The sequence below is a fragment of the Qipengyuania soli genome (assembly GCF_015529805.1).
In the GTDB taxonomy this organism is placed as follows: domain Bacteria; phylum Pseudomonadota; class Alphaproteobacteria; order Sphingomonadales; family Sphingomonadaceae; genus Qipengyuania; species Qipengyuania soli.
In genome coordinates this window covers 2,422,779-2,479,179 of record NZ_CP064654.1, presented here as the reverse complement: position 1 = coordinate 2,479,179, position 56,401 = coordinate 2,422,779, and the positions used below count along the sequence as shown (strand labels likewise).

The window sequence follows — 56,401 nt, the reverse complement described above, 5'->3', positions numbered from 1 at the left end:
GCCATGACCGCGGCCTGCGGCAGCGGCGGCTTTCTCAACCGCGACCGTCCGGACGAGTTCGCCGTGCAGCGCCAGGCGCCGCTGGTGGTCCCGCCCGACTTCAACCTCGTTCCGCCCGCACCCGGCTCGCCGCGCCCGTCCGAAGGCACTGCGTCGGAGCAGGCGCTCGATGCCCTGTTCGGCGGTCCGGCCCCGCGTAGCAGCGTGGAAACCAGCGTGCTCGATCGCGCCGGCACCGCGGTGCCCGGCATTCGCAGCGCCGTGGGTGACCCGCAGACCGCCACCGTGGCCAAGGGTTCGGTGACCCGCGACATCATCGCCGCCCCCGAAGGTGACGGCGCCAGCGCGGTTGCGGTCATTCCTGGCTGATTGTTCTTCGCACCGACCTCCGTCGGTGCGTCCTCGGCGCTATTCTTCCATCGCTGCGCTCAGTCAGGCGCCTGCGGGCGGGCGGTCGCCCTTGCCGGGCCTCCGCCGGCCCGGAACAAGGGGCAGCCGCTCCTCTCCTCGAGAACCGAGCCGAAGCAAGGCCGACCGGACGCCCGCAGCGACGCGACCTTCAGGTCGCGTGAGCGAGGATAGCCTAAGGCCGCGGATGCGGCCGCCGGCGCTTGAAGCCAAACATACTAAATACTCCGCTCAGCCTTATCCTGCGCATTCGTGCCCTTGATCATGTCGCGCATGGCCGCCCATTCCTCGTCGCCAAGGCTATGGAGCGCACCCCAGAAGGTCCCGCCATTGGCCTGGTAGCCTGCGCCGTCGATGGCGATGGTCTGGCCGTTCACCCATTCCGCGCCCGGCCCCATCAGGAATACGGCGAGGTTGGCGAGCTCGTGCATCTCGCCGTGCCGTCCGGTAGGGTTCATCGCATCGTTGGAATTGCCGCCGCGCCCGCCTGGTGAAAGCCGCGCGCTCATTCCCTTGGTCGGAAAGAGACCCGGCGCGATCGCATTGAAGCGCATGCCGTAGCGGCCCCATTCGACCGCAAGGCTCTGTGTCATCGCATTGATGCCCGCCTTGCTCATGGCCGAGGGAACGACGAAGGCGCTGCCGTTCCACACCCATGTCGTAAGGATCGAAAGGAAACTCGCCCGCCGCTTCTCCGCAATCAGCCGCTTTCCGACGTCGAGCGTAACGTAGAACGTGCCGCGAAAAACGATGTCGCTGATGGCGTTGAAGCCGTTGACCGACAGATCCTCGGTCCGGCTGATGAAGTTGCCTGCCGCATTGTTGACCACACCGGTCAGCGGACCGTGGGTCCAGACGTTGTCGATCATCTCGTGGATCGCGCCCGCATCGCGGATGTCGCAAGCGTGGCCGACGACCTTGCCTCCATGGGCCGCCATCAGTTCCTCGGCGGTCTCGTCGAGCTTGCCCTGACGCCGTCCGCAGATGTGGACTTCCGCACCCAGCTTGACGAAGGCCTCGGCCATCTCGCGGCCGAGGCCAGTGCCTCCGCCGGTAACGAGGATCCGCTCCCCGTCCATCAGCCCTTCGCGGAACATCAGCTTCGATACGTCCATGGCGTTCTCCTTCTCCGCCACAAGGCATAGCGCAGGGCAGGGGCGAATCCAGATTGAATCGTGCCACTGTATTGCCTAGCTATAACGCATGGACGAAACCGCTCTTACCCCGCTCGATCCGGCATATGCACGCATGCTGCGGGTCCAGTTCTCCATCGTCGCTCTCGTGTTGCTTGCCGGTGCGACGATCGCCGAGATCGCGATACCCGGGTACACCGGCTACGTCTGGGTCCCGGCGGGCCTCTTCGCCGCATGGCTGCTCGTCCGCATGCCGATGCGCCGTTATGCCGCGCGCGGTTATTCGATCGAGGAGGAGCGCCTGCGGGTGGTCCGCGGGATCCTGTTCCGCAGCGACACCGTGGTGCCGTTCGGCCGGGTCCAGCACATCGACGTCAATCAGGGACCGCTCGAACGCGCTTTCGATCTCGCCACGCTGACCGTGCACACTGCGGGGACCCACAACGCCTCGGTCTCGTTGCCCGGTCTCGCACGCGAGGATGCGATGGCCATGCGCGAGGACATCCGTGCGGCGATCCGGCGCGACACGCAGTGAGGGACGTTTCCACCGACCAGCCCATGCGGACCGATCCGCGCACGTTCGCGGTGAAGGCTGCGACCATGCTCACCCAGCTGGTCGTGCCGATCGCCTTTGCTTCGGTGACGATCTTCGACAAGGGCGACGTCGGCGACTGGGCGCTCTATTTCCTGCCCATCGTAGTGACGGTGGTGGGCGCCAATTTCGCCATCGCCTATCTGCGCTGGACGCGCCTCACCTATGCCGTGCGCGAGAGCGACATCAGGGTCGAAAGCGGACTCCTTTCGCGGACGGCGCGCTCGGTTCCTTACGAACGCATCCAGGACGTCAGCCTCGAGCAGAAATTTATCCCGCGCCTATTCGGCCTGACCGAGGTCAAGTTCGAAACCGGGGCGGGCGGAGGTGATGACCTTAAGCTCGCCTACCTCAGCGAGACCGAGGGCGAGCGCCTGCGTCAGCTGGTGCGCGCGCGCCGCGATGGCGGGGCCGAGCCTGTCGATGCCGAGGCAGAACAGGTCGAAGAGCCTACCGAACTCCTCTTCGAAATGTCGCCGAAGCGGGTGCTGACTTTCGGCCTGTTCGAATTCTCGTTGGCCGTGGTCGCAGTGGTCTTCGGTGCCGCGCAGCAGTTCGACTTCCTCCTGCCCTTCGAGATCTGGGATGTGCGCGCATGGCGCAATGCGCTCTCGGGACCGGGCCACTGGCTCGCCGAGCTGGGCTTCGCGGCGCAAGCCCTTGCGGCGATCGCAGCAACCATCTCCCTCCTCCTGGTCGGCACTGTTACCGGCGTAACGCGGACGGCCCTGCGCGAGTGGAATTTCCGGCTCGAAAGGACAGACAAGGGCCTGCGGCGTCGGCGGGGAATGTTCACCCGCACCGATGTGGTGATGCCGGTTCACCGCGTGCAGGCGCTGACGGTGAAGACGGGTTTCATCCGGCGTCTGTTCGGCTGGCACGCTCTGGGCGTCGTCAGCCTGGCCAGTGACAGCGCCTCGGCCAACCACGAGGCGGCGCCCTTCGCGCAGATGGTGGAGATCGCACCGATCGTGGAAACGACCGGCTTCGCACTGCCGGGCGAAGGCCTCCAGTGGGGCGGCCGCAGTGCGAAGGCCAGTTTCGATGCCGCCGCGCTCGATTTCGCCATCCTGGGTCTGGCGGCCATTCCGGTAGCGATATTTTCCCCATGGCAATGGGCAGCTTTGCTACCGCTCGGGGCCGGGGTCTTTTCGGCCGTGCGCCAATACTACCTCCACCGCTTCGACCGTCACGCAATGAGCGGGCGCTATCTCTATTCGCGGCATGGCTGGCTGGCGCCGAAACTCACCATCGGTTCGCGGACGAAGCTGCAATCGGTCGAAATCGTGCAGGGGCCGATCGCCCGAAGGCGCGGCTACGCAAAACTCTCGCTCGGACTCGCCGGCGGTCACTTCGCGATCGAGGCGGTCGACCTCGACCATGCCCGCGAATGGCGCAGGGCCATTCTCGCCAGCATCGCCACGACCGATTTTTCCGAACTGTCGGATGCAGCCTCCCCGCCGATCCGGTCAGGCGCGTAGGTCTGCCCACTCTGGGTGGCGCTTGAACGCGGCGACGACATAGGAGCATTCGGGAGCAATCTTGAAGCCCTGCTCGCGGGCATCGGCGACCAGCGCGTCGACAAGCTTGGCGGCGATTCCCTGGCCGCGCATCTCGTCGGGAACGTAGGTGTGATCCGCGTGACGCACTCCGTGGCGCTCCACCCAGGTCAGCTTGGCCTGGTGTTCTACCCCGGACAGGTGGATGACGTAGGCCCCCCTGCCGCCGTGTTCCTTGCGCTCGACGGTAATCTCGGTGCTGTCGCTCATGCAGAAATCCTTTCTGTGCAACAAATGCACGCCCCGTTATGCGCGTTCCATGCTGTTTCTGTCCGACAACGCCGCCACCGTCCATCCCGCCCTGTGGGACGCCATGCGCGCAGCAGACGCGCCCGATGCTCCCTATGACGGCGATGCGATCAGCGCGGGTCTCGACGAACGCATGTCCGCGCTGTTCGGGCGTGACTGCGCGGTGCTGTGGGTGGCGACGGGGACCGCGGCCAACTGCCTCGCGCTCGCGACCATGGTGCAACCGCACGGCGGCGTGGTCTGCCACCGCGAGGCGCATATCGAGATGGACGAGGGCGGGGCGCCCGGATTCTTCCTCCACGGCGCCAAGCTGCTGCTGGCCGAAGGCGAGGGAGCGAAGCTCACTCCGCAAGCGATCCGCGCGGTCATCGACCCCATCCGCGATGACGTCCACCAGGTGCAGCCACACGCGATCTCGATCACCCAGGCGAGCGAGTACGGGCGCAGCTACCGGCCGGAAGAAGTCGTTGCCATTGCCGAACTCGCCAGGGCGCGCGGGCTGGGCTTCCACATGGACGGCGCGCGTTTTGGCAATGCGGTCGCTTTCCTCGGCTGTTCGGCCGCCGAGGCGGCGGGACCGGTCGACGCACTGAGTTTCGGCTTCGTCAAGAACGGCGGGATGAGCGCCGAAGCGATCGTCTTCTTCGACACCGCTCTGGCCGACGTCGCACGCTATCGCCGCAAGCGGGCCGGGCATCTCCAGTCGAAGGGTCGCTATCTCGCGGCGCAAATCCACGCCATGCTCGACGGTGACCTGTGGCTCGCCAATGCCCGCGCAGCCAATGCTGCCGCCGCGGAGATCGCCAGCGCCTGTGGCGAGCGGCTGATGTACCCGGTCGAGGCCAACGAACTCTTCGTCCGCTGTTCCTCCACCGAGCGTGAAACACTGCGCGCGCTGGGCTTCGGCTTTTACGACTGGGGCGATGATGCGGCCCGCTTCGTAACCGCCTGGAACACGCGCGAGGACCATGCCCGCGCGCTTTCCGCTGCGATCGGCAACCTATGAGCGCCAGTCCCGACGGCGAGAGCCTGCTCGCCCCCAGAAACCTCGGCGCTTTCCTGCTGGTGAGCTTCATATGGGGAGGCACCTGGCTCGTGATCCGCGACCAGATTTCCTCCGTCCCGCCGGGCTGGTCGATTGCCTACCGCTTCATCGTGGCATCTGCGGGCATGTTCCTCCTCGCCCGCGTACGCGGCGAACCCTTCCGCCTGGCTCCCGGTGGCTGGCCCTTCGTGGCCGCGCTCGGCATCTTCCAGTTCTCCATGAATTTCGGCTTCGTCTACCGCGCCGAAGGGTACGTCACCTCGGGTCTGGTCGCGGTGATCTTCGCGCTGCTGGTGGTGCCCAACGCAGTGCTGGGCCGCATCTTCCTCGGCCAGCCGATCCGGCGTGAATTCGTGATCGGGTCGAGCATCGCTGCGGTCGGCGTCGCCATGCTCTTCGCGCAGGAATACCGCGCCTCACCGGCTACACTGGGCGAGGTGCTGACCGGTGCAGCGCTGTGCGTTGCCGGGATCTTGTCGGCGAGCACGGCCAACATCCTCCAGGCGACCGAAGGCGCGAAGCGCCAGCCGCTGCTCACTTTGCTCGCATGGTCGATGCTTTGCGGCGTTGCGATCAATGCCGTCTTCGCATTGCTGACCGAAGGCCCGCCGCAATTCGATCCGCGCCCGGCCTACGGGCTCGGCATCCTCTACCTCGGCATTGCCGGATCGGTAGTGACCTTCCCGCTATACTACGGCCTCGTGCGCAAGGTCGGTGCGGGGAAGGCTGCCTATTCCTCGGTCGTGGTGCCGGTGGTGGCGATGATCCTGTCGACCATGTTCGAAGACTTCATCTGGGGTCCGCTGCCGATCGCAGGTGCAGCCATCACCGTGATCGGCATGGTGGTGGCAATGCGCACACGCAATCCGCCGCCGCGCCGCGCTACGCCCGAGCCATGATATCGGCGAGGCCCTCGCGGTAGGTCGCAAATCGAGGCCGCCAGCCGAGCACCCGCTTCGCCTTGCCATTCGCCACCCGCCGGTTCTCGGCATAGAAGCCGCGCGCCATGGGCGAGAGGTCAGCCTCGTCCATCGTCTGCAAGGGCGGCGGCGCCATGCCGAGGAGGCGGCAGACCTCCTCGATCACCACGTTCTGGCTGGTCGGCAGGTCGTCCGCGAGATTGTAGGCACCCGCCCGCGCATCGCCCTCGATTGCAGCGAGGACGCCGGTGACGATGTCGTCGACGTGTACCCGGCTGAAGACCTGTCCGGGCAGATCGATACGGTGTGCCTTGCCCTCACGCACCCGGTCGAGCGCGCTTCGACCCGGACCATAGATGCCGGGCAGGCGAAACACACGCGCCTGGGCATCGAGCCAGCGCGCGTCGCATTCGGCGCGTGCGGTGCGGCGGCCGGTTCCGGTTGGCGAAGCTTCGTCCACCCATGCGCCGCGAGCGTCGCCGTAGACGCCGGTGGACGAGAGGTAACCGAGCCACTTGCCTTCCAGCGCCCGTGCGTAGCGGTCGAGGACCGGGTCGCTGTCAGCCGATGGCGGGACGGAACTCAGCACATGGCTGGCACCGGAAAGCGAAGTCAGGACCGCGTCTTCGTCGTCGAAGTCGATGTTCCCCGCGCTGCCCGTCGCATCGACGCTCCAGCCACGCTCGCGCATCGCCGTGGCAATGCGCGAGGCGGTGTAGCCGAGGCCGAAGACGAAGAGCTGCATCATTCGCTGTCGAGATAGCCCTCTTCGGGAACGACGACCTGCGGATCCTTCACGTGCTTCGCCTTCCACTCCATCGCCATGCGCACTCGGGTCGCGCCACTCGGGTGGTCGAAGAACAGGACTTCCTCCAGCGGACCGGGTTCGATCTTGCGGTACTCGGACAGGCGCATCGCGACCTTGGCGAAACCGTCCGGTTCCTGTGCCGCCTCGAGACCGAAGGCATCGGCCTTGCTCTCCGCGATGCGAACCAGCGAGTTGGTCGCCGGGGTCATCAGGAACATCCATGCGGAAAAGCAGATCGCAAGGATCGGGAGCGACGCCGGATCGGCAATGTCGCGTACGCCCCAACGCTCGCCATGACGCGCGATCAGCATGGGGGCCACACGGCTGGCAATGAAGAGGCCCGCCGCGAAAATCGCGAGATAGATGCCGACGATCCACCACACGTGGTTGAGCTTGTAGTGCCCCATCTCGTGACCCATCACGGCGAGGATTTCAGGCTCGCTGGTGCGCTCGAGCAGGTTGTCGTTGAGCGAGATGCGGATCGTCGGACCAAGGCCGGAGACATTGGCGGAGATGCGCTTGTGCTGCTTCGACTGGTCGAAGACATAGATGTGCTCGGCCGGGATGTCGTATTTCGCCGCGACCGCTTCGATCCTGTCGCGCAGCGGCCCGGGCTGCATCTCGGTGTAGTCGTTGAACAGCGGTGCGATGAACACCGGGCCGAGCACCATGCCGACCATCATGAAGGCACCGATGACGCCCGTCGCCCACAGCCACCAGCTGCGGGGGGCGCGGCGGATGAGCGCGTAGATCGCGATGACCAGCAGGGGCGCGATGAGGAGTTCGATGCCCAAGTTCATCAGCTGTTCGCCGCCCCACGCGCCGAAAGCCTGGTCGAGCAGGCCGTACTGCTTTTCGCGGAAGAAGCCGGTGTAGATCGTCCAAGGCAGCACTATGATCGTGGCGACCAGAGTATAGAGCAGCGCGGTGACGCCGGTGACCACCCAGCGCCGATTGCTCAGCCGCTCGCCGATATCGCGGAACTTGGCCGCTAGGCGGAAGCGCAGCAGCAGCCAGTCGGCAAGGATGCCGACCAGCGTGCCCCACAGGATCAGCCAGTAGCCGCCCTCGAAATAGGCATCGGACTGCGCCCGCGCGGGACCCTGCAGAGTGTCGAGGTAGGCGCGTGTTGCGGCTTCCACGTCGAATGAACCGCTCGCGGCGGCCAGCAAGTCGATCATCATGGTCAAAAGTAACCCTCCCTTGGTGCGCATCGCTGCGACGATCGCGGGAATCTGTCAATCGAGCGCAGCCATCTGCACGACAAGTGAACGCGAAGGCTCGACGGGCGTTGTATTGAATGACAGAGCAAGCGCCGCACTTCACGACAGGAATTCCATGGATATCGCCCGCACCCCCGCAACCCCCGATGGCAACCCCGAGATGGCCGATGCCGCGACCGAACCGCACAAGCCCGCGATCATCAAGCGCGAGGATTACACGCCCTTCGGCTGGGTGGTGCCCGAAGTGCAGATCGAATTCGAACTCGGCCTCGAGCTGACTCGCGTTGTCGCGACGCTCAAGGTGGAGCGCAATACCGCCGCCGAACGTACGCCGACGATCCGTCTCAATGGCGATGGCCTGACGGTCAGGGAACTGCAGTGCGACGGCGAGACATGCGAAGGGTATATGATGGATGGCGACGATCTCGTCGTCACGCTCCCGGGCGACAACCATGCCTTGCGCATCGTCACCGAAATTTCGCCGGCGGCAAATTCGCAGCTGATGGGGCTGTATGCCTCGAACGGCATGCTCTGCACCCAGTGCGAGGCCGAGGGCTTCCGCCGCATCACCTTCTTCCCCGACCGGCCCGACGTGCTCTCGACCTATACGGTGCGGATGAGCGGGCCGAAGGCGCAGTTCCCGATCCTGCTGTGCAACGGCAATCGCACGGCGACGGGCGAGCAAGGCGAGAATCACTGGGCCGAGTGGCACGACCCCTGGCCCAAGCCGTCCTATCTGTTCGCACTCGTCGCCGGAGACCTCGTCGCGCGCAGCGACAGCTTCACCACCATGAACGGGCGCAAGGTCGAACTGAACGTGTGGGTGCGCGACGGCGATCTCGAACGCACCGAGCACGCCATGGAAAGCCTCAAGCGCTCGATGAAATGGGACGAGGAAACCTTCGGTCGCGAATACGACCTCGACCTGTTCAACATCGTCGCTGTCAGCGACTTCAACATGGGCGCGATGGAGAACAAGGGCCTCAACGTCTTCAACACGAAATACGTCCTTGCCGACCCCGAAACCGCCACCGACGGCGACTATGACGGGATCGAGGGGGTCATCGGCCACGAATACTTCCATAACTGGTCGGGCAACCGCATCACCTGCCGAGACTGGTTCCAGCTTTCCCTCAAGGAAGGCTTCACCGTGCTGCGCGACCAGCTGTTCAGCCAAGACATGGGCAGCGCACCAGTGAAGCGGATCGAGGACGTGCGCGTCCTGCGTGGAGTCCAGTTCCCCGAGGATTCGGGGCCGCTCGCCCACCCGATCCGTCCGGATTCGTACAGCGAGATCAACAACTTCTATACCGCCACCGTCTACAACAAGGGCGCCGAGGTCATCCGAATGATGCGGACCATGGCGGGCGAGGAGCGCTTCCGCGCCGGGACCGACCTCTATTTCGATCGCCATGACGGTGAGGCCGCGACTTGCGAGGATTTCGTCAAGTCGATCGAGGATGGTGCGGGCCTCGACCTCGAGCAGTTCCGCCTGTGGTACTCGCAGGCCGGCACGCCCAAGGTAACCGCAAAGCTCGACCATTCGGGCGAGACTGCAAAGCTGACGCTGAAACAGCATGTCCCGCCGACGCCGGGGCAGGACAGCAAGCGGCCGATGCCGATCCCGCTCAAGATCGCGCTGTTCGACCGTGCCAGCGGCACGCATCGTGGCGAGGAACTGGTGGTACTCGACAAGGCCGAGGATACATTCGCCTTCGACGGCTTCGCAGAGGCACCGGTGCTGTCGATCAACCGTACCTTCTCCGCCCCTATCACCATTGAGCGCAGCGCGCCGCGTGAAGACCTCGTCTTCCTCGCCGCCAAGGACGATGACCCCTTCGCCCGCTACGAAGCGATGCAGGAACTGATGGGTGGCCACCTCGTCGCTGCTGTCTCGGGCGAACTCGGCGAGAACGAGCGTATTGCGGCACAGGCCGACATCGCACGGGCAATGGGCGCGGTGCTGGTCGACGAATCGCTCGACGACCTGATGCGCGGCGAACTGATGACGCTGCCCAGCCAGTCCTATCTTGCAGAACAGATGCTGGTTGCCGATCCGACCCGCATCCACGAGGAGCGCGAGGCCCTGAAAGCTTTCCTGGGCAAGGAACTGCGGGACGAATTCCACGCCCTCTACGACCGGGCGGAAAAGGCACCTTATTCGCTCGACCTCGCCTCGCGCGGAGCGCGCAAGGTCAAGACGCTGGTCCTCGCCTTCGCTGCCGCCAGCGATCCGGCCAAGGCGGTCGAACTGGCCGCGCACCAGTACGACAATGCCGACAACATGACCGATCGCCAGGGCGCGCTAATGGTCCTTACCGGCATCGACAGTGCGGAGCGTACCGGGCGATTGCTCGACTTCTACAACCGCTACGAAGGCAATGCGCTGGTGATCGACAAGTGGTTTTCGCTCCAGGCGTCCTCGCTCCACCCCAATGCCATTGAGCACGTCAAGGCGCTGCGCGAGCATCCGGATTTCACGCTCAAGAACCCCAACCGCGTGCGGTCGCTTTACATGGCCTTCGCCGGCACGCCGCACCATTTCCATTCGCCCGATGGCGAGGGTTACCGGATGATCGCCGACCTCATTCTCGAGCTCGATCCGATCAATCCGCAGACCGCGGCGCGTTTCGTTCCACCGCTCGGTCGCTGGCGGAGGATCGAACCCAAGCGCGCGGCGATGATGCGCGAACAGCTGGAGCGAATCGCCGCCGCCCCGAAACTGTCTCGCGACACGTTCGAACAGGTCACCCGTTCGCTTGGCTGAGATCATCCGCTCTGCCCTGCTCGGCGGGGTTCCGCACGGGTTCTCGACCCGCGAAGGGCTGGAAGCGGATGACGTGCTGCCCGGCGCTGAACTCGTCAGGGCCAAGCAGGTGCACTCGCCGGACGTCATGACGGTGGTCGAGCCGTGGGAGATCCCTCCGGAGGCCGATGCGCTGGTAACGGCTCGCCCCGGCCTCGTCCTGTCGATCGTGACTGCCGATTGCGCGCCCGTCCTGCTCCACGATCCTTCGGCGCAGGTCGTCGGGGCGGCACACGCGGGATGGCGCGGGGCGCATGGGGGCGTCCTCGAGGCGACCGTTGCCGCGATGGAGGCGCTGGGCGCGCGCGCCGACCGGATCCGCGCTGCGGTGGGGCCGACGATTGCGCTGGCAAGCTACGAGGTCGATGACGGCTTCCGCCGACAATTCGAGGAGGGCGATGCCCGTTTCTTCCACGAGGGGCGCGAGGGCCACTGGCAGTTCGACCTGCCCGCTTATGTCGTCCACCGCCTGCAACGCGCAGGCGTTGGTGCGGTAGAGGACCTTGCGCTCGACACCTATGCCGATCTCGGCCGATTCTACTCCTTCCGCAGGGCTACCCACCGAGGAGAGGATACAGGTGGACGGCAAGTCAGTGTGATTGCCCTGCCGCAGTAACGATGCGAACGCGGTGGAAGGGGCCAAAATGGCTGTTGGCAACCTGTCGCATAGCCGCTAGAGGCCCGGACCAAACCGGGTAACCGGGGGCTTTCGCGCATTCTGCATAGATGGCAGGGCGGCAATCGGTCCCGGCTCCGGACTGGTAATCGCACAAAGCGTCGCGCCCGGTCCTCGGGCGGGGGCGCAGGTAACAGGCAGGCAAGGCAACGCGCTGATGGCAGACACCGCTGCAACCGCAACTCCCGAAACGGCAGGCGTGACCGACGACGGCATCCGCCGCCGCGACTTTCTCGATATTGCAGCCGTGAGCGCTGCCGGAATCGGCGGCCTCGCGGTTGTCTATCCGCTGGTCAGCCAGATGGCGCCTTCCAAGGACGTGCTGGCCGCGAGCTCGACCGAGGTCGACGTGTCGGCGATCCAGCCGGGTCAGGCGATCAAGGCGGTGTTCCGCAAGCAGCCGCTGTTCGTCCGCCGCCTTACCCCGGCCGAAATTTCCGCTGCCGAAGCGGTCGCCACCAGCAGCCTGCGCGACCCGCAGACGCTGGAAGAGCGGACCAAGGAAGGCCACAAGGACATGCTCATCACCATGGGCGTCTGCACCCACTTGGGCTGCGTCCCGCTCGGCGCTGCCGAGGGCGAGGTGAAGGGCGAGTTTGGCGGCTATTTCTGCCCGTGCCACGGTTCGCACTACGACACCGCCGGCCGCATCCGTAAGGGTCCTGCACCGAAGAACCTCGAAGTGCCGGAATACGAGTTCACCTCCGACACCGTCATCCAGGTCGGCTGAGCTTAGAGAAGAGAAGAGACCATGAGCTTTCCCTGGGCCAAGGAATACACCCCGACCACTCCGTTCATGAAGTTCATGGACGAGAAGCTGCCCCTGCCGCGGCTGGTCTATAACGCCATCGGCGCCGGCTACCCAGTTCCGCGCAATCTCAGCTACTTCTGGAATTTCGGCGTCCTCGCCGGTTTCTTCCTGGTGTTGCAGATCGTCACCGGCGTGGTCCTGGCGATGCATTATGCCGCCAACGCGCAGGTCGCCTTTGCGACGACCGAGCACATCATGCGCGACGTCAACTGGGGCTGGCTGATGCGCTATGCGCACGCCAACGGCGCCAGCTTCTTCTTCATCGTCGTATACCTGCACATCTTCCGTGGCTTCTACTATTCCTCGTACAAGGCCCCGCGCGAGATGATCTGGCTGCTCGGCGTCGTGATCTTCCTGCTCATGATGGCCACCGCCTTCATGGGTTACGTCCTCCCCTGGGGCCAGATGAGCTTCTGGGGCGCCAAGGTGATCACCGGCCTGTTTGGCGCGATCCCGCTGGTGGGCGAGCCTATCCAGGTCTGGCTGCTCGGCGGCTATGCGCCCGACAACGCCGCGCTCAACCGCTTCTTCAGCCTCCACTTCCTGCTGCCCTTCGTGATTGCAGGCGTCGTGATCCTGCACATCTGGGCGCTGCACATCCCCGGCTCGTCGAACCCGACCGGCGTGGAAGTGAAGCAGGAATCGGACACGATCCCGTTCCACCCGTACTACACCGCGAAGGACGGCTTCGGCCTCGGCGTCGCATTGCTGCTGTATTTCGCGCTGGTGTTCTTCCTGCCGAACTACCTCGGCCACCCGGACAACTACATCGAGGCGAACCCGCTTTCGACCCCGGCGCACATCGTTCCCGAATGGTACTTCTGGCCTTTCTACGCGATCCTGCGCGCCTTCACCGCGGACTTCTTCTTCATCCCGGCGAAACTGATGGGCGTGCTCGCCATGTTCAGCGCGATTCTCATGTGGTTCTTCCTGCCCTGGCTCGACAAGTCGCCGGTGCGCAGCGGCCACTACCGCCCGTTGTTCCGCAAGTTCTTCTGGTTCGGCCTTATCCCGACCATGGCGGTGTTGTTCTACTGCGGCGGCGCCGCGGCCGAAGAGCCCTATGTCATGCTCAGCCAGATCGCGACGGCGTACTACTTCCTGCACTTCCTGGTGATCCTGCCGATCATCTCGCAGATCGAAACGCCGGAACCGCTGCCCTATTCGATAACCGAAGCCGTTCTCGGCTCTGACGACAAGGCTGTGCTTGGCGAAAACGCCAAGCCGGCGGTCTGAGCGAGAAAGAGAGACTTGAGATAATGAGCAAACTCCTCAGCATCCGCCTCGTAGCTATCCTCGTCGGCATCGGCTTCACGGTAGCCGTCCTGTGGGCCTTCGTGACCGGCGCCGCCGCTGTCATCCAGGAAGGCGAACTCAAGCCTGCCACGGCAGAGCACGAGTTTCACAAGCATCCGAACAAGTACGCCTGGTCGTTCGACGGGCCGTTCGGCAAGTGGGACGTCCAGCAGCTGCAGCGCGGCTTCAAGGTCTACAACGAAGTCTGCTCGGCCTGCCACAGCCTGAAGTTCGTCTCGTTCCGCGACCTCGAAGCGATCGGCTATGACGAGAGCCAGGTTAAGGCATTCGCTGCTTCGAAGCAGGTCCCCGGTGTCGATCCGGCAACCGGAGAAGCGACCACGCGTCCCGGCCTGCCGACCGACTACTTCCCGTCGCCGTTCCCGAATGCGGTTGCTGCGGCTGCGGCCAACAACAACGCCATTCCGCCCGATCTTTCGCTGATCACCAAGGCGCGCCATGACGGCTCGAACTACGTCACCTCGCTGCTGACCGGTTATCAGGAGATCCCGGCAGAGCTGAAGAAGGAATTCCCCGACTTCGCGCTTTCACCGACCGGCCACTATAACCCGTATTTCGCCAACCTCGGCCTGGCCATGGCCCCACCGCTTTCGGCTGGCGCGGTCACCTATGACGACGGCACCGACGCCTCGGTTGAGCAGATGGCGAAGGACGTCTCGGCCTTCCTCACCTGGACTGCCGAACCTTCGCTGGTGAAGCGCAAGCAGACCGGTTGGCCGGTGCTGATCTTCCTGCTCTTCGCGACAGTTCTTGCCTACCTGTCGAAGCAGCAGATCTGGGCGGCGGTGAAGCCCAAGAAGCGCGGCTGATCCTGCTTTCCAAGCAAACAAATAGCGCCCCTCCATCCTTCGGGATGCGAGGGGCGCTTCCTTTTCCGGGAGACGCGATTTGACCCCCGCCGAACTCAAGGCGCTCGTGCGTACCATTCCCGACTTTCCCAAGACCGGCATCCAGTTCCGCGATATCACCACGCTGATCGGTCACGGAGAAGGGTTTGCAGCCACGGTCGAGTGGCTGGGTGAAAGGGTCGCGGGTGCGTCGGCTATCGCTGGAATGGAGGCGCGCGGGTTCATATTCGGGGCGGCGGTTGCCGCACGCCTCGGCCTGCCGTTCCTCCCGATCCGCAAGCCGGGCAAACTGCCATGCGACACGATCGGCGTGGATTACGAACTCGAATATGGCCTGGACCGGCTCGAGATGGATCCGAGTGCGGTAACCAATGGGCAACCCGTCGCCATCGTCGATGACCTGCTCGCTACCGGTGGCACCGCGTCTGCCGCGACAAAGCTGCTGCGCCAGGCCGGGGCGGAGGTGGCGCTGGCGGCCTTCGTGATCGACCTTCCCGATCTCGGCGGTGGGAACCTGCTGCGTGCGAATGGGGTCGAAGTCCACGCGCTGATGGAGTTTGAGGGCGACTGACACGCGCTGTCGGGAAAAATCGCCCCGGTCGTGCGTTGGGGGAATAGGGCGCTCGCGGGATCGGGCGCGGGCGATCCAAGGGGCTAATGGAACAGACACTCGTCATCGCAATGGTCGGCATGCTCGGCATCGGGGCACAATGGCTTGCGTGGCGCACCGGTTGGCCCGCGATCGTGCTGATGCTTGCGGCAGGCTTTCTCGCCGGTCCTATCCTTGGTCTGTTCAGTCCCGAACACGCTTTTGGTGACCTGCTCGAACCGATGGTCGCCATCGGCGTTGCGCTGATCCTGTTCGAAGGCGGTCTCAGCCTCGATTTCCGCGAACTTCGCCATGCAGGCGATGGCGTATGGCGCCTCGTTATTTTCGGCGTCCCGCTCGGCTGGTTGTTCGGCTCGCTCGCGGCCCACTCGATCGGCGGGCTGGAATGGCCGGTGGCAATCCTGTTTGCAGGCATCCTTGTCGTAACCGGACCAACGGTGGTCATGCCGCTGCTGCGCCAATCCTCGGTCCAGCCCCGTCCGGCGGCGATCCTCAAATGGGAGGCCATCGTCAACGACCCGCTCGGGGCACTCTGCGCCGTCGTGGCCTATGAATACTTCCGCCGCATCGCCGAATTCCCCGATGCCGGTCTTTTCGAGGTAGTTCCGCCGCTGATCCTCGCCGCGATCATTGCAGGCATCATCGGCTATGTTGCGGCGGCGGCGATCGCTTGGTCCTTCCCGCGCGGAGCCGTGCCCGAATACCTCAAGGTGCCCGTGCTGCTGACGACGGTCATCGTCGTTTTCGTCTTCTCCAACACCATCGAGCACGAGGCCGGACTTGTCGCAGTGACCGTGATGGGCATCGCGCTCGCGAACATGAACGTCCAGTCGCTCCGCAGCATCCACCCGTTCAAGCAGAACGTGGCCGTCCTGCTCATCTCGGGGCTCTTCATCCTGCTTTCTGCGAGCCTCGAATTCGCCGACCTCGCCTATCTCAACTGGAGCTTCGGGCTCTTCCTGCTCGCCCTGCTCTTCGTGGTGCGCCCGGCGACGATCCTGCTGTCGTTGCTCGGTAGTTCGGTCCCGTGGAACGAGCGCCTGTTCCTCGCCTGGATCGCCCCCAGAGGTATCGTCCTCGTTGCAATATCCGGCCTCTTTGCCTTGCGCCTTGCCGACATCGGCTTCGACGGCCGCGCGCTCATCGGGCTTAGCTTTGCCGTGGTTGTCGCAACCATCGTGGCGCACGGTTTCACCATCGACCTTGTCGCCCGCATGCTCAAGATAAAGGGCAGCAACCGTCCAGGCATGATCATCGTCGGCAGCACGCCCTGGACGAATGCGCTCGCGGACATGCTGCGCGAAATGGAGACGCCGGTCATGGTCGTCGATTCGAGCTGGCAACGTCTGGCCCCTGCACGCCAGAAAGGACTGCCGTTCTATCACGGCGAGATTCTCAACGAGGCGACCGAGCACAATCTCGACCTGACGCCCTATTCGGTCCTCGTCGCGGCGACCGAGAACGAAGCCTACAATGCGCTCGTCTGCAACGAGTTCGCCTACGAGATCGGGCGGGACCGGGTCTTCCAGCTGGGCGAATCGGTCGACGACAGGGATCGGCACACGCTTCCCAACAGCATTCGCGGCAGGGCCCTGTTCGAATCCGGTTTCGGTGTCGAGGACGTCAACGAGCGCCAGGCCCAGGGTTGGGTCTTCCGCAAGACCAAGCTGTCCGACGAATTCGGGTTCGAAGCGGCGCAACAGCGACTGCCCGATGCCGCGAACATGTTGCTGCTGGTCCGGCGCGACGGCACGATCCGCTTCTTTACCCACGCCGCGCATCCCGAACCGCGTGCCGGCGACACCATCGTCAGCTTCTCCCCGCCGCAGCGACGCACACCCGGCGAGGTTGCTGCGAAGCGTGCGAGCAAGAAGCAGAAGCAACGTCCCGCAGGAGAGAACGCATGACTTCGCGTCGAGCCAGCACAACAGCGGCCATTGCCGTCACCCTACTTGCAACGATGGTCGTATCGTGCGGCGATCGTGATCCCGCACCCGAACCGGAAGCGACAGCATCGGGAACTGGCAAGTCGATCTTCCGCCCCGAATTTCAGGTCGAGCCGATCGGCGGTGCAGAAGCGGTTGCGCCTGCGCCGCTCGACACGACAGTCCGGTTCGAGGAGGGCGTCGAGCTGGACGAGCAGGCGCGCGCAGACATCGCCACGGTCGCCCAGTCGCCGCAGGCGGCGATGGACTGGCCCATCATCCTTCGCGGTCACAGCGATTCGGGTGGTAGCGATGCAAGCAACATGAAGGCCTCGATCGAGCGCGCCGAGGCGGTGAAGGCCTTCCTGGTCGAGAACGGCATCGCCGAATCGCGTATCACCGTGATCGGCTTCGGCGAACAGAACCCGGTGGCGCCCAACGCCCTGCCCGATGGCTCGCCCAACGAAAGAGGGCGTGCCGCCAACCGGCGCGTCGATATCCACATTGGAAGCCCGGATCCCAAGCCGGTGGTAGAGGAACCGACGCTGGCCGAAACCCTGGCCGAACCAACCGAGGAATAGATTTCCGGTGGTTGAGATGAGCGGTTGACGATGCGCCTGCTGCAATGGCATTGGCGCGCTAGTCCGCGGGTGCCTCAAGGGTCTCGCCGAGCGGGTATAGCATAGTGGTAATGCACTAGCCTTCCAAGCTAGCTAGAGGGGTTCGATTCCCCTTACCCGCTCCACCATTTTCCAGCGTTCCAGACGCAAATCGGGCGCGAAACGCTTCCGCGCATCGCGCCCGATCATTGCGACTCCGAAGGGCCGGCGTAGCCAGCCAGCTTCGACGTGCAGTCGCTCTGGCGGAAACGTTAACACGAGGCAATTCCCATGAAATGGGGACGCTCTCACACCGCCATATTGTCGATGAGACGCGTGCCCCCGATCCGGGCTGCGACAAACAGGCGAGCATTCCCATTCGGGCTCGACAGCGGAGCAATTGAATCGGCATCGCGAAGCTCGGCATAATCGACTGCCTCGAAGCCCGCGGCGATGATGGCGGCCTTGAGGTCTGCAATCGCTTCCCCTGCGTCGGCGCCCTTGGCGATCCGTGCGATTGCCTCGCGCATGGCGGCGGAAAGGCCTGCCGCCTGCACGCGCTGCTCCTGCGACAGATAAGCGTTTCGGCTCGACATCGCGAGACCATCGGGTTCGCGCACGATCCCAACTCCATGGATGGCATCGGCATGAGGGAGTGTGAGGTCGAGGTCGCGCGCCATGCGCCGGATGACGGCCAACTGCTGCCAGTCCTTCTCGCCGAAGAATGCCATGTCGGGCCGGACCTCGTTGAACAGTTTGCACACGACGGTGGCAACACCGTCGAAGTGGCCCGGCCGGGCAGCTCCGCACAGACCCTCGCTTACTCCGCTGACCGAGATGCTGGTGGCATAGCCCTCGGGATAGACCTCTCCCGGTGTCGGTGCCCAAAGCAGGGCCACGCCCTCACGTGCGAGCAACTCGGCGTCGCGCTCAAGCTGTCGTGGATACGAATCGAGGTCCTCGCCTGCACCGAACTGGCGTGGATTGACGAAGATCGAAACCGCGACGTGGTCAGACTTTCCGCGCGCCTCACGCACCAAGGTCAGATGGCCTTCGTGCAGTGCGCCCATCGTCGGGACGAGGGCGAGTGTACCCGATCCTTTCAGCGCGTCTGTCTCGCGGCGCAATTCGTCCAGCTTCGTAACGGTAATCAGCGTCGCTCTCCCAAGTCCGCTTCGGGCCGACGCATAGGAGGCGGGGCGTGCGCTGGCCAGAGAAACCGCGACAGTGGAATTGTCACCCGCCTTGCCGGACCGCGCGTTGCGGCAGATGGCGTGCTTGGATAGGAGCCGTGCAACAGAATACAGCATGGACCCTTCAATGACCGCCGCTCCCCACCGTATCGTCTTCGCCAACGAAAAGGGCGGTACGGGCAAGTCCACCACTGCAGTGCATGTTGCCGTTGCGCTCGCATTTCGCGGCGCACGAGTGGTGGCGTTCGACCTCGATCACCGCCAGCAAACCATGTGCCGCTATTTCGAGAACCGCGCGGACACAATGAAGCGCCGCGGCATCGACCTGCCCACGGTGGAATGTCACGTGGTCGAGGGAATGGACGAAGCTGGTTTCGAGGCATTCATCGCCGACAAGGCGGCCGGAGCGGATTTCGTGGTCATCGATACGCCTGGTCGTGACGACCCCCTCGCGCGCCATGCTGCGACGACATCTGACACTCTGGTGACCCCGATGAACGACAGCTTCGTCGACTTCGATCTCATCGGCCAGGTCGAGGGCGAGAGTTTCAAGGTCAAGAAACTGTCCTTCTATGCCGAGCTCATCTGGGAAGCGCGCCTCAAGCGCAGCCGCGCGAGTATCGAGCAGAACCGGCGCCAGATGGACTGGGTGGTCGTTCGCAACCGCACCGGCCACACAGAAGCGCGTAACATGGCACGTATCGAACAGGCGTTGAACGAGATGGCCAAGCGCGTGGGTTTCCGCATCGCCAGGGGATTGTCGGAGCGTGTGATCTACCGCGAGCTCTTCCCCTCGGGCCTGACCTTGCTCGACAAGGGGCAGCTGGGCGACCTCGGCACCAGCCACCTCGTCGCGCGACAGGAGTTGCGCGGGCTCGTCAAAGGCTTACGACTGCCCGGAGACACTGCCGTCCAGCCGGAGTAACCCGCCGCATGACCCGCCTTATAGCCATTGCCGTGCTGGTATCGGTCGCATGCCGCTGGATCTTCGGCAAATGGCCGTGGGAATACCTCTCCACACCCGACACCCGCTCGCAGGCGCTGTTCAAGGCCCGCAAGCTGCTCGGGGTGAGCGCCGCTGCGGATGCGCGTGAAATTCGCGAGGCGCACCGTCGCATGACCGCAATGATTCATCCCGACAGGGGCGGCACCAACGCCGCGATGCAGGAACTCAACGCAGCCCGCGATCTGCTGGTCGAGAACCTGCCGTACGAGACACCGGAGCAGAATTGATGACTCACACCTTCCACCCCACCGTGCTTCGCGAATACGACATTCGCGGGATCATCGGCGAGACGCTGGGCCCCGACGATGCCCGCGCGATCGGTCGCGGCTTCGGGACGATGCTGGGCGAGGCAGGGGGCAAGCGCGTCGCGGTAGGTTACGACGGGCGCGTGTCCTCGCCGATGCTCGAGCACGCACTGGTCGAGGGGCTGACCGCTTCGGGGATGGACGTCGTGCGCGTCGGCATGGGGCCGACGCCGATGCTTTACTATGCCGAAGCCTCAGCCGAGGACGTGGATGGCGGCATCCAGATAACCGGCAGCCACAACCCCGCCAATTACAACGGCTTCAAGATGGTGTTTCAGGGCCGACCGTTTTTCGGCGCCGACATCCAGGAACTTGGTCGTCGCGGCGCGGCGGGCGAGTGGGCGGACGGAAATGGCAGCGTCGAGGACCGCGATGTCATGGACGCCTATGTCGCCAAGATGCTGTCCGCGCTCGACGGGATCGAGCCTGCGGTCCTGTCCTCCATGCGGATCGGCTGGGACGCGGGCAATGGCGCGGCGGGCCCCGCGCTCGAGAAGCTCACCGCGGCGCTGCCCGGCGAGCACCACCTTCTCTACACTGAAGTCGACGGCAATTTTCCCAATCATCATCCCGATCCTACTGTCGAGGCAAACCTTGAGGATTTGCGTGCGCTCGTCTCCGCAAAGTCCCTCGATTTCGGTGTGGCCTTCGACGGGGACGGCGACCGGATCGGTGCGATCGACGGCCAGGGGCGGGTGATCTGGGGCGACCAGCTGCTGATGATTTATGCCGAGGACCTGCTGAAACGACGCAGCGGCGGCACGATCATCGCCGACGTGAAGGCGAGCCGCGCCCTGTTCGACCACGTCGCGAAATGCGGCGGCACCCCGCTGATGTGGAAGACAGGCCACTCGCTAATTAAGTCCAAAATGAAGGAAGTTTCCTCACCTTTGGCGGGGGAAATGAGCGGCCACGTCTTCTTTGCCGACGAATACTACGGTTTCGACGACGCGCTTTACGCCGGCGTTCGCCTGATTGCGGCGGCTGCGCGGCTGGGCCAGAGCGTCACCGAACTGCGCGGCGCCATGCCGGCCATGGTCAACACACCCGAGCTGCGCTTCCAGGTCGACGAGGAGCGCAAGTTCGCCGCCATCGGAGAAATCGCAGCCCGGATTGCTGCGAGCGATGCGGTTGCGGACACTACCGACGGTGTCCGCGTGACCACCGACGATGGCTGGTGGCTTCTGCGCGCCTCGAACACGCAAGACGTTCTCGTCGCCCGCGCCGAGAGCGAGAGCCAGGCAGGCCTCGATCGCCTCGTCGCCCAGATCGACGAACAATTGGCGCTGAGTGGGCTCGAGCGCGGACCGCAGGCGGGACACTGATCCAAGGTGGGTTTGTGGCGGCGGCCTTGGCCTTGGCGCGAACTCGGCATCGACGCGACAACTGACACGCAGGCAATTCGCGAAGCCTATGCCAGGAAAGTGACAAGTCTTGGGCTGTCTACATCGACGACCAGCTTTTCTCGATTGAATGAGGCGCGCGATGCTGCGCTGTCGATTGCCGCAAGCGGGATTACGGGAACGGTTGGAGAGCCCCAAGAGCCGGAGGCCCATCCGACGGCCAACGGGAGTCGAATTGAGCGTCTTTTCGGTCGTCTAGAAATTTGGCGTCTCTGGATCGTGACCCTTGCTTTAGTCGCCTTGCTTTTGATGAAACTGCTTGGGGTCGTAACGAATTTTTTCGATGAGCCCGAGGACGATGGCAGGAGGGTCGTTTCGAAAGATTATACCTGGAATGGTGCGAGGGTCGATGAGGTAGTGCCGGCTCTCTTTGGCGAAAGCTTCACATATGAACGCCTTAAGAGAGCAAATCCCGCTTTTGCCGAAGAGCTAATCAGTGGCATCGGCGACGAATACGGCGACACTGATCTTGAAAACGCACGTTCGTTTCTGCGCTCTACCATGATGAATTCCCGCGCCTTCCTGCCCAGGACGGAATTGCTGCAGCTTAGCCGGTTGCAGCTTTCTTGGTTACGAGCTGCGAGAGAGGAAGGCGGAACCGCATGTCGGGAAGTCACCGGACACAGCTACTTCGATGGCGTGCCTATGCTGGACAAAGCCGCGCTTTCAGAAGAGCAGGCGATCGCTCGCGAATGGATTGCATCGATCGATTTTGTGCCCAAAGGCGTCGACAATCCAGAGCCGCAGCGAGCCCTTCCTACTTGGACGATGGCCGCGGTCCAACGTTCGACGGGTCTCGATCCTATCGCTATCAATGCTTCGTTGGCCAATCTTACAGACCAACACCGCTGTGACGTGACTATCGCCCTGCTTGAAGCACTACTGGCTCGCCCGCAGGACGCTCCTTCGTCCTTGCTCGTCTCGATCTAGACCGAGGACATTCAGGGCGTCGGCGGCTTGGCAAGGACATATTCGCTAACACGCTCCGCCGTGCCGAAGAGCTTCTCGGCCACTTCATCGAGGTCCCCGTCGCACACGAGGTATTCGCCCGATGAGAAGTGGATCGAGGCACCATAGATGCCCTGTGTGATGTAGGTAATCTGGTCGGTGTTGACGATGCCGAGGTGGCTTTCGCCCTGGATTGCCAGTTTCACGTAACCCATGGACATCCTCCGTCGCTGCATGCGCCCTTGCGGTTGCGACCTCGAGGAACCCGTCAAATCTTGTTGGTTGGCGTCTCCATACCATATCAGGGAGGCATGGAGCCAGAGCGCATACCACAGGAAATTGCTGCCTGGTTTTCCGGGCGCGGCTGGCGAGTCCGGCGCCATCAGGAAGAAATGCTCGCGGCGAGTGATGCCGGTCGCCACGCCCTGCTGGTGGCGGACACCGGCGCAGGCAAGACGCTGGCGGGATTCCTTCCCACGCTGGCGGACTTCGCACCTTCACGGCTCGAAAGCCGTGCTCCTCCAGAAGGTTTGCACACACTTTACGTCTCACCCCTCAAGGCTCTGGCGCATGACGTCCAGCGTAACCTCCTCACCCCGGTCGAGGAGATGGGTCTGCCGATCCGCATCGAAACGCGCAGCGGCGACACGCCCTCGGACCGCAAGAAGCGCCAGCGCGAGCGGCCGCCGCACATTCTGCTGACCACACCGGAAAGCCTCTCGCTGCTCCTGTCCTATCCCGAGAGCTTCGAGTTGTTTCGTGGATTGAAGCGCATCGTCATCGACGAGGTTCACGCCTTTGCTACGGGCAAGCGCGGCGACTTGCTGGCACTGGCACTCTCTCGCCTGCAGGCTATCGCTCCTGACATGCGGCGCGCCGCGCTCTCCGCGACTGTCGCGAGCCCAGAGAGTTTTCGCGAATGGCTGGCACCGTGGGGCGACATAGATGCGGTCGAACTGGTCGAGGGCGAGCAGGGCGCGCCGGCAGAGGTCGAGATACTCCTGCCGGACGAAGAGCGAGTCCCTTGGGGCGGGCATGCCGCGACCTGGGCGATTCCACAACTTTACGACCAGATCCGAAAGAACCGCACGACCCTGATCTTCACCAACACGCGCTTTCTGGCCGAGTACATCTTCCAGAACCTGTGGGATGTGAACGAGGACAATCTGCCCATCGGCGTCCACCACGGCTCACTCTCCAAGGAAGCTCGCCGCAAGGTCGAAGGAGCGATGGCGCGTGGCGAATTGCGCGCACTCGTGGCGACCGCCAGCCTCGATCTTGGCGTCGACTGGGGTGATATCGATCTGGTCGTGCAGATGGGCGCGCCCAAGGGTTCCTCACGCCTGCTCCAGCGGATCGGCCGCGCCAACCACCGGCTCGATCAGCCCAGCCGCGCCATGCTGGTTCCGGGCAATCGCTTCGAATTCCTTGAGGCGACGGCGGCCAAGGATGCTGTCGACCAAGGTCAGCGCGACGGGGAGGATTTCCGCCCCGGCGGGCTCGATGTCCTGGCACAGCACGTCATGGCCTGTGCCTGTGCCGGTCCATTCCAGGAGGAGGAACTGCTTGCAGAGGTGCGCGCCAGCCTTGCTTATTCCTGGGTCGACAAGGAGGTCTGGGGTCGCGTCCTCGAATTCGTGGCGACAGGGGGCTATGCCCTGCGTGCCTACGACAAGTTCAAGCGCATCGTGCGTGACGGCAAGGGTGTGTGGCGCCTTTCGCATCCGGAGCAGGCAGCAAGGCACCGGCTCAATGCAGGGATCATCATCGATTCCGAGATGCTCGACGTGCGCATCAATGCAGGTCGCGGAAGAGGTGGGAGAAGCCTCGGGAAGGTAGAGGAGCGCTTCGCTGCCTCGCTCAGTCCCGGCGATACTTTCGCCTTTGCCGGCATGAGTCTCGAGGTCATCAAGGTGCAGGATATGGAAGTGGTCGTGAAGGCCGCCAAGGCCAGCGCCATGATCCCGAGTTACGGCGGGCAGCGTATGCCGCTGACTACCCATCTTGCTGACCGCGTACGCTTTATGCTTGTCGATCGCGCTGGCTGGGGCAGATTTCCCGACGACGTCCGCGAATGGCTGGAAGTCCAGGACTGGCGTTCGCAGATGCCCGGGCCGGGCCAGCTGCTCGTCGAAAGCTTCCCCCACGCCAAGCGGTTCTACAGCGTCTACTATACTTTCGAAGGCTGGAACGCGAACCAGAGCCTCGGAATGCTGATCACGCGTCGTATGGAGGACCGGGGTCTGATGCCGGGCGGTTTCGTCGCCAATGACTACTCGCTGGCCGTATGGGGATTGAAGCCGGTAAAGGATCCCGCCCCGCTCTTGTCGCCGGACATTTTGCAGGATGAGTTCGTTGAGTGGGTGCAGAATTCGCACCTGCTGCGGCGCGCCTTCCGCGAGGTGGCAGTGATCGGCGGGCTGGTCGAGCGCCAGCACCCTGGCAAGCGCAAGACGGGGAAGCAGGTCACCTTCTCGACCGACCTCATCTACGACGTTCTGCGCAAGTATGAACCAGACCATGTCCTGCTCGAGGCTGCCTGGGCGGACGCGCGGACGCGGATGACCGATGTGGGACGGTTGGGCGACCTCCTCGACCGGGCGGCCGAGCAGCTGGTCCATGTCGAGTTGGATCGCGTCAGTCCGTTGGCCGTGCCGGTCATGGTAATGATCGGACGCGAGGCGACGCCGCAAGGCTCGGTCGACGATGAATTGCTGCTAGAAGCGGAGAGTCTGGCGGGGGCTGCGATGCGCGTGGACGAGGTTGACGTAATTCTAGACTAACGGGCTTCAATCCAGCTTCAGCAGTGGCGAGCAGCTTTCGCTACGGGCAGGGGCAGGGGCAGGGGTATCGAAGGTCGCAGGCCGGTCATAGTGGCGGTATCGCGAGATTTCCGAAAACCTGAAGCATCGATCGACCAGGTCCTTCGAACGCACCATACCGAGAACCTCGAGAACCCGCGCGTAGGATGCCTTGGCATCCGGAGTGAACAGAAGGACGGGCCGCGGCTCGATTTGGGCGTGCTGGTCGAGGATGAGGGCAAGGTCGCGATCCGAAACAGGCTCGCCGTTCCAGAGAAGGGCCCCGTTTTCCCTGAGAATCAGCCGGTTTACGGGAGGAGATAGGGGGCCTGCTTCATGGGGCCCGGGCAGGGGCAAAGCGACAGTCAGCACGTGCGGTGTGATGCCGTAGGTCAGGAGAACCAGGGCTGCGGCAATGGCGAAAATGCCGGCCAAGGGTACAAGTCCGAGCCACCTGATGGGCTCGCCGTGGTCAAATCTGGTCCTGATCCGAGCGCCTGCGCGCCGCTTCCACCTATTCGGCATCAAAATTCCGGTATCGTTCGTTGCCGATGAACGCGAACCTTCGCACGCCGGAATCCTTGATGAGGGCGATCGTCTTGGCTGATTTGTCGTAGCTGGCCCGAGCGTCAGGCTCGAAGCGCACGAGAGGCTGGTCGGTATTCTTCGCCGCACTGGCCAACTGGTTCAACAGCTCCTGGCGATCTAGCTCTAGACCATTCCAGAAAACCCGGTCGCTTACATCGATGTGGACCGTGTTGACCTCCAGGATTTCAAAGCGGCCCGGACCATTAGGAAGGGGAATGAGCAGGGAGTGGGTCGCGATCGGGATGACCATGATGAACATGATGAGCAGTACCAGCATGACGTCTATCAAAGGCGTGATGTTCAATTCCGACATCGGACGGTACGTGGTGGCACAGCGGCGGTGGGTGTAGGGCACATGCGACTCCCGTGTGAGAGACGTAATAACATCACAAAATGATGTGGTGAGCAAGCTGCTTGCGGGCTCGGGTATCCCTGAAGCAAAGAGAAGCGGCTTCCACTCCCGCCTTTCGGACAAAGAAAAGGGGCGGATCGCTCCGCCCCTTCTCCGCTTCTTTGTGTTGGCTACGCCGGTACTTTAGCCAGCCTTGCCGAAAGTGCGGTAACGCTCGTTGCCGACGAAGCCGAACTTGGTCACGCCGCTGGCCTTGATCACCTGCAGCACCTTTGCCGCGAGATCATAGCTGGCGAGAGCTTCCGGTTCGAACTGCAGTTCGGGTTCGACAGCCATCTGGGTCGATTCTGCCAGAAGCGTGCGCAGCTGGCCGAGATCGATGGCATTGCCGTTCCAGAGGATCTGGTTGTCGACCGTAAGCACCAGCTTGTTCTTCTCCGGCTCGACGATCACGTCGGGCGGGGTCGGGTTCGGCTGGGGCAGGTCGATGTCGACCGAGTGGGTTGCCACCGGAATGGTGATGATGAACATGATGAGGAGAACGAGCAGGACGTCGATCAACGGCGTCATGTTCATTTCCATCATCGGCGCGCCATCATCCTTGCCGCCTGACATTGCCATAGTGGGTTACTCCTAGTCTTCTCTGTCGAACCGCGCGATCAACCGTTGGGGTCGACCGGGTTCGAGATAAACCCGACGGTGGGGTAGCCCGCCGCCTGGACGTTGTAGATCGCACCGGCAACACAGGACCACGGGGCATTCACGTCACCGCGAATGTGTACCTGCGGGATCTTGTCCGGGTCTTCCATGATAGCTTCAGGACCGCCAGCGCGCTGGACGATCGCGTCCAGACGTTCGAACGCCTGGTCATAAAGCTCTTCGGAAGAGACTGCCGAGATGTTGTTGAAGTAGACCCTGCACTGGCCACTGCGCGAAGCTCCGGTAAAGCCGGGCTCACCCGCACTGCGACCGGCTTCATCGGTCGTGCTGACGGTCAGGAGGAGATTCTCCACCTTGTCCTTCGATTCGACCGATTCGAAGACCGGGATTTCCAGCTTTTCGATGGTCTGGATCGCGACCGGAACCGCGATGAGGAAGATGATCAGAAGCACCAGCATCACGTCCACCAGGGGCGTGGTGTTGATGTCCGACATCGGAGTACCTTCTCCTCCTCCTGTCGAAATCGCCATGGTTCAAATCCTATCGTTCGAAATTCTTGGGCTCGATGCGTTTGCTGCGAGGGGCTGCCGCGGCAACCCCTCGCAAGGCATCGATTACTTCTTCGCGGCCGGGGCCGTAGCAGCAGCCTTGGCGGCCTGCTGGGTCGACGGCGCGGTCATCACGGCCGGCTTAACCGAACCGTTCGAGTTGATGTAGGCGAGCAGATCGGTCGAGAAAGCGCTCAGCATTTCCTGGATGCGCTTGTTGCGGCCCTGCAGCCAGTTGTAGGCGAAAACGGCCGGAACCGCGACGAGCAGACCGATGGCGGTCATGATCAGTGCTTCACCGACCGGACCCGCGACCTTGTCGATCGAGGCCGAACCGGCGATGCCGATGTTGATCAGGGCGCGGTAGATACCGATAACCGTACCGAGCAGGCCGACGAACGGTGCGGTTGCACCGACGGTGGCCAGGAACGGCAGGCCGCTGGCCAGCTTCGAGTTGATGGTGTCTTCCGAACGCGCGAGCGAGCCGTGCATCCAGTCGTGCGCCTCGAGCTTGTCGGTCATCTTGGCGTGCTGGTCTTCAGCGGTCACCGCGTCGTCGACGAGCTGGCGCCATGCGCTGTTCTTTTCGAGCTTGGTGGCGCCTTCGCGAAGGCTGTTAGCCTTCCAGAAGTTGGTGCGAACGCCCTTGTACTGCGCCACCACCTTGCGCTGCTCGAACAGCTTGGTGAAGAGGATGTAGAACGAGCCGACCGACATGATCACGAGAACGGTGAGGATCGACCAGGCGATAATACCGCCCTGTTCCATGGCTTCGAGGAAACCGAAGGAGCTCTGCGGAGCCGCATCCGCGGCAGCTGCAAGAATTTCAAAGGTCATAGCGAGTGGTCCTTTTAGGTAATGTGTGCCCGCCTTCCGGGCGGGATGAAACTAGTTGAGCTGGTAAACGATGGTGGTCGAATACTGGTCGGGAATACCGTTACCAGCCGAGTCCAGCGCGGGGTTGAAACGGGCATAACGAGTCATGCCATCGCAAGCCGCGGAGTCGAGATCGCTCGAGCCGCTCGAACGCGTCACGGTGCAGCTGCCGACGCGACCGTCGGGGGTGACCACGACGGAAACGCCCACAGAACCCTCGGTGCCTTCACGTTCGGCCTTGCGAGGATAGTTCTGCTGGATGCGGCGGGCCCAGCCTGCCTGACCCTTGGGGGTCGCACCACGAGCCTTGTCCACTGCGGGCGGCGGCGGCGGTGCCGGCGGCGCAGGTGCAGGGATACGGACCGCAACCGGTGCCGGCGGCGGAATCGTGGTCTGCGTGCGGATCGGCGGCGGCGCCGGCGCGATATTGATCGGCGGCGGCGGTGCCACCGGCGGCGGCGGCGCATTGTCGGGTTCGGGCGGCGGAGGTTCGTCCTCCGGCTCGGGCGGCGGCGGCTCCTCGATATCGATCGTGGTCACTCGCTCGATCATCTTGGTCGCCGCCTCGTAGGCGAGACCCGTGATAAGCGCGTAACCGAGAGCGATATGGATGAGGGCAACAATGATGATCGCGACAACGCGATTGCCGCTCATCTGTTGGTCAGCATATGCCATTCGGTCGCTTCACTCCATCGGTCGTCCCGGTGGGATCCGGGAACGAGAGGTTCTTCGGGATTACGTGCGATACGTGCGACCCGGAACCTCGATTAACTTTCGAACATCGCAGCAACCCCTAAGGTTAACGACGATGCGGAAGGCCTGCGGTTCCCGATAGAAACCCCAAGTCCTCTCCCCCAAGCAATAATGTATCATGGCTTGGGCCCGGCTCGTGGCTTTAGCTACGACTCCCAACTTGGGCAAACGCTTTATCGGTTAACCGCGGATTCAGTGGCTTGCGGGGATTGCTGGCGGGGAACCGTGCACCATCAGCGATGATTGACCGATTCGACTGCAAGCTGCACAATTTTTTCCCGAACGGAGCCGACCAGATGCGCAATCCCGCCCAGACAATCCTGCTGGCCATGGCCCTTGTATCGTCGCCCGCCGTCGTTTCGGCGCAGGTTTCGGCGACACCAGGCATGACCTATGCCGACGTCGTCGCGATTGCCGATGGCACCCCGCTGGTTGTCCGTGCAAAGGTGAAGGACCAGGTCGCGGTCGAGCCCGAGCGCTCTCACGGCCTCGCTCCCGGTCACGTGCGCCTTTATGTAGAAGCTCAGACGACCGCGCTGATCGCAGGCCGCGCGCCGCTTGGCGAATCGCTGCGCTATCTTGTCGATGTGCCGCTGACCGCAAAGGGCAAGGCGCCGAAGCTCAAGAAGCAGGAGTTCGTCCTGTTCGCACGTCCGGTGGCTGGTCGCCCGGGCCAGCTCCAGCTCGTCCGGCCAGATGCGCAGTACGCGTACACGCCAGAATTCGAGGCGCAGCTCCGCCCGGTGCTTGCATCGCTACTATCGCCCGATGCACCTCCTCGGGTGACGGGGGTGCGCGACGTGCTCTCCGTTAGTGGCACGCTGGTAGGGGAATCGGAAACACAGCTCTTCCTGGATACGGAAAACGATGGGCCGGTTTCCGTCACGATTGTGAGACGACCCAACCAGGCACCGCGCTGGGGCGTCTCCTGGACCGAGATCGTCGACCAGGCCGCCCGCCCGCCGCAGACCGGGACGCTGGAATGGTACCGCTTGGCCTGCTCCCTCCCGCCCCGTCTGCCGGCCGAAGCGAATCTCTCCCGTGACTCCGAGGCGCGGGCTCTGGCAGCACAGGACTATGCCTACGTGATGCAGCAGCTTGGCCCCTGCACGCGCTCGCAGCGGTAACAGCTTGCGCTTGGCGCACGCCAAGACAAACTGGTTCCCAGCCGACCCCCTGCTGCGCTAGTCCGCGAAACATGAAATCGCTTGCTCGAAAACGTGGCGGGGTCGCTGCGCGCCATGGCTGAACCGCTACGCATCGCCCTAGCCGGGCTCGGAACCGTAGGGACAGGCGTGATCCGCCTGCTCGAGACCAATCGCGACATGGTCGAGCGGCGTGCCGGCCGGGCGATCGAAGTCGTCGCGATCAATGCCCGCGACCGCAGTAAGGACCGCGGTATCGACCTTACACCCTATGCCTGGGTCGATGACATGCAGGCCATGGCCGAACGGGCTGATGTCGATGTCGTCGTCGAACTGGTCGGGGGTTCCGATGGTCCGGCTCTGAGTCTAGCCCGTGCTGCGCTCGATGCGGGCAAGGGTCTGGTGACCGCCAACAAGGCGATGGTCGCACATCACGGAATGGAGCTTGCCGAGCTCGCGGCAATCAAAGGTGCGCCATTTGCATTCGAAGCAGCGGTCGCGGGCGGCATTCCTGTGGTGAAGGGCCTGCGCGAAGGCACGGCCGCCAACGCGCTCACCAGAATTTACGGCATCCTCAACGGCACCTGCAATTACATCCTCTCCGAAATGGAGCGCACCGGTGCCGACTTCGATGCCATGTTGAAAGCGGCGCAGGAGCAGGGTTATGCCGAAGCCGATCCGACCTTCGACATCGAGGGGATCGACGCGGCACACAAGCTCGCCATCTTGGCCGCGATCGGCTTCGGCACGCGGATCGATTTCGCTGGCGTGCGCACCAGTGGCATCACTGAAGTGCGGTCGACCGATATCGCGCAGGCGGACGCACTGGGGTATGTCGTGCGCCTGGTCGGGGTGGCCAATCTCGATGAGGGTGACGACGGCACTTGCCGTCTCATGCAGCGTGTGCGCCCGTGCCTCGTCCCGTTCCGCCATCCGCTTGCCGCCGTCACGGGCCCGACCAATGCGGTCGTGGCCGAAGGAGATTTCGCAGGGCGCTTGTTGTTTCAAGGCGCCGGAGCAGGCGACCGGCCTACCGCGAGTGCGGTGGTCGCCGATCTCATCGACATCGCCCGCGGCCTCGCTGGCGCACCGTTCTCTGTGCCGGTAGCGCAACTTGAGACGCTCGACCCGGGCGATCCCGGCGAGCGCGTGGGACGCGACTACATCCGCTTCACCGTTGCGGATCGCCCCGGTGTGCTGGCCGAGATCACCGCCGCCATGCGCGATGCCGGGGTGTCGATCGAGAGCCTCATCCAGCGTGGCCGCGACGAGGATGGCGGTGAAGTGCAGGTCGCGATGGTGACGCACGAGGGTCCCGAGCGCTGTGTCACCCAGGCACTGGCCTTGCTCGACGGCTCGCCTAGCCTGACGGCTCCGCCTCTGGTGATGCCGATTCTGAAGGACTGACCTGTTGTTCGACCGAAGGCACGGGAGGGAGGCCGAGTTCTTCTTTCAACGCCGGAGGTGAAGCAGCGTCATGTCCCAGTGGCGCAAGGCCGCGTGCAATCCGATCCGCGTCAGAGCCCGGAGGCGCTGCCGGCAATGCCGTGACATCGATGAAAAGGGCCGGTGGCGGCGGACAAGGCGGGATGAAACAACCTCGCGCCACGACCACGCCGGGATAGTGGGGCTCGAGGTCCGGGGCACGTGGGTCGTCCTTGTCACGCGTCTTGTCGGCGTAGCGGCTTTCCCATTCTTCCTTGTCGAAGCCGTAGCGGGAAGTGTCGGCCTTCCTCCTGCAAACCACAATCTCGCCCGATATGGCAGCGGCTTCCTGTTCCTCGCTGCAATCCTCGAGCGGACCCTCAGATTCCCCCCCCCGCGTTGCCAACAGATCGATGCGTTCGGGCGGAGTGCCTTGCTGAGCTTGGGCGTGAAGGGGGACAAGGGGGGTCAGAAGAGCGATGACTGGCACAATCCGGGTCAGTCGTCTCGACAATGCCATTTCCCCTGTCTATCGGCGCGCGCATACGAATTCGAATGGGCTGCGACCGCGGCACCATTCAGCTTTGAGGGACTGAACAGCATATGAACTCGCCGGCCGAAAACCCGCTCGATCGCATCCTCGTCCTCGAAATGGTCCGTGTGACCGAGGCAGCTGCAGTCGCTGCGTCGAAGCTCATCGGGCGCGGCGATGAAAAGGCGGCAGATGCCGCCGCGGTCGAGGCGATGCGCAAGGCCTTCGACACGCTTTACATGGACGGAACAGTCGTCATCGGCGAGGGCGAGCGCGACGAGGCTCCGATGCTTTATATCGGCGAGAAAGTCGGTGGCGCACCGGGCAAGGGGCCCAAGATCGACATCGCGCTCGATCCGCTCGAAGGTACTACCATCACCGCCAAGGCGGGGCCCAATGCGCTCGCGGTGCTAGCTGCTGCCGAAGAGGGCTGCCTGCTCAACGCGCCCGACACCTACATGGACAAGATCGCGGTCGGACCCGGCTATCCCGAGGGCATCATCGACCTCGCCAAGACGCCGACCGAGAATGTTAAGGCGGTCGCTGCGGCCAAAGGCGTCGAACCGTCGGACATCATCGTCTGCGTGCTCGACCGGCCACGTCATGCAGACCTGATCGCCGAGCTGCGCGGCCTCGGCTGCGGTGTCGTGCTGATCGGTGACGGGGACGTCGCGGGAGTCATCGCGGTGACCGACGAGGACACCACCATCGACATGTACATGGGCCAGGGCGGCGCGCCCGAGGGCGTGCTGGCGGCGGCCGCGTTGCGTTGTGTCGGCGGGCAATTCAACGGACGCCTCGTTTTCCGCAACGAGGATGAGAAGGCCCGTGCACGCAAGTGGGGCATCACCGATTTCGACCGCATCTACACGCGTGACGACCTTGTGAAGGGCGACTGCATCTTCGCTGCTACGGGCGTGACCTCGGGTTCGCTGCTCGACGGCGTGAAGTACCTGCGCGATGGCCGCATGACGACCGAAAGCGTGGTGATGCGCGCCAGCTCGGGCACCGTGCGCTGGATCCGGGGCGAACATCGCCCGAAGTGACGGACGGTTGTGGCGTTGGCGACGGGGAAACCGCCGCTTCGCATGTTGCAATCCCATGACTCTCGGCTAGGCGGTTGCCACAGCCGATAACGGGGATTCGCTTGCGATGAAGATCATGGCCGCCAACTCGAACCTGCCGCTCGCCCGCGCGATCGCAGCCTATCTCGAGATGCCGCTGGTGGACGCGCAGGTGCGCCGCTTCGCCGACGAGGAAATCTTCGTCGAAATCCACGAGAACGTGCGTGGCGAGGATGTCTTCGTCGTCCAGTCGACCAGCTATCCGGCGAACGACAATCTCATGGAGCTGCTGATCTGTATCGATGCCCTGCGCCGCGCGTCGGCCAAGCGCATCACCGCAGTCGTTCCCTACTTCGGCTACGCCCGCCAAGACCGGAAGCCCGGCCCGCGCACCCCGATCTCCGCCAAGCTGGTTGCCAATCTGATCACCGAGGCGGGTGCCGATCGCGTGCTGGCCGTCGACCTCCACGCTGGCCAGATCCAGGGCTTCTTCGATATTCCGACCGACAACTTGTTTGCTGCGCCGGTCATGGCCGCGGACATCCAGGCGCGCTACGGCGACCAGGACCTGATGGTCGTCTCGCCCGACGTCGGCGGCGTGGTGCGCGCCCGCGCGCTCGCCAAGCGGCTCGACAACGCCCCGCTGGCCATCGTCGACAAGCGTCGCGACCGCCCGGGCGAAAGCGAGGTCATGAACATCATCGGTGACGTAAAGGGCCGCCACTGCATCCTGATCGACGACATCATCGATTCGGGTGGCACGCTGTGCAACGCGGCGCAGGCCCTGCTCGACGAAGGCGCCAGTTCGGTCGCGGCCTACATCACGCATGGGGTGCTGTCGGGCGGCGCAGTAGCGCGCGTCGATGGTTCGGCGCTCAAGGAACTGGTCATTACCGACACCATCCGCGCCACCGATGCGACTTCGGACAGCAAGAAAATCCGCATCCTGACCATCGCTCCGCTCATCGGCGAAGCAGTGCGCCGTATTTCCGACGAGGCATCGGTCAGCTCGCTCTTCGACTGATTTGCTGCCCGAGAGCGCTAAGTGGCAGGAGGCGTGCTGCGCTCTCGCCACGGTATAACGCCCCGGCGACCTTCCTCTTCCAGTTCCGCAAGGGCCTGCATGCGGCGGCGTTGCCGCGATTCCATGTTTAGCGATAGCAGCGGGTGTTTGCGTCCCGATAGTTCGCTCGGCTTCATTCCGAAGAAGTGCCTTATTTCGCGGATAAGGTGCGACTGGTCGAAATAGCGCAGACGTATCTCGTTTTCTGCGCCCGGTTCCGCGACGTCGAGGAGTGCGGCAGCCATATCAAGGGCCCGGGCACGGCGCAGCGCGAAGGTAGGACTGACGCCGAAGTCGCGTCTGACCGCCCTTTCGACCGTTCGGGTTGAAACGCCATGGGCAGCTGCAAATTCGGAAATGGTGAAATCGGGCGCGACGATGCATTCCCGTTCGAAGGATGCGGAAAGCGGATCGGGCAGGCGCCGTCCGGTAGCGTCAAGGAACTTGCGAAGCTGCTCCTCCAGCGCTTGCATCCAGCATTCGTAATCCTGTTCGAGCGGTATCTTGGAGGTCAGCTTGCCGTGGCCGACGATGTCCTCATGAACCTCGATGCGGTCGAGGAGATCAATCTGGGTCGGCCCTGCAAGAACTGCGGGTGCGCCAGTGGCAAGATGCATGGTCAGGGCACGATACGATCCTGTGACCGAGATCGGCATGTATCGCGACTGCGGTCCGAAATAGAGCGTGATGCCCTTCTCGCCCGGGTCGAAAACCATGTGACCATCACGGGTTTCGGCGGTCCAGACCCCACCCCACAGCAGACGCATGCAGGGCTGGTCACCCAGCATGCCGCAGGAAACGGTTGCGCCTTCGGGCAACTCGCCTTCTGCAACGCTCAGCCAGTCGAACCATGTCACGATGTCTGGAGCGCCCGCGCGAGATTGTGCCAGGGGGGCACCCTGGCGCGACGTTCCCGTCAATGAATGGATGGCTGGATCGTCGATTGCCCCGCGCCCCTTTGCCTTGGCACCGCGCGTTTGACACGCGGCGCACGCACTCTATGGGCCGCTTTGTCGCCCGCATGCAAGGTCCCTGATGGTAACGCCGAAAGACATTGAGCTCGCCAACCGCCTCGCGGACGCCGCGGGAGAAGCCATCCGCCCGCTTTTTCGCGGTGACTGGCAGGTGGAACACAAGGACGATCACACCGCAGTGACGGTCGCCGACCGTGCGGCGGAAGAGGCTATGCGCCGCATAGTCGAGGCCGAGCGTCCCACCGAGGGAATCATCGGCGAAGAGTTCGGCTCGCTCCGCGACGGCGCATCGCGCCAATGGGTCTTCGATCCGATTGACGGCACCCAGAGTTTCGTGGCCGGGCGACCGATTTTCGGAACCCTGATTGCGCTGCTGCAGGACGGCTGGCCCGTTCTCGGCGTGATCGACCAGCCGATCCTAGGTGAACGCTGGGTCGGTGCGATCGGTGAAGGAACGACCTTCAATGGCAGGCCGATACGCACTCGAGCCTGTGGCGCTCTCGCAGGCGCATCGGTCGCCACGACCAGCCCGCACGCCTTCGCCGACGAAGAGGTGGACGCCTATCTCCGGGTCGTCGCCAAGGCTTATCCGAAGCGGCCTTACCCGGTCTATGGCGGCGACTGCTACAACTACGCCCTTCTCGCCAGCGGTCACCTCGACCTCGTCATGGAAAGCGGACTGAAGTTGCACGACTACGCCGCGCTCGTCCCTGTGGTCGAAGGCGCAGGAGGAATGATGGCCGATTGGCAGGGCCATCCGCTCGACGCAGGCAGCGATGGTACGGTCATCGCCCTGGGCGATCCCGCGAGGCTTGAGGATGTCCTCGAGGCGATGTCGGGGGCATGAACCCCTCGCTGTCAGGTCGGGTCGCGCTGGTGACGGGTGCTGCGCGAGGGATGGGCCTGGCGATTGCGCAGCGTCTCGTGAACGCGGGAGCGATTGTATGGCTCAATGGTCGCGACGGCGATGCCCTTGCAGCGGTGGTTGGCGGCCTCGGAACCTCTGCACGATCGCTACCATTCGATATTTCCGACGATGAGGCCACTGCAGCCGCATTCGCCAAGATCGCCGAAGAAGGCGGTCTCGACATCCTCGTCAACAATGTCGGCAATCGTGATCGCCGACCCTTTGCTGAACTGGATCGGGCGGCGATGCGGGCCATGCTCGATACTAATCTTGTCGCACCGTTCGATCTTGCCCGGAGGGCCGTGCCACTGATGCGCGCGCGCGGATATGGGCGCATCATCAACATTACCTCGATCGCTGCCGAGATCGCCCGCGGCGACGCTGCCTACACTGCGTCGAAGGGCGGGCTGGCGGCATTGACGCGCGCGTTCGCGGCGGAGCTTGGACCGGATGGGATCACGGTGAATTCGGTCGCACCCGGCTATTTCGCGACCCAGGCCAATGCGGAGATGGTCGCCGACCAAGGCGTGGCCGAACACCTTGCAAGGCGCACTTCGCTAGGGCGTTGGGGCGAACCGGATGAGATCGCGGGAGCAGTAGCCTTCCTGGCCTCGCCCGAGGCGTCCTACATCACCGGACAGTCGCTGGCAGTCGACGGCGGGTACCTGTCCCACTTCTGACTTGCATTCGGCGCATGAGACGCTAAACGCGCGCCCTTCACCGACACGTGATTCATGTGCCTGCCTGGCTGAAAGGGCTGCCAGGGCCGGTTCGAGCGTGTCTCTGACCACCCATTTTCCGGTTAGGAGATGAAAATGCCCAAGCTGAAGACCAAGAGCGGCGTGAAGAAGCGCTTCAAGCTCACCGCCACGGGCAAGGTCAAGCATGGTGTCGCCGGCAAGCGCCACCGCCTGATCAGCCACAATGCCAAGTACATCCGCCAGAACCGCGGCACCTCCGTCCTGTCCGAATCGGACTGGAAGGCAGTGAAGAAGTGGGCCCCCTACGGCCTCGACTGAGCCCGTTTCGTTTTCAGGAGTACTAGAGCATGTCCCGTATCAAGCGCGGCACGACCACCCGCCAGAAGCACAAGCGGATTCTCGACCAGGCCAAGGGCTATCGCGGTCGCCGCAAGAACACCATCCGCATCGCGCGCCAGGCCGTCGAGAAGGCCGGCCAGTATGCCTATCGCGACCGCAAGATTAAGAAGCGCAACTTCCGCGCCCTGTGGATCCAGCGCATCAACGCAGCGGTTCGCGCCGAAGGCCTGACCTATTCGCAGTTCATGCACGGCACCAAGCTGGCCGGCATCGAACTCGACCGCAAGGTCATGGCCGACCTCGCCATGAACGAAGGCGCAGCCTTCAAGGCGATCATCGACCAGGCGAAGAAGGCCCTTCCGGCCTAATCTTCCCGTCGACGAAATCAGAAGAGGGCGTCCCGGATCGGGGCGCCCTTTTTCGTGCCAACTTGTCGCGAACATACAAGCTGGTAAGATCGGCTTTCTCTTGTGGGGGAGGCCATGACCGGATCCTGCCGGCTCGACGTCAAGTTCTATGCACCGCCGGAGGACCTGGCGCCTTGCTTTACGACCTTCTACCGCATGGAGGTCGAGCCCATTGACTGCGACAGTGTCGAGGATTGCCTGCAGCCGGAATGGTCGAACCTCCGCTTCTTCGCTTCCAATCCGCCATATGCCGAGATCGTCGGAGGATCGTCGGTAGACGGGTGCCGGTTCCAGGCGACCGGTCCCAGTTCGCGTCCGGCTCACTTCAAACTGGGCAACACGCGAATGTGGGGGATAGGGCTGATGCCGCTGGGCTGGGCAAGGTTCATCAAGGCCCCGGCGTGTGAGCACACCAATACGGTTTCTGACGGTGAGAAAAATCCGATCTTTGCGCCGTTCGTGCCTCTGGCCGACCTGCTCTTTGACAACGCGCCGGACGACGACCGTGAATTCGCGGTTCTGATCGACTTCTTCCGCGGTCTGGCCGGGCCTCCCAAGGAGTCCGACCGGATCACCATGATCAACCAGGTCATGGTCGATCCGTATCTTCTACAGGTGGAGGAATTCGCCGAGCGCACCGGCTTTTCCAAACGTACGCTTGAGCGTCTCTGCAATCGCCATTTCGGCTTCTCGCCCCGTCTCTTGCTGCGCAGGCAGCGATTGATGCGCACGCTGGCCGCTTTCATGCTCGATGGAGGAAGCTGGTCTTCGGTAATTGACCGCCACTACCACGATCAGGCCCACTTCGTGCACGAGTTTCACAGTTTCATGGGAATGACCCCGAGCGAATATGCCGCCATGTCCCACCCGATCATCAGCGCCTTCATGAGCGAACGCCAGCGTGTCTGGGGATCTCCGGTACAGACGCTCGACCGACCCAAATAGGCTATCGCCTTCGTGGCACGATTTGCTAGGTCAACGGCAAGGATGTTGCAGAAACAGAGCACAATGACGGGGCTATCGGGCTTGCAGCCAGCAGGTGGGCGGCGGTGAGTCGCGGCGCGGGGGCAGATTGCGTCGCATTGCGCTTCTATCTTCCGCCTGAGGATTTGCGCCCCTTCGTCACCACCATCTATCTGATGGAAATCAGCGGCGCCGACGATTGCCTTCCCGTGGAAGACAGGCTGCATCCGGAATGGGCAAACCTGCGCCTGATTCCAGATGGTTCGATTTCGGCTGCAATCGGCAACACCGAGCTGGAACAGGTTGCGCGCGTCGTAATGACCGGTCCGACCAGTCATGCAACGCGGTTTGTGGCGCGGCCTGGCCGTTCTTGGGGCATCGGCCTGCTCCCGCTGGGCTGGACCCGGCTGACTTCGGCCGCTGCCAGCGATTATGCCGACCGCCACGTGGACGTCCTGAAGGAGCCCGCGCTTACCCGGTTGCGCCTGCTGGATGCGGTGTTCGAGCAGCAGGGAGAAGATCCTGCACGCCATCGCGACCGGTTGGTCGAAGCCCTGCGCGCCGCCCTGGGGCCGACGGGGCAGCGCGATCAGGAAGTCATCCGTCTGGAAAGGGCCTTGGTCGACCCGCTGATCCACACCGTTGCCGAACTCGCTGCGGAAAGCGGGCTTAGCATTCGCTCGACCGAGCGGTTGTGCCTCACAGCCTTCGGGTTCCCGCCCCAGATGTTGTTACGGCGACAGCGCTTCCTGCGCAGCCTTGCCCAGTTCATGCTCGACCCCTCGCTCAAATGGATCGAGACGCTCGACAGCCACTACCACGACCAGGCTCATTTCGTCCGCGACTTCAAGCGCTTCATGGGCATGAGTCCGAGCGAATATGCCCGGCTGCCACATCCAGTGCTGGGTGCTGCTGCACATGCCCGCAAGGCCGTGGCGGGGGAGGCGGTGCAGGTCCTTCACAAGCCGCCTACGACCTGAAACCATGCCGGTCTTTCTAGACAGGCTGGCCATGAAACTGTTGCCATTTAAAGGCTTGGCCGCCAAATCGGCGAAGCTCAGGGGTTCGAATGGCGCTCAGATTACCCAGGATTTCGGAATTCGCATCGGACCAGCTCTCGATGCTCGTCTTCGACACTCCTGTCGATCTGGCGCCATATCTGTCCGGTTACTACTGCACTCGCATTGCCCCGGGAATGGTGCTCGAGGACTGGATGTCGCCCGAGGAGGCCAACCTGAGATGCGGGGTCGCGGAGCTCTATCGCGCGTCGATCGGCCCGGGGGAATTGAAGGAGATTCCGCCCGTCATCCTTTCCGGTTCGACCGACAAGGCGACCCATGTCCGGGTCTCGACTGGCGAATACTGGGGGGTCGGCCTGACACCGGCAGGATGGGCGCGCTTCATTGGCATGAATGCCAACGAATTCGCGAACCGCAATGATGACCTCGCCAACTATCCCGAACTCGGCGAGCTTTACAGGATGTTTGGGACCGTTGTTTCCGGTGCACTCGACGAAGCGCAGGTGATCCAGCTGCTCAATACGACATTCCGCGCGCTTCTGGGGGAGCGGCCTGCGCACGAGAGCACCATCCATGCCGTCCACCTCGCCATCGGATCGGGTCGGGTCACGTCCTCCTCTCACCTTGCGAGCCTGGCTGGCATGAACCAGCGTACATTCGAACGCTTCTGCAACCGGCATTTCGGATTTCCGCCGGCGGCGCTCCTGCGGCGTCAGCGTTTCCTGCGCAGCTTGGGGCGCTACATGCTCGATCCGTCGATGCGGTGGATTAATTCACTCGACCACGGCTATTCGGACCAGGCACATTTCATTCGCGAGTTCCGATCCGTCATGGGAATGACCCCCGGCCAGTATGCCGATCGGCCGCATCCGCTCGTCGAGGCTGCGGTCCGCGTTACCAGCAAGGCGGCGGGCGTGGCGATGCAGGCACTGCACACGCCGAAGCCTGCTTTGCTGCGCTGACCAATCGGGGCTTGGGAACACGCGCCTAAGGCGCTAGGGGGCGCGTTCAGCATTTCCGCCAACGCCAGACCAGTGTTCCATGACCGACCTCGAAACTCTCAAAGCCGACGCGCTCGCGCGGATCGACGCAGCCCCTGATGCAGCGACCCTTGAGGGGTTGCGCGTCGAATTTCTCGGCAAGCAGGGCTCGATCTCCGGCCTGATGAAGACGCTGGGCGCGATGAGCCCCGAAGAACGCCAGACCGAAGCGCCGAAGATCCAGGGCCTCCGCACTGATGTCGCCGATGCGCTGGCGGTGAAGAAGGACGTGCTCGACGCAGCGGAGCTCGATGCGCGGCTGGCAACGGAAACGCTCGACCTGACGCTGCCCGCTCCGGAAGCGCCGAAGGGGAGCGTGCATCCTGTCAGCCAGGTGATGGACGAGCTGGCGGAGATTTTCGCCGACCTCGGCTTCTCGGTCGCGACCGGGCCCGAGATCGAGGACGACTGGCACAATTTCACCGCGCTGAACATGGCCGAGACGCACCCGGCCCGTGCGATGCACGACACATTCTATTTTCCCGACGTGGATAGCGAGGGTCGCCGCATGCTGCTGCGGACGCATACCTCGCCGGTGCAGATCCGCTCGATGGTCGAACAGGGTGCCCCGCTGCGGATCATCGCGCCGGGCCGCGTCTATCGCTCGGACAGCGACGCAACGCACACGCCGATGTTCCACCAGATCGAAGGGCTGGTGGTCGATAAGGGCATCCACCTCGGCCATCTCAAGTGGACGCTGGAGACCTTCCTCAAGGCCTTCTTCGAGCGCGAGGACATCGTCCTGCGCCTGCGCCCCAGCTACTTCCCCTTCACCGAGCCCTCGGTCGAGGTCGACGTGGGCTGGCAGGATGTCGACGGGCGCCGCGTGCTCGGCGGTGACGGCGATGCGCCGGGGCACGGCTGGATGGAGCTGCTCGGTTCGGGCGTCATCAACCGCCGGGTGATCGAATTCGCGGGCCTTGATCCCGACGTCTGGCAGGGCTTCGCCTTCGGCGTCGGCGTCGACCGCCTCGCCATGCTCAAATACGGGATGGACGACTTGCGTGCCTTCTTCGACGGCGACGGCCGCTGGCTGTCGCATTATGGCTTCTCGCCCTTCGACCAGCCGACGCTCTCCGCAGGTGTAGGAGCGCGCGCATGAAGTTCTCGCTCGAATGGCTCAAGTACTTCCTCGACACCGAAGCTTCGGTGGCGGAGATCGCTGCCGCGCTCAACCGTATAGGCCATGAAGTAGAGGATATAGAGGATCCTGCACTGCGTTTGGCAGGCTTCTGTGTTGCCAAGGTGCTTACCGCTGCACGCCATCCCGATGCCGACAAGCTGCAGGTTCTGACCGTCGATACCGGTGAAGGCGATCCGCTCCAGGTGGTCTGCGGAGCGCCCAACGCGCGGGCCGGGATGAAGGGCGTGCTCGGCCTTCCCGGCGCGGTTGTCCCAGCCAACGGCATGGAATTGCGCAAGAGCGCGATCCGCGGGATCGAGAGCAACGGCATGATGTGTTCGGTGCGCGAGCTCGAGCTCGGTGACGAGCATGACGGCATCATCGAACTGCCCGAGGATGCACCGGTCGGCACCAGCTTTGCCGAATACAGCGACACTTCACCCATTTTCGACGTGGCGATCACGCCCAACCGGCCCGACTGCATGGGCGTCTACGGCATCGCGCGCGACCTTGCGGCGGCGGGCCTCGGCACTTTCAAGCCGATCGAGATCCCGGCGATCGAGGCCAGGGGCGCGTGCCCGGTCGAAATTCGCACCGACGATCCCGAAGGGTGCCCGGCTTTCTATGGCCGGGTGATCAAGGGTGTCGCCAACGGCACCAGCCCTGAGTGGATGCAGCGCCGCCTCAAGGCCGCGGGCCAGCGTCCTATCTCGGCAGTGGTCGACATCACCAACTACCTCATGCTTGCCTTCGGGCGCCCGGCGCATGCCTATGACCTCGCCAAGCTGAACGGCGCAGTGGTCGCCCGTCGCGCAAAAAGCGGCGAGCAGGTGCTGGCGCTTAACGAAAAGACCTACACGCTCGACGAGACCATGACCGTAATCGCCGACGCCAATGGCGTGCACGACGTCGCGGGCATCATGGGCGGCGAGCACTCGGGCGTGACCGAGGACACGACCGACGTTCTCCTCGAAATCGCCTATTTCGACCCCACCCGCATCGGCGTGACGGGTCGCAAGCTCGGCCTAGCCTCGGATGCGCGCACGCGCTTCGAGCGCGGCGTCGATCCGGTCTTCCTCGACGATGGCCTCGCCCTGCTGACCTCGCTGATCCAGCGCATTTGCGGCGGCGAGGCGAGCGAGGTTGTCCGCGCCGGTCAGCCGCCGGAGGAAGCGAAAGTGATTGCTTTCGACCCCACGCTCACCGCGCGCCTCGGCGGCGTCGCGGTGGACGAAGCCGAACAGCGCCGCATCCTCGAGGCGCTCGATTTCACCGTCGGCAGCGACTGGCAGGTGACCTGTCCGCTGCGCCGCCACGATATCGAGGGCGCGGCCGATCTGGTTGAGGAAGTCGTTCGCATCCACGGGCTCGACAAGGTTGCCAGCGCACCGCTGCCGCGCATGGACGGGGTTGCCCGCCCGACCGCCACGCCGCTGCAGAAGATGGAGCGCAAGCTGCGCCGTGTCGCTGCCGGTCGCGGGCTCGACGAGGCGGTGACCTGGTCGTTCCTGCCGCAGGCGGATGCCGATCATTTCGCCGATGGCAATGGTGGCCTCTGGGTGCTCGATAACCCGATAAGCGAGGACATGAAGGCAATGCGCCCGTCCATGCTCCCGGGACTGATCGCGGCGGCCAAGCGCAATGCCGATCGCGGTGCCGACGGTTCTCGCCTGTTCGAAATCGGTCGCCGCTATTTCCGCGGGGAAGGCGGTGCGAGCGACGAGCGTCCGACGCTCGGCGTCATCCTGGCTGGCGACAAGACCGCGCGCGGTTGGGCCAGCGGCAAGGCTGCCCAATTCGACGCCTTCGACGCCAAGGCCGAGGCCATGGCCCTGCTCGAAGCTGCCGGTGCCCCGGTCGACAACCTCATGGTGATGGGCGAGGCGGGTGCGCAGTTCCACCCCGGCCAGTCGGCCACCTTGCGCCTCGGGCCAAAGAACGTGCTCGCCCGCTTCGGTGCGCTGCATCCGGCGACGCTCAAGGCCTTCGACATCGACGGGCCGGTCATGGCGGTCGAAATCTTCCTCGATGCCATCCCGCCGAAGAAAGGCAGCGGCGGCTTCGCCCGCACGACCTATGCGCCGCCCGCACTGCAGGCGATCACGCGCGACTTCGCATTCCTCGTCCCCTCGGACCTCGCCGCGAATGAACTCGTCCGTGCAGTGAAGGGTGCGGACAAGCAGACGATCGTGTCCGCCCGCGTGTTCGACGTCTTTGCCGGACAAGGCGTGCCCGAAGGCAAGAAGTCGGTCGCGGTCGAAGTCGTCCTCCAGCCGGGCGACAAGAGCTTCACCGATACCGAGATCAAGGCAATCTCGGACAAGGTGGTCGCCTCTGCCGCCAAGCAGGGCGCGGAGCTGCGCGGATGAAGACTTCCTTCGTCACCGGGGCCACCGCCGGGATCGGCGAGGCGACTGTTCGCACGCTGGTGGCGAGCGGCTGGCGCTGCGTGGCGACCGGGCGGCGCAAGGAGCGGCTCGATGCCCTCGTGGCCGAGCTTGGTGCGGACAAGGTTCACGCAGCCTGTTTCGACGTGCGCGATACCTCCGCGCTGGACGAGGCAATCGCCAACCTGCCGGAAGAGTTCGCCGGGATCGACCTGCTGGTCAACAATGCGGGACTGGCGCAAGGTTTGAAGCCGGCACAGGAAGCCGACCTGACCGACTGGCAGACCATGATCGACACCAATGTCACCGCCATGGTGGTGCTGACGCGCAAGCTGTTGCCGACCCTGATCGAGCGCAAGGGCGCGATCATCGCCATCGGCTCGGTCGCAGGCAGCTACATCTACCCCGGCGGCAACGTCTATGCCGGCTCCAAGGCCTTCGTGAATCACTTCACCCTGGCCCTGCGCGCCGATCTTCACGGCACCGGCGTGCGCGTGACCAGCATCGAGCCCGGCATGGTCGAAACCGAGTTCACTCTCGTCCGCACCGGCAGCCAGCAGGCCTCGGACGATCTCTATCGCGGGGTCAATCCGATGACCGGACAGGACATCGCCGACACCATTCGCTGGGTCGCCGAGCTGCCGCCGCACCTCAACATCAACCGCCTCGAACTAATGCCGGTCAACCAGGATTTCGCCGGTTTCCGCGTGGCGCGCGACTGACAATGACCCCCAAGACCTTCCTGGTGCTGGGCGTGTTCCTCGCCGGTCTGCTCCTCACCTATCTCGTCGGGAGGGGCATGCTCGACATGGATATCGACGAAGCCAATGGCGGGTTCTTCCTGCTCGGCGCAATCGTCCTTGCCGGCTTCCCGGCCTTGCTCGCGGCTCTTTCGCCCCGCGTGGCGATAGCTACATTGGCAGTGATCGCCGCGCTGCTCGGCCTGTGGGGCGCATCGGTTCTCAGCATTCCCGGCGACGGGGCCATCGGCGGCTTCCTGTTGCTGGTCGTCGACTTCGCCTTCGTCCTCTACGGGCTTGCCATCATTGGCTTGCGCAAGCTCATCATCAAGAAACCCGTTACCCAAGATGACCTCTAATCGCCGTACCTTCGCGATCATCTCGCACCCTGACGCGGGCAAGACGACCCTGACCGAAAAGCTGCTGCTGCAGGGCGGCGCGATCCACCTCGCGGGCGAGGTCAAGGCACGCGGGCAGGCACGGCGTGCCCGTTCGGACTGGATGAAGATCGAGCAGCAGCGCGGCATCTCGGTGACGTCCTCCGTGATGACCTTCGAGAAGGATGGGATCACCTTCAATCTGCTCGACACCCCGGGCCACGAGGACTTTTCCGAGGACACCTACCGCACGCTGACCGCGGTTGATTCGGCGGTCATGGTCATCGACGTTGCCAAGGGTATCGAGAGCCAGACCAAGAAGCTGTTCGAGGTTTGCCGCCTCAGGAACGTGCCGATCATCACCTTCGTCAACAAGGTCGATCGCGAAGGCCGCTCGCTGTTCGAAATCCTCGACGAGGTTGCCGATGCGCTGGCGCTCGACGTCAGTCCGCAGAGCGCACCGCTCGGCATGGGCGGTCTGTTCACCGGCGTGCTCGACTTCGCCGACGACACGGTGGCGAAGCCCGAAGGCGACAGCCGCGAATATCGCGGCAAGCGCGAGCCGCTGGGCGATCTGCCCGACGATCTGGCGGAAGAAATCGAGCTGGTCCGCGAAGGCTATCCCGAGTTCGACCTCGAGGCCTATCGCAACGGTGACCTGACGCCGGTCTTTTTCGGTTCGGCGCTGAAGAACTTCGGGGTCGAGGAACTGATCGACGCCATCGCCAAGTGGGCCCCGCCGCCGCGTCCGCAACCCGCGGGCGAGGAGCAGATCAGCCCCGAGCGCGACGAGGTCACCGGCTTCATCTTCAAAGTCCAGGCCAACATGGACCCCAACCACCGCGACCGCATTGCCTTCATGCGGCAGGTTTCGGGGACCTTCAAACGCGGCATGAAACTCACGCCCTCGGGGTTCGGCAAGCCGATCGCGATCCATTCGCCGATCCTGTTCTTCGCGCAGGACCGCGAGCTTGCCGACACGGCCGAGGCGGGCGACATCATCGGCATTCCCAACCACGGCACGCTGCGCGTCGGTGACACGCTGAGCGAGACCAACAAGGTCCGCTTTACCGGCCTGCCCAACTTCGCCCCGGAAATCCTCCGCCGCGTCGCGCTGGTCGACCCGACCAAGACCAAGCAGCTGAGGAAGGCGCTCGACGATCTGTCCGAAGAGGGCGTGATCCAGGTCTTCTATCCCGAGATAGGCGCGCAGTGGATCGTCGGCGTGGTCGGCCAGCTGCAGCTCGAGGTGCTGATCTCGCGCCTCGATGCCGAATACAAGGTCGCCGCCAACCTCGAGGCATCACCCTTCGCCACCGCGCGCTGGATCAAGGGGGCGCAGAAGGATCTCGACGAATTCGAGAAGTACAACCGAGCTACCCTTGCCAAGGACCGCGACGGCGATCTCGTTTTCATGGCAAAGAGCCCGTGGGACGTCGGCTACCAGCAGGAAAAGCATCCCGAGCTGGTCTTCTCGGCGACGAAGGAGCGCTGAGGTTGAAACTGCGGTGGCCTTGGCGCAAAGCCCTCGCATGACGTTACAACCCGGCCCGACTTCGCAGACCTTCATCTCGCAGCGCCTGCGGCTGCACTACCTCGACTGGGGCAATCGCGGGAAGCCGCCGCTGGTGCTGGTGCACGGCGGGCGCGACCATGCGCGCAGCTGGGACTGGGTGGCCGAGGAACTGCGCGACGACTGGCATGTGGTCGCGATGGACCACCGCGGCCACGGCGATTCCGAATGGGTCAGCGACGGTAACTATTCCGCCAACGACATGGTCTACGACCTCGCGCAGCTGATCCACCAGCTCGGCGTCGGTCCGGTGACCATCGTCAGCCACTCGATGGGCGGCAACGTCTCGCTGCGCTACGCGGGTACCTTCCCCGAAATGGTGAAGAAGATCGTCGCCATCGAAGGACTCGGTCCGAGCCCGAAGCGGCAGGCCGAAATGCGCGCCAAGCCGTATCCCGAGCGCCTCAACGAATGGATCGGCAAGAAGCGCGCGGCCTCGGGCCGATCGCCGCGCAAGTACGAGAGCATCGAGACGGCCTTCGCGCGCATGATCGAGGAGAACAGCTACCTCACCGAGGAACAGGCGCGTCACCTCACCATCCACGGGGTGAACCGCAACGAGGATGGCACCTACAGCTGGAAATTCGATCCGCACCTCAACGTCTGGCCGACCGAGGACATCGCCGACGAGTTCATGCACCAGACCTGGGCCGCGATCACCGCGCCGACGCTGTTGCTTTATGGTGCCGACAGCTGGGCCTCCAACCCCGAAGGTGACGGCAGGCTGGACCATTTCGCCAACGCGAAGGTCATCGAATTCGCCAATGCCGGGCACTGGTTGCACCACGACCAGTTTGACAGATTCATGGAGACCTTGCGGGAGTTCCTTTGATGGCCGAGTTTTTCGATCGCCTCGACGACAAGCACATCGCGATGATCGAAAAACAGCCGGTCTTCTTCGTCGCCACCGCGGCACAGGATGCGCGCATCAATCTCAGCCCCAAGGGCTATGACGCCTTCCGCATTATCGCGCCCGACCGGGTCGCCTATCTCGACCTCGGCGGCTCGGGGAACGAGACACATGCGCACCTCGCGGCAGACGGCCGCATCACGCTGATGTTCTGCAATTTCGACCGACCGGCGCTGATCCTGCGCATATACGGCCACGGGCGCGCGGTTCTGCCGCAGGACCCCGCGTGGAGCGGCCTCGCCGGCCATTTCGAGCTGTTTCCGGGGACGCGGCAGATCTTCGACATCGCGGTCGAGAGCGTCCAGACCAGCTGCGGCTGGGGCGTGCCTTTCATGGATTATCGCGAGGAGCGGGTGACCCTGAAAAAGGCCCACGCGCAGTCCGATCCGCAGGAGTGGGTCACCAAGATGCAGGGGCGCACCAGGAGCATCGACGGACTGCCGACCCGCCCGACTGACCGATATTTCGACGGCAGCTGAAACCGCATGCAGCTGAGGGTCGCAAGCTACAACATCCACAAGGCCGTCGGCCTCGATCGCAAGCGCGATCCCGAACGCATCCTGCGTGTCCTGCACGAGATCGACGCGGACGTGATCGCGCTGCAGGAAGCGGACCGACGCATTGGCGAACGCACCAGCGTGCTGCCCCGTGCGGCTATCGACGATACCCATTGGCGCGTCATCGAGGTGGCCCGCCGTCCGCGGAGCATCGGCTGGCACGGCAATGCCCTGCTCGTACGGCGCGGGATCGAGGTCCATGCGGGCGAAGCACTGGAACTCCCGACTTTGGAACCGCGCGGTGCGGCCTGCGGCGAGATCGAAATCGAGGGCAAGCTGATCCGCATCATCGGCACCCATCTCGACCTGTCCGGACTGCGGCGGCGCGACCAGATTCGGGCGTTGCTTGACCGCGTGCAAGGCTGTGACCGCAACCTGCCGACCGTTATTCTCGGCGACTTCAACCAATGGGGCCGGCAGACCGGGGCGATGCGCGAATTTGGTGACCACTGGGAAGTGCTTACTCCGGGCCGGAGCTATCCGAGCCGCCAGCCGGTCGCGACACTGGACCGTATCGCCATCACCCGGCACTGGCGCTGCACCGAAACCGGAGTCCACCACACCCCTCTCGCGGCCGTCGCGTCGGACCACCTGCCTGTCGTTGCACAGCTCGCGCTGACTAAAAAGTAGTCACCCGCCTAAATTTCGAGCAGCTCGCCACCGCAAACATGGTTGCGCCCCCTTGGTGCGCGCTTTGGCACGCTTCGTGCTGCATCTGCGAAGGCCGGTGCTGGGACCGGCGGCAGACATGAGGGGTGAAGGCGTGAAATTCATCATCGCAGTCATCAAGCCATTCAAGCTCGACGAGGTGCGTGAGGCACTGGGTTCGATCGGCGTGGCGGGAATGACCGTTTCCGAGGTCAAGGGCTTCGGACGACAGAAAGGGCAGACCGAGATTTATCGCGGCGCCGAATATTCGACCAACATGCTGCCGAAGGTGAAGCTGGAAATCGCCGCGAGCGACGACCTGGCGCCGCAGGTGGTCGAGACCATCCAGCAGACTGCCAGCACCGAAGCGATCGGTGACGGCAAGATCTTCGTGCTCGATCTCGCCAGCGCCACGCGCATCCGCACCGGCGAAACCGGCGACACCGCCCTGTGAAGACGATGAAGGGATCCACCATGCTTCGCACTCTCACCCGCGCGGGCGCCGCCGGCCTCGCGTTCTTCGCGCCCGTAGCGGCGTTCGCACAGGAAGCGGCGGAAGCCGCCGCGCCTGTCGCCAATCCCGGCAACAACGCCTGGATGATGACCTCAACCATCCTCGTCCTGATGATGATCCTGCCCGGCCTCGCACTGTTCTACGGCGGCCTGACCCGCTCGAAGAACATGCTTTCGACCATGACGCAGATTGGCGCCATCGCCTGTCTCGCCATGCTCGTCTGGGTCACCTACGGCTACGGCCTCGCGTTCGGACCGGAAGGCAACCAGTTCATCAGCTGGGGCAAGTTCTTCCTTGCAGGCGTCACCTCGGACAGCACCGCTGCGACCTTCAGCGATGAAGTGATCAGCGAATATGTCTTCATCTGCTTCCAGATGACCTTCGCTGCAATCACCGCCGCGCTGGTGCTTGGCTCGACGGTCGAGCGCATCAAGTTCTCGGCCGTGATGGTGTTCGGCGTGATCTGGCTGACGATCGTCTATTTCCCCATCGCCCACATGGTCTGGGCGGGCGGCGGCCGCTTCTTCGAAATGGGCGCGCTCGACTTCGCCGGTGGTACGGTGGTGCACATCAATGCCGGTGTCTCGGCGCTGGTCGCCGCGATGATCCTCGGCAAGCGCAAGGGTTACCCGGTCGAACCGATGCCGCCGCACAGCCTGACGCTGACCATGGTCGGCACGGGCCTGCTTTGGGTGGGCTGGTTCGGCTTCAACGCCGGTTCGGAACTCGAAGCCGACGGCACCGCCGGCCTGGCTATGATCAACACCTTCGTTGCTACTGCCGCTGCGGCACTGGCCTGGATGGCGGTCGAAAAACTGATGGGCCACAAGGCTTCGGCCCTGGGCTTCTGCTCGGGCATCATCGCGGGTCTCGTCGCGGTTACTCCGGCAGCCGGCAATGTCGGCGTGTTCGGTGCCATCGCGCTGGGTGCGATTGCTTCGGTGGTCTGCTTCTTCGCAGTGTCGAAGCTCAAGCCCAAGCTCGGCTACGACGACGCGCTCGACGCGTTCGGCATCCACGGCATCGGCGGTATGATCGGCGCCATCGGCACCGGCATCTTCCACGATGCCTCGCTCGGCGGACCCGGGGGCGACCTCTCGATGCTCGACCAGACGCTGGTCCAGCTGAACGCCACTGTGACTACCGTGGTCTGGGCCGCGGTCGGCACTGCCATCGCGATCTACGCAGCGAAGCTCCTCACTGGCCTCAGGGTCTCCGAAGAGGTCGAGTTCAACGGGCTCGACATCGGCGAGCACGGGGAGCGCGCCTACAACTGATCACAAGCTCGGCGGGGCGCCTTCTCTCCTCTCCTCGGGCGCCCCGCCCACCCATGTTCCTCCTGCGAACATCGACTTGCAAAGGGCCGGAGCCGACGCTCCGGCCCCTTTTTTGCTCGAAATCAACCTGTGACCCGTTTGCTACGGAGCGCGGGGCTCTGAGCGGCCTTACGAGCGACGGGATTGAAAAGCGCCAGTGCGTGATTCATGTGAGCGCCGTTGGGGAGGCTCGCCTCCCCGGGAGGAGAGCAAATCATGAAGACCATCACCAAGTCCCGTGCCTCGCGCGTCGCCATGCTCATGGCCGGCAGCGCGCTTGCCGCCATTTCGGTACCCGCTGCGGCGCAGGATGCCGGCGCGGAAGAGGAAGCCACCGGCAACGTCATCATCGTGACCGCGACCAAGCGCGATTCGACCATCCAGGACGTGCCTTTCTCGATCAACGCACAGACGCAGGAAGACATCCAGAAATCGGGCGCAACCACGCTCGAGGATGTGTCGCGCAACGTCGCCGGCCTGTCGGTGCAGAACCTCGGGCCCGGCCAGAGCCAGGTCTCCGTGCGCGGCGTCTCCGCCGGCCAGGTCGTCCGCGACCAGCCGGGCGTGAAGGAACAGGTCGGCGTCTACCTCGACGAAAGCGTGATCTCGCTTTCGCTGTTCACGCCCGACCTCGACCTCTTCGACCTCAACCGCGTCGAAACGCTGCGCGGCCCGCAGGGCACGCTGTTCGGTTCGGGCAGTGTCGGCGGCACCATCCGCTACATCACCAACCAGCCGCTCGTTGGCGTCAACGAAGGCATGGTCGAAGGCAATGTGAACCTAGTCGATGGCGACGACATGGGCTGGCACATGAAGGGCATGGTCAACGTGGCCCTTGGTGACCGCATGGCACTGCGCGCAGTCGGTTACTTCACCGAATACGGCGGCTTCATCAATGCTGTCGGTCCGGCCGGCGGCGACGACATCAACGGTGGCGAGCGTTACGGCGGTCGTATCGCGCTGACCTACGAAGTCAGCGAGAACGTGACCATTACCCCGCGCGCCGTCTACCAGAAGGTCAAGGCCGACGGTTTCAACCGCCAGGAAATCTACAACCTCTATTACAACGAATTCCTGACGACCCCGCAGACCTTCGACGAGCGCGAGCAGTACCTGCTGCTGCGTGAAGGCTTCGAGGATGAAACCTTCATTGGCGACCTCGTCATCAACGCCGACATCTCGGACATCACGCTGACTTCGGTGTCATCCATCACCGATCGCAGCATCCTCGTAAGCCGCGATGCCAGCGCCCTGACGGGCTCGGTCTCGGTCGACCTCGGCTTCCCCGATGCCGGCGTGCTGCTGCCGTCGAACCTGCGCGACACCACCGACGTCAACAGCTTCACCCAGGAACTGCGCCTGTCGTCCAACTACGGCGGTCCGTTCCAGTGGGTGTTCGGGGGTTTCTATTCGGACACCGAGCGCTTCTATCGCCAGCGCTTGCCCACCCCGGGCTATGACGCATTCACCGATGCCGCATTCGGCGCGGGCACTTCCGCAGCGGTTGCCAATGGCTTCCCGCTGAATTCGCCCTACAATGCCGACCTTCCGTACGACCTGACGCAGTTCGCAATCTTCGGCGAAGGCACCTATGCCCTGACCGACGCGTTCGACGTCACCGTGGGCCTGCGCTGGTACGACTTCACCGAGACACGGAAGTTCATCTCGGGCGGCCTGTTTGCCAATGGCGACAACGTCGAGGACAAGACCACGTCCGATGGCTTCAGCCCGCGCATCCTGTTGAGCTACGACGTCAACGACACGGTGACCGTCAACGCCCAGGCTTCGAAGGGCTTCCGTCTCGGCGGCGTGAACGATCCGCTCAACGTGACGCTCTGCTCGCCGGCGGACGAAGCACTGTTCGGTTCGTTCCAGAGCTACGATGACGAATCGCTGTGGAACTACGAAGTTGGCGCCAAGGCCCAGGGCCGCGGCTTCTATGCCAACGTCGCCGGCTTCTACAACGACATCAAGAACCTGCAGGTTACCCTCGATGCCGGCAGCTGTTCGTCGCGCATCGTGTTCAACGTTCCCGATGCCCACACCATGGGCTTCGAGGCGGAAGTCGGCTTGTCGCCGGTCGCCGGTCTCGACTTCGTGTTCTCGGGCAGCCTGATCGAAGCTGAATTCGACACCACCTTGCCGGGCGCTCTGACCTCGGCAACGGGTATTCGCGAAGGCAATCGCCTGCCGTCGGTGCCGAAGTTCCAGTTCTCGACCTCGGCCAGCTACGAGTTCCCGATCGGGCCCTCGGCAGACGCCTACATCGCGGCTTCCTACAGCCATGTCGGCAACCGCTACACCCAGCCTGCGGACCAGGAAAACAACCCGCGGACGTTCACGCATGGCCTGCCGTTCGGCGGTGCCGCTGCTGGCGATGCAACGACGGTGGACCTGCTCCTCCCGTCCTACGACATCGTGAACCTCAGCGTGGGTGTCGATCTCGACAGCGGTCTGTCGCTGGTCGCCTACGTCAACAACGTGTTCGACGAGAACGCGCTGCTGAGCTTCGACCGTGAGCGTGGCGGGCGTGCGCGCCTGTCTTACCTTACCAACCAGCCGCGTACTTTCGGCATCACGGCCCGCCAGTCGTTCTGACGCGCCGATTGCAAAACAAAGGGAAGGGCCGGGGTGCGAACTCCGGCCCTTTTCCTTTGCCCGCACTTCGGGCAATCCCGCTGACGTCGACAGGAGGCGGATGAGTGGTGCTCGAGTTGCGGATTGCCACGAGGGATGACCGCGAGGCGATAGCGGATCTGATGGAGCGATCGATTGCCGAACTCCAGCGCGGCTTCCTGACGCCCGAGGAAATCGAAAGCTCGCGCGTGGCCATGGGCCTCGACCTCACCCTGATCGACGACGGCACTTACTTCTGCGTGATGGAAGGCGATGCGCTGGCCGGGTGCGGGGGCTGGTCGCGCCGGGCGACGCTGTACGGCGGCGACCATTCGGCGGGTCGCGATTCCCGCCTCCTCGATCCGGAGAAGGAACGCGCGCGGATCCGGGCGATGTACACGCATCCCGACCACACCCGTAAAGGGGTCGGCCGCATGATCCTCGACGCTTCGGAGAATGCGGCCCGCGCGGAGGGTTTCAGGGAGCTGGAGATGGCCGCGACAATGTCCGGCAAGCCGCTCTATTTCGCGTGCGGCTACACGGTGGAGAGCGAATGGTTCGATACCCATGGCGCGGTGCCCGTGCCGCTGGCGACCATGACCAAGCGGATCGCCTAGGTCGCCGGGCGGGCGAAGAACCACCAGCCGGCGGCCAGCAGCGCGGCCCCCCAGATTACGATAACGATGACCAGCCCCGCAGTGGAGCGAGGCTTTTTCGAAAACTGTGCGGCCTTGTCGCGATACTCGGCCATGAGGTCGGGCGGGATCAGTCGCAGGACCGTCCAGATACCCACGGGCAGAAGGATAAGGTCGTCGAGCAGGCCGAGCACAGGAATGAAATCCGGGATGAGGTCGATCGGGCTGAGCGCATAAGCAGCCACGGCCAGCGCCACGCCGCGCGCAAGCCACGGCGTGCGCGGGTCGCGGGCTGCAATGTAGAGCGCCAGCACGTCCCGCTTCAGTGCGCGGGCCCAGCCCTTGAGGTCAGCCAGCAAGCGCCGCCTTGACGAAATCCGCACATCGCTCGCCGATCATGATCGACGGGGCATTGGTGTTGCCCGAGACAAGGCGCGGCATGATGCTGGCATCAGCGATGTAGAGTCCGTCTACCCCGCGCGCCTTCAGCGTCGGATCGACCACCGAGTCCTCGTCTGCACCCATCCGGCAGGTGCCGACAGGGTGATAGACGGTGTCGGCGCGGTTGCGGATCAGCTCGTCGAGCTGGGCGTTGTCGTCGAGGTCGATCGGGAAGCGGTCGCGCGGTTCGTATTTGGCCAGGCTTGGCGAGGTCACGATGCGGTGCGACAAGCGCACGCCTTCGCGCAGGGTCGCAATATCGCGATCATCGTCAAGGAAGTTGGGATCGATCCGCGGAGCGTCGGCAGCGTTGCGGCTGTCGAGCCTGACGGTGCCGCGACTCTCGGGCCTGAGCACGCAGGCGTGGAGCGAGAAGCCATAGCCTTTCACATCGGTTCGGCCATGGTCCTCGAGCATGGCGGGCACGAAGTGCCACTGGATGTCGGGAGCGGGTGCGTCGGGCATTACGGTCCAGAAACCGCCAGCCTCGGCATAGGGTGTGGTCATGCGTCCGGTGCGGAAGCGGCGGTGTTCCACCAGCGCCTTGGCGACCTTGAGCGTGCCTGCGAGCGTCTTGCCGAAGAACTCGTTATTGTCGACCTGCCAGCTCGACACGTAGTCGATATGGTCCTGGAGGTCGGAGCCGACTGCAGGCCGGTCTGCCACCACGTCGATCCCGTGTTCGCGCAGGTGGGTGGCGGGGCCGATGCCCGAGAGCATCAGGATCTGCGGCGAGTTGAACGCACCAGCCGAAAGCACGACCGCGCCTTTCGCCTTCACGGTGCGCTGGCGCGAACCGACCGAATACGTCACGCCCGTCACCCGGCCACCGGAGATTTCGAGTTTCTGGACGGTCACGCCGATCCGGATGTCGAGATTGCTGGCATTGCGCCGTGGCTCGACATAGGCGCGCGCAGCCGACCACCGCTCGCCATCCTTCTGCGTGACCTGGTAGAGCCCGAAGCCTTCCTGCTTCTCACCGTTGAAGTCGGCATTGCGCGGCAACTGGAGCTGTGCCGCCGCCTCGACGAAGGCGATGCTGCCCGGATTCGGCCATTTCTGGTCGCTGACCCACAGTGGCCCGTGGTTTCCGTGGTAGGCATCAGGGCCGCGGACATTGTGTTCGGCGCGTTTGAAGTAGGACAGCACATCATCGTAGGCCCATCCGGAGCATCCGAGTTCCGCCCAATTGTCGTAGTCCCACTTGTTGCCGCGGATATAGACCATCGCATTGATAGCCGAGGAGCCGCCAAGACCCTTGCCGCGTGGCTGGTAGCCGATGCGGCCGTTCAGCCCTTTCTGCGGGACAGTCTCGTACATGTAGTTGGCCGCCGGGTTCGGGATCGCGAGCAGGCCTGGCGTGGTAATGCGCATGCCATTGTTCCGCCCGCCCGCCTCGAGCAGGCAAACTGTCTTGCCTGCCTCGGCCAGGCGACCGGCCACCGCACTGCCGGCGCTTCCGCCGCCGACCACCACCACATCGAATTCGTCCATGAAAGCTCCTCTCGATTCGAGAGGTTAGGCAGGCTCCGCGTCGCCCGCAATCGGGTTTGCATTTGAAACGGGTCGAGCTGGCTCTGCCTGGCGTTCGAGCCAGCGCTCACGGATCATGTCGGAGGTTTCGCGGCTGCCATCATGCGTCCACCCGGGTTCGCGCAGCAGGTAGCCAAGCTTGCTGCCCCAGGGCGCGCGCCACATGTCCTGCACGATGCCGATCCATTCGTGGAACACGGCCCACAGCAGGTTGAAGCTGCCCAGTTGCTTGACGATGCCGTAGCGGATTTTCTCGTCGTCCACCTCGGCCTCGAAGGTACCGAACATCTTGTCCCAGACGATGAAGACGCCGGCATAATTGCGATCGAGATAGCGTGGGTTCGTGGCGTGGTGGACACGGTGGTGGCTCGGCGTGTTCATCACGGCCTCGAACCAGCGCGGCATCCTGTGGATCGCCTCGGTGTGGATCCAGAACTGGTAGATCAGGTTGAAGCCGGCGCAGATGGCGATCATGCCCGGATGGAAGCCG

The 56,401-nt window shown here is 63.9% G+C and carries 57 protein-coding genes and 1 tRNA gene (2 of these 58 only partly in view); 42 read left to right on the top strand and 16 right to left on the bottom strand.

Annotated elements, in window-relative coordinates:
• Positions 1-369: the 3' portion of a DUF3035 domain-containing protein gene (locus IRL76_RS12355; RefSeq protein ID WP_200981626.1), read on the top strand. It extends 42 nt beyond the left edge of the window; 369 of the gene's 411 nt are visible here — the last part of the coding sequence; its start codon lies off the left edge, out of view; its stop codon occupies positions 367-369.
• Between the two features lie 257 nt (positions 370-626).
• Here IRL76_RS12355 and IRL76_RS12350 read toward each other — a convergent pair whose 3' ends face one another.
• On the bottom strand, positions 627-1,523 hold the full coding sequence (locus tag IRL76_RS12350) for an SDR family oxidoreductase (protein WP_200981625.1): 897 nt from the start codon (positions 1,521-1,523) through the stop codon (positions 627-629).
• Between the two features lie 88 nt (positions 1,524-1,611).
• Between IRL76_RS12350 and IRL76_RS12345 the strand changes: the two genes are divergently transcribed.
• Together IRL76_RS12345 and IRL76_RS12340 are read left to right on the top strand one after the other, a co-directional pair.
• Positions 1,612-2,076, top strand: coding sequence for a PH domain-containing protein (locus tag IRL76_RS12345; RefSeq protein ID WP_200981624.1), 465 nt, complete (start codon positions 1,612-1,614; stop codon positions 2,074-2,076).
• Positions 2,073-3,614 carry a PH domain-containing protein gene (locus tag IRL76_RS12340; protein ID WP_246449765.1) on the top strand — a complete coding sequence of 514 codons (1,542 nt, stop codon included), beginning with the start codon at positions 2,073-2,075 and terminating at the stop codon, positions 3,612-3,614. The genes IRL76_RS12345 and IRL76_RS12340 overlap by 4 nt, the downstream gene beginning before the upstream one ends.
• Here the strand turns inward: IRL76_RS12340 and IRL76_RS12335 are convergent.
• The gene (locus tag IRL76_RS12335) at positions 3,603-3,902 is read right to left on the bottom strand and encodes a GNAT family N-acetyltransferase (RefSeq protein WP_200981623.1); all 300 of its coding nucleotides are present in this window, start codon (positions 3,900-3,902) and stop codon (positions 3,603-3,605) included. The genes IRL76_RS12340 and IRL76_RS12335 overlap by 12 nt on opposite strands.
• Before the next feature lie 49 nt (positions 3,903-3,951).
• On the opposite strand from IRL76_RS12335, the gene IRL76_RS12330 reads away from it, so the two are divergent.
• Both IRL76_RS12330 and IRL76_RS12325 read left to right on the top strand, forming a co-directional pair.
• Positions 3,952-4,947 carry a threonine aldolase family protein gene (locus IRL76_RS12330; RefSeq protein WP_200981622.1) on the top strand — a complete coding sequence of 332 codons (996 nt, stop codon included), beginning with the start codon at positions 3,952-3,954 and terminating at the stop codon, positions 4,945-4,947.
• The gene (locus IRL76_RS12325) at positions 4,944-5,885 is read left to right on the top strand and encodes a DMT family transporter (RefSeq protein ID WP_200981621.1); all 942 of its coding nucleotides are present in this window, start codon (positions 4,944-4,946) and stop codon (positions 5,883-5,885) included. Before IRL76_RS12330 ends, IRL76_RS12325 begins: the two co-directional genes overlap by 4 nt.
• On the opposite strand, the gene IRL76_RS12320 is transcribed toward IRL76_RS12325, so the two are convergent.
• Together IRL76_RS12320 and IRL76_RS12315 are read right to left on the bottom strand one after the other, a co-directional pair.
• Positions 5,869-6,654 (bottom strand): Rossmann-fold NAD(P)-binding domain-containing protein, encoded by a 786-nt coding sequence (locus tag IRL76_RS12320; RefSeq protein WP_200981620.1) that lies wholly within the window; start codon positions 6,652-6,654, stop codon positions 5,869-5,871. The genes IRL76_RS12325 and IRL76_RS12320 overlap by 17 nt on opposite strands.
• Positions 6,651-7,898, bottom strand: a complete 1,248-nt coding sequence (locus IRL76_RS12315) for a M48 family metallopeptidase (protein WP_246450097.1) — start codon at positions 7,896-7,898, stop codon at positions 6,651-6,653. The genes IRL76_RS12320 and IRL76_RS12315 overlap by 4 nt, the downstream gene beginning before the upstream one ends.
• Before the next feature lie 154 nt (positions 7,899-8,052).
• On the opposite strand from IRL76_RS12315, the gene pepN reads away from it, so the two are divergent.
• The 9 genes from pepN (at position 8,053) to IRL76_RS12270 (ending at position 17,675) form a co-directional block, all read left to right on the top strand.
• Positions 8,053-10,704 (top strand): aminopeptidase N, encoded by a 2,652-nt coding sequence (gene pepN, locus IRL76_RS12310; RefSeq protein WP_200981619.1) that lies wholly within the window; start codon positions 8,053-8,055, stop codon positions 10,702-10,704.
• Positions 10,697-11,359 carry a peptidoglycan editing factor PgeF gene (pgeF, locus tag IRL76_RS12305; protein ID WP_200981618.1) on the top strand — a complete coding sequence of 221 codons (663 nt, stop codon included), beginning with the start codon at positions 10,697-10,699 and terminating at the stop codon, positions 11,357-11,359. The genes pepN and pgeF overlap by 8 nt, the downstream gene beginning before the upstream one ends.
• Positions 11,360-11,576: 217 nt before the next feature.
• Entirely contained in the window at positions 11,577-12,149 is a 573-nt protein-coding gene (gene petA / locus IRL76_RS12300; RefSeq protein WP_200981617.1) for a ubiquinol-cytochrome c reductase iron-sulfur subunit, read from the top strand.
• Positions 12,150-12,170: 21 nt separating this feature from the next.
• A complete protein-coding gene (locus IRL76_RS12295) occupies positions 12,171-13,466 on the top strand; it encodes a cytochrome b (protein ID WP_200981616.1) in 1,296 nt (431 codons plus the stop codon).
• Between the two features lie 23 nt (positions 13,467-13,489).
• Entirely contained in the window at positions 13,490-14,356 is an 867-nt protein-coding gene (locus IRL76_RS12290) for a cytochrome c1 (RefSeq protein ID WP_200981615.1), read from the top strand.
• Between the two features lie 79 nt (positions 14,357-14,435).
• Complete coding sequence (locus tag IRL76_RS12285) at positions 14,436-14,966, top strand: adenine phosphoribosyltransferase (RefSeq protein WP_200981614.1); 531 nt, start codon at positions 14,436-14,438, stop codon at positions 14,964-14,966.
• A gap of 86 nt (positions 14,967-15,052) precedes the next feature.
• The gene (locus IRL76_RS12280) at positions 15,053-16,912 is read left to right on the top strand and encodes a cation:proton antiporter (RefSeq protein WP_200981613.1); all 1,860 of its coding nucleotides are present in this window, start codon (positions 15,053-15,055) and stop codon (positions 16,910-16,912) included.
• On the top strand, positions 16,909-17,511 hold the full coding sequence (locus tag IRL76_RS12275) for an OmpA family protein (protein ID WP_200981612.1): 603 nt from the start codon (positions 16,909-16,911) through the stop codon (positions 17,509-17,511). The genes IRL76_RS12280 and IRL76_RS12275 overlap by 4 nt, the downstream gene beginning before the upstream one ends.
• A 90-nt stretch (positions 17,512-17,601) precedes the next feature.
• Positions 17,602-17,675: transfer RNA gene (locus tag IRL76_RS12270), tRNA-Gly, on the top strand.
• Between the two features lie 162 nt (positions 17,676-17,837).
• Here the strand turns inward: IRL76_RS12270 and panC are convergent.
• Entirely contained in the window at positions 17,838-18,683 is an 846-nt protein-coding gene (gene panC, locus IRL76_RS12265; RefSeq protein ID WP_246450096.1) for a pantoate--beta-alanine ligase, read from the bottom strand.
• Between the two features lie 166 nt (positions 18,684-18,849).
• Here panC and IRL76_RS12260 point away from each other — a divergent pair, with 166 nt between their 5' ends.
• Genes IRL76_RS12260 through IRL76_RS12245 form a run of 4 tightly spaced genes read left to right on the top strand, consistent with a single transcriptional unit; the run spans position 18,850 to position 22,366 of the window.
• A complete protein-coding gene (locus IRL76_RS12260; RefSeq protein ID WP_200981610.1) occupies positions 18,850-19,647 on the top strand; it encodes a division plane positioning ATPase MipZ in 798 nt (265 codons plus the stop codon).
• Between the two features lie 8 nt (positions 19,648-19,655).
• Positions 19,656-19,955, top strand: a complete 300-nt coding sequence (locus tag IRL76_RS12255; RefSeq protein WP_200981609.1) for a J domain-containing protein — start codon at positions 19,656-19,658, stop codon at positions 19,953-19,955.
• Positions 19,955-21,358, top strand: a complete 1,404-nt coding sequence (pgmG, locus tag IRL76_RS12250; RefSeq protein WP_200981608.1) for a phosphoglucomutase/phosphomannomutase PgmG — start codon at positions 19,955-19,957, stop codon at positions 21,356-21,358. Before IRL76_RS12255 ends, pgmG begins: the two co-directional genes overlap by 1 nt.
• Positions 21,359-21,364: 6 nt before the next feature.
• Positions 21,365-22,366, top strand: a complete 1,002-nt coding sequence (locus tag IRL76_RS12245) for a hypothetical protein (RefSeq protein WP_200981607.1) — start codon at positions 21,365-21,367, stop codon at positions 22,364-22,366.
• Between the two features lie 11 nt (positions 22,367-22,377).
• Here IRL76_RS12245 and IRL76_RS12240 read toward each other — a convergent pair whose 3' ends face one another.
• Positions 22,378-22,599, bottom strand: coding sequence for a hypothetical protein (locus tag IRL76_RS12240; RefSeq protein WP_200981606.1), 222 nt, complete (start codon positions 22,597-22,599; stop codon positions 22,378-22,380).
• A gap of 96 nt (positions 22,600-22,695) precedes the next feature.
• On the opposite strand from IRL76_RS12240, the gene IRL76_RS12235 reads away from it, so the two are divergent.
• A complete protein-coding gene (locus IRL76_RS12235) occupies positions 22,696-25,167 on the top strand; it encodes a ligase-associated DNA damage response DEXH box helicase (protein ID WP_200981605.1) in 2,472 nt (823 codons plus the stop codon).
• A gap of 6 nt (positions 25,168-25,173) precedes the next feature.
• Here IRL76_RS12235 and IRL76_RS12230 read toward each other — a convergent pair whose 3' ends face one another.
• The 6 genes from IRL76_RS12230 to IRL76_RS12205 form a co-directional block, all read right to left on the bottom strand.
• Positions 25,174-25,620: an ExbD/TolR family protein gene (locus tag IRL76_RS12230; RefSeq protein WP_200981604.1), complete on the bottom strand. Its 447-nt coding sequence runs from the start codon at positions 25,618-25,620 to the stop codon at positions 25,174-25,176.
• A 79-nt stretch (positions 25,621-25,699) separates the two neighbouring features.
• Entirely contained in the window at positions 25,700-26,128 is a 429-nt protein-coding gene (locus IRL76_RS12225; RefSeq protein WP_246449762.1) for an ExbD/TolR family protein, read from the bottom strand.
• Between the two features lie 180 nt (positions 26,129-26,308).
• Positions 26,309-26,746, bottom strand: a complete 438-nt coding sequence (locus tag IRL76_RS12220; RefSeq protein WP_200981603.1) for an ExbD/TolR family protein — start codon at positions 26,744-26,746, stop codon at positions 26,309-26,311.
• A gap of 38 nt (positions 26,747-26,784) precedes the next feature.
• The gene (locus IRL76_RS12215; protein WP_200981602.1) at positions 26,785-27,315 is read right to left on the bottom strand and encodes an ExbD/TolR family protein; all 531 of its coding nucleotides are present in this window, start codon (positions 27,313-27,315) and stop codon (positions 26,785-26,787) included.
• An 84-nt stretch (positions 27,316-27,399) separates the two neighbouring features.
• Positions 27,400-28,170 (bottom strand): MotA/TolQ/ExbB proton channel family protein, encoded by a 771-nt coding sequence (locus IRL76_RS12210; protein ID WP_200981601.1) that lies wholly within the window; start codon positions 28,168-28,170, stop codon positions 27,400-27,402.
• Positions 28,171-28,221: 51 nt separating this feature from the next.
• The gene (locus IRL76_RS12205; RefSeq protein ID WP_246449760.1) at positions 28,222-28,863 is read right to left on the bottom strand and encodes a TonB family protein; all 642 of its coding nucleotides are present in this window, start codon (positions 28,861-28,863) and stop codon (positions 28,222-28,224) included.
• Between the two features lie 338 nt (positions 28,864-29,201).
• Here IRL76_RS12205 and IRL76_RS12200 point away from each other — a divergent pair, with 338 nt between their 5' ends.
• From IRL76_RS12200 to IRL76_RS12185, 4 genes are all read left to right on the top strand, one after another.
• The gene (locus tag IRL76_RS12200; RefSeq protein WP_246449757.1) at positions 29,202-30,089 is read left to right on the top strand and encodes a hypothetical protein; all 888 of its coding nucleotides are present in this window, start codon (positions 29,202-29,204) and stop codon (positions 30,087-30,089) included.
• Between the two features lie 114 nt (positions 30,090-30,203).
• Complete coding sequence (locus tag IRL76_RS12195) at positions 30,204-31,514, top strand: homoserine dehydrogenase (RefSeq protein WP_200981599.1); 1,311 nt, start codon at positions 30,204-30,206, stop codon at positions 31,512-31,514.
• Between the two features lie 621 nt (positions 31,515-32,135).
• Positions 32,136-33,110 carry a class II fructose-bisphosphatase gene (glpX, locus tag IRL76_RS12190; RefSeq protein ID WP_200981598.1) on the top strand — a complete coding sequence of 325 codons (975 nt, stop codon included), beginning with the start codon at positions 32,136-32,138 and terminating at the stop codon, positions 33,108-33,110.
• A 106-nt stretch (positions 33,111-33,216) separates the two neighbouring features.
• Positions 33,217-34,152, top strand: a complete 936-nt coding sequence (locus IRL76_RS12185) for a ribose-phosphate pyrophosphokinase (protein WP_200981597.1) — start codon at positions 33,217-33,219, stop codon at positions 34,150-34,152.
• 17 nt (positions 34,153-34,169) lie between these two features.
• On the opposite strand, the gene IRL76_RS12180 is transcribed toward IRL76_RS12185, so the two are convergent.
• Positions 34,170-35,048, bottom strand: coding sequence for a helix-turn-helix domain-containing protein (locus tag IRL76_RS12180; protein ID WP_200981596.1), 879 nt, complete (start codon positions 35,046-35,048; stop codon positions 34,170-34,172).
• A 178-nt stretch (positions 35,049-35,226) separates the two neighbouring features.
• On the opposite strand from IRL76_RS12180, the gene IRL76_RS12175 reads away from it, so the two are divergent.
• From IRL76_RS12175 to IRL76_RS12085, 19 genes are all read left to right on the top strand, one after another.
• Entirely contained in the window at positions 35,227-36,012 is a 786-nt protein-coding gene (locus IRL76_RS12175; RefSeq protein WP_200981595.1) for an inositol monophosphatase family protein, read from the top strand.
• Positions 36,009-36,752 carry an SDR family oxidoreductase gene (locus tag IRL76_RS12170; protein WP_200981594.1) on the top strand — a complete coding sequence of 248 codons (744 nt, stop codon included), beginning with the start codon at positions 36,009-36,011 and terminating at the stop codon, positions 36,750-36,752. The genes IRL76_RS12175 and IRL76_RS12170 overlap by 4 nt, the downstream gene beginning before the upstream one ends.
• A 135-nt stretch (positions 36,753-36,887) precedes the next feature.
• Entirely contained in the window at positions 36,888-37,091 is a 204-nt protein-coding gene (gene rpmI / locus IRL76_RS12165; protein WP_200981593.1) for a 50S ribosomal protein L35, read from the top strand.
• A 29-nt stretch (positions 37,092-37,120) separates the two neighbouring features.
• On the top strand, positions 37,121-37,480 hold the full coding sequence (rplT, locus tag IRL76_RS12160; RefSeq protein WP_200981592.1) for a 50S ribosomal protein L20: 360 nt from the start codon (positions 37,121-37,123) through the stop codon (positions 37,478-37,480).
• 195 nt (positions 37,481-37,675) lie between these two features.
• Positions 37,676-38,464: a helix-turn-helix domain-containing protein gene (locus IRL76_RS12155; RefSeq protein WP_216629294.1), complete on the top strand. Its 789-nt coding sequence runs from the start codon at positions 37,676-37,678 to the stop codon at positions 38,462-38,464.
• Positions 38,465-38,568: 104 nt separating this feature from the next.
• A complete protein-coding gene (locus IRL76_RS12150) occupies positions 38,569-39,462 on the top strand; it encodes a helix-turn-helix domain-containing protein (protein WP_246449755.1) in 894 nt (297 codons plus the stop codon).
• 89 nt (positions 39,463-39,551) lie between these two features.
• Complete coding sequence (locus IRL76_RS12145) at positions 39,552-40,463, top strand: helix-turn-helix domain-containing protein (protein WP_200981590.1); 912 nt, start codon at positions 39,552-39,554, stop codon at positions 40,461-40,463.
• 79 nt (positions 40,464-40,542) lie between these two features.
• Positions 40,543-41,643, top strand: coding sequence for a phenylalanine--tRNA ligase subunit alpha (gene pheS, locus IRL76_RS12140; protein ID WP_200981589.1), 1,101 nt, complete (start codon positions 40,543-40,545; stop codon positions 41,641-41,643).
• Entirely contained in the window at positions 41,640-44,033 is a 2,394-nt protein-coding gene (gene pheT / locus IRL76_RS12135) for a phenylalanine--tRNA ligase subunit beta (protein ID WP_200981588.1), read from the top strand. The genes pheS and pheT overlap by 4 nt, the downstream gene beginning before the upstream one ends.
• Positions 44,030-44,773 (top strand): SDR family NAD(P)-dependent oxidoreductase, encoded by a 744-nt coding sequence (locus IRL76_RS12130; RefSeq protein WP_200981587.1) that lies wholly within the window; start codon positions 44,030-44,032, stop codon positions 44,771-44,773. The genes pheT and IRL76_RS12130 overlap by 4 nt, the downstream gene beginning before the upstream one ends.
• Positions 44,774-44,775: 2 nt before the next feature.
• Positions 44,776-45,150: a hypothetical protein gene (locus IRL76_RS12125; protein WP_200981586.1), complete on the top strand. Its 375-nt coding sequence runs from the start codon at positions 44,776-44,778 to the stop codon at positions 45,148-45,150.
• A complete protein-coding gene (locus tag IRL76_RS12120) occupies positions 45,140-46,663 on the top strand; it encodes a peptide chain release factor 3 (RefSeq protein ID WP_200981585.1) in 1,524 nt (507 codons plus the stop codon). Before IRL76_RS12125 ends, IRL76_RS12120 begins: the two co-directional genes overlap by 11 nt.
• Before the next feature lie 37 nt (positions 46,664-46,700).
• The gene (locus IRL76_RS12115) at positions 46,701-47,573 is read left to right on the top strand and encodes an alpha/beta fold hydrolase (RefSeq protein WP_200981584.1); all 873 of its coding nucleotides are present in this window, start codon (positions 46,701-46,703) and stop codon (positions 47,571-47,573) included.
• On the top strand, positions 47,573-48,130 hold the full coding sequence (locus tag IRL76_RS12110) for a pyridoxamine 5'-phosphate oxidase family protein (protein WP_200981583.1): 558 nt from the start codon (positions 47,573-47,575) through the stop codon (positions 48,128-48,130). The genes IRL76_RS12115 and IRL76_RS12110 overlap by 1 nt, the downstream gene beginning before the upstream one ends.
• A 6-nt stretch (positions 48,131-48,136) precedes the next feature.
• On the top strand, positions 48,137-48,838 hold the full coding sequence (locus IRL76_RS12105) for an endonuclease/exonuclease/phosphatase family protein (RefSeq protein WP_200981582.1): 702 nt from the start codon (positions 48,137-48,139) through the stop codon (positions 48,836-48,838).
• 133 nt (positions 48,839-48,971) lie between these two features.
• Entirely contained in the window at positions 48,972-49,310 is a 339-nt protein-coding gene (locus IRL76_RS12100) for a P-II family nitrogen regulator (RefSeq protein WP_200981581.1), read from the top strand.
• 20 nt (positions 49,311-49,330) lie between these two features.
• Positions 49,331-50,647 carry an ammonium transporter gene (locus IRL76_RS12095; RefSeq protein ID WP_200981580.1) on the top strand — a complete coding sequence of 439 codons (1,317 nt, stop codon included), beginning with the start codon at positions 49,331-49,333 and terminating at the stop codon, positions 50,645-50,647.
• 255 nt (positions 50,648-50,902) lie between these two features.
• On the top strand, positions 50,903-53,284 hold the full coding sequence (locus IRL76_RS12090) for a TonB-dependent receptor (RefSeq protein ID WP_246449753.1): 2,382 nt from the start codon (positions 50,903-50,905) through the stop codon (positions 53,282-53,284).
• A 161-nt stretch (positions 53,285-53,445) separates the two neighbouring features.
• The gene (locus IRL76_RS12085) at positions 53,446-53,919 is read left to right on the top strand and encodes a GNAT family N-acetyltransferase (protein ID WP_200981579.1); all 474 of its coding nucleotides are present in this window, start codon (positions 53,446-53,448) and stop codon (positions 53,917-53,919) included.
• Here the strand turns inward: IRL76_RS12085 and IRL76_RS12080 are convergent.
• The 3 genes in view from IRL76_RS12080 to IRL76_RS12070 are tightly spaced (at most 24 nt apart) and all read right to left on the bottom strand, a layout consistent with a single transcriptional unit that may run on beyond the window.
• Positions 53,916-54,296, bottom strand: a complete 381-nt coding sequence (locus IRL76_RS12080) for a YkvA family protein (RefSeq protein ID WP_200981578.1) — start codon at positions 54,294-54,296, stop codon at positions 53,916-53,918. The two genes, IRL76_RS12085 and IRL76_RS12080, sit on opposite strands and share 4 nt — an antisense overlap.
• Positions 54,286-55,872 carry a GMC family oxidoreductase gene (locus tag IRL76_RS12075; protein ID WP_200981577.1) on the bottom strand — a complete coding sequence of 529 codons (1,587 nt, stop codon included), beginning with the start codon at positions 55,870-55,872 and terminating at the stop codon, positions 54,286-54,288. Before IRL76_RS12075 ends, IRL76_RS12080 begins: the two co-directional genes overlap by 11 nt.
• Positions 55,873-55,896: 24 nt before the next feature.
• Positions 55,897-56,401, bottom strand: partial view of a sterol desaturase family protein gene (locus IRL76_RS12070; protein WP_200981576.1) — the 3' portion only. Its footprint extends 434 nt past the window's final position; 505 of the gene's 939 nt are visible here — the last part of the coding sequence; its start codon lies beyond the right edge, outside the window — the gene reads right to left on this strand; its stop codon occupies positions 55,897-55,899.

Excerpts from the sequence above, each read along its gene's own strand:
- IRL76_RS12350 (WP_200981625.1), bottom strand. The coding sequence starts at position 1,523 with ATGGACGTATCGAAGCTGATGTTCCGCGAAGGGCTGATGGACGGGGAG.
- IRL76_RS12345 (WP_200981624.1), top strand. The coding sequence starts at position 1,612 with ATGGACGAAACCGCTCTTACCCCGCTCGATCCGGCATATGCACGCATG.
- IRL76_RS12335 (WP_200981623.1), bottom strand. The coding sequence starts at position 3,902 with ATGAGCGACAGCACCGAGATTACCGTCGAGCGCAAGGAACACGGCGGC.
- IRL76_RS12330 (WP_200981622.1), top strand. The coding sequence starts at position 3,952 with ATGCTGTTTCTGTCCGACAACGCCGCCACCGTCCATCCCGCCCTGTGG.
- IRL76_RS12325 (WP_200981621.1), top strand. The coding sequence starts at position 4,944 with ATGAGCGCCAGTCCCGACGGCGAGAGCCTGCTCGCCCCCAGAAACCTC.
- IRL76_RS12320 (WP_200981620.1), bottom strand. The coding sequence starts at position 6,654 with ATGATGCAGCTCTTCGTCTTCGGCCTCGGCTACACCGCCTCGCGCATT.
- IRL76_RS12315 (WP_246450097.1), bottom strand. The coding sequence starts at position 7,898 with ATGATGATCGACTTGCTGGCCGCCGCGAGCGGTTCATTCGACGTGGAA.
- pepN (WP_200981619.1), top strand. The coding sequence starts at position 8,053 with ATGGATATCGCCCGCACCCCCGCAACCCCCGATGGCAACCCCGAGATG.
- petA (WP_200981617.1), top strand. The coding sequence starts at position 11,577 with ATGGCAGACACCGCTGCAACCGCAACTCCCGAAACGGCAGGCGTGACC.
- IRL76_RS12295 (WP_200981616.1), top strand. The coding sequence starts at position 12,171 with ATGAGCTTTCCCTGGGCCAAGGAATACACCCCGACCACTCCGTTCATG.
- IRL76_RS12290 (WP_200981615.1), top strand. The coding sequence starts at position 13,490 with ATGAGCAAACTCCTCAGCATCCGCCTCGTAGCTATCCTCGTCGGCATC.
- IRL76_RS12280 (WP_200981613.1), top strand. The coding sequence starts at position 15,053 with ATGGAACAGACACTCGTCATCGCAATGGTCGGCATGCTCGGCATCGGG.
- IRL76_RS12275 (WP_200981612.1), top strand. The coding sequence starts at position 16,909 with ATGACTTCGCGTCGAGCCAGCACAACAGCGGCCATTGCCGTCACCCTA.
- IRL76_RS12260 (WP_200981610.1), top strand. The coding sequence starts at position 18,850 with ATGACCGCCGCTCCCCACCGTATCGTCTTCGCCAACGAAAAGGGCGGT.
- IRL76_RS12255 (WP_200981609.1), top strand. The coding sequence starts at position 19,656 with ATGACCCGCCTTATAGCCATTGCCGTGCTGGTATCGGTCGCATGCCGC.
- pgmG (WP_200981608.1), top strand. The coding sequence starts at position 19,955 with ATGACTCACACCTTCCACCCCACCGTGCTTCGCGAATACGACATTCGC.
- IRL76_RS12240 (WP_200981606.1), bottom strand. The coding sequence starts at position 22,599 with ATGGGTTACGTGAAACTGGCAATCCAGGGCGAAAGCCACCTCGGCATC.
- IRL76_RS12235 (WP_200981605.1), top strand. The coding sequence starts at position 22,696 with ATGGAGCCAGAGCGCATACCACAGGAAATTGCTGCCTGGTTTTCCGGG.
- IRL76_RS12220 (WP_200981603.1), bottom strand. The coding sequence starts at position 26,746 with ATGGCAATGTCAGGCGGCAAGGATGATGGCGCGCCGATGATGGAAATG.
- IRL76_RS12215 (WP_200981602.1), bottom strand. The coding sequence starts at position 27,315 with ATGGCGATTTCGACAGGAGGAGGAGAAGGTACTCCGATGTCGGACATC.
- IRL76_RS12210 (WP_200981601.1), bottom strand. The coding sequence starts at position 28,170 with ATGACCTTTGAAATTCTTGCAGCTGCCGCGGATGCGGCTCCGCAGAGC.
- IRL76_RS12205 (WP_246449760.1), bottom strand. The coding sequence starts at position 28,863 with ATGAGCGGCAATCGCGTTGTCGCGATCATCATTGTTGCCCTCATCCAT.
- IRL76_RS12200 (WP_246449757.1), top strand. The coding sequence starts at position 29,202 with ATGATTGACCGATTCGACTGCAAGCTGCACAATTTTTTCCCGAACGGA.
- IRL76_RS12195 (WP_200981599.1), top strand. The coding sequence starts at position 30,204 with ATGGCTGAACCGCTACGCATCGCCCTAGCCGGGCTCGGAACCGTAGGG.
- glpX (WP_200981598.1), top strand. The coding sequence starts at position 32,136 with ATGAACTCGCCGGCCGAAAACCCGCTCGATCGCATCCTCGTCCTCGAA.
- IRL76_RS12185 (WP_200981597.1), top strand. The coding sequence starts at position 33,217 with ATGAAGATCATGGCCGCCAACTCGAACCTGCCGCTCGCCCGCGCGATC.
- IRL76_RS12175 (WP_200981595.1), top strand. The coding sequence starts at position 35,227 with ATGGTAACGCCGAAAGACATTGAGCTCGCCAACCGCCTCGCGGACGCC.
- IRL76_RS12170 (WP_200981594.1), top strand. The coding sequence starts at position 36,009 with ATGAACCCCTCGCTGTCAGGTCGGGTCGCGCTGGTGACGGGTGCTGCG.
- rpmI (WP_200981593.1), top strand. The coding sequence starts at position 36,888 with ATGCCCAAGCTGAAGACCAAGAGCGGCGTGAAGAAGCGCTTCAAGCTC.
- rplT (WP_200981592.1), top strand. The coding sequence starts at position 37,121 with ATGTCCCGTATCAAGCGCGGCACGACCACCCGCCAGAAGCACAAGCGG.
- IRL76_RS12155 (WP_216629294.1), top strand. The coding sequence starts at position 37,676 with ATGGAGGTCGAGCCCATTGACTGCGACAGTGTCGAGGATTGCCTGCAG.
- IRL76_RS12145 (WP_200981590.1), top strand. The coding sequence starts at position 39,552 with ATGGCGCTCAGATTACCCAGGATTTCGGAATTCGCATCGGACCAGCTC.
- pheS (WP_200981589.1), top strand. The coding sequence starts at position 40,543 with ATGACCGACCTCGAAACTCTCAAAGCCGACGCGCTCGCGCGGATCGAC.
- pheT (WP_200981588.1), top strand. The coding sequence starts at position 41,640 with ATGAAGTTCTCGCTCGAATGGCTCAAGTACTTCCTCGACACCGAAGCT.
- IRL76_RS12130 (WP_200981587.1), top strand. The coding sequence starts at position 44,030 with ATGAAGACTTCCTTCGTCACCGGGGCCACCGCCGGGATCGGCGAGGCG.
- IRL76_RS12125 (WP_200981586.1), top strand. The coding sequence starts at position 44,776 with ATGACCCCCAAGACCTTCCTGGTGCTGGGCGTGTTCCTCGCCGGTCTG.
- IRL76_RS12120 (WP_200981585.1), top strand. The coding sequence starts at position 45,140 with ATGACCTCTAATCGCCGTACCTTCGCGATCATCTCGCACCCTGACGCG.
- IRL76_RS12115 (WP_200981584.1), top strand. The coding sequence starts at position 46,701 with ATGACGTTACAACCCGGCCCGACTTCGCAGACCTTCATCTCGCAGCGC.
- IRL76_RS12110 (WP_200981583.1), top strand. The coding sequence starts at position 47,573 with ATGGCCGAGTTTTTCGATCGCCTCGACGACAAGCACATCGCGATGATC.
- IRL76_RS12105 (WP_200981582.1), top strand. The coding sequence starts at position 48,137 with ATGCAGCTGAGGGTCGCAAGCTACAACATCCACAAGGCCGTCGGCCTC.
- IRL76_RS12095 (WP_200981580.1), top strand. The coding sequence starts at position 49,331 with ATGCTTCGCACTCTCACCCGCGCGGGCGCCGCCGGCCTCGCGTTCTTC.
- IRL76_RS12090 (WP_246449753.1), top strand. The coding sequence starts at position 50,903 with ATGAAGACCATCACCAAGTCCCGTGCCTCGCGCGTCGCCATGCTCATG.
- IRL76_RS12085 (WP_200981579.1), top strand. The coding sequence starts at position 53,446 with ATGGAGCGATCGATTGCCGAACTCCAGCGCGGCTTCCTGACGCCCGAG.
- IRL76_RS12075 (WP_200981577.1), bottom strand. The coding sequence starts at position 55,872 with ATGGACGAATTCGATGTGGTGGTGGTCGGCGGCGGAAGCGCCGGCAGT.